Raw genomic sequence first — 55683 nt, 5'->3', positions numbered from 1 at the left:
CGCGGACCATCACGACGTCGTCGGGACGGACGCGGAACGACGGCTTGTCGACCTTGGTGCCGTTGACCTGGATGTGGCCGTGGACGACCATCTGACGGGCCTGGTAGATGGTGCGGGCGATGCCCGAACGCAGGACCAGGGCGTCGAGGCGACGCTCGAGCTCGACGACCAGCGCCTCGCCCGTCTTGCCCTCGGCCTTCTTCGCGCGGTCGTAGGCGCGGGCCATCTGGCGCTCGCTGATGTCGTACTGGGCGCGCAGACGCTGCTTCTCGAGCAGACGGACCTTGTAGTCCGAGTTCTGCTTGCGGCCACGGCCGTGCTCGCCCGGCGGGTAGGGGCGGGCCTCGAAGTACTTGACGGCCTTCGGCGTCAGCGCGATGCCGAGCGCGCGGCTCTTCTTGACCTTGGGACGCGACTGGTTAGGCACGTTCTCCAGACCTCCGTTGTAGGTTAGGTTAGGCTCACCTTACTTAAGGAGATCGCATGTCTCGCCCGGGGAACACCACACGCATCACGGACGGCAGCACAAAGACCGATGCTCCTGGATCCACGGAAGCCGTGGATGGCATCGATGCGACGGAGGTCCGATCAGCTCATGGTCAGCCGCGTCCAAACGGGCTTGATATCGCACGGATGCCGTCAGCAGCCGAGCGCACACGAACTCTCGTACAGAGTACATGCTCCGCGGTGCTGCTGATTCCCGGGGCCTGCGGGCACCGCCCCGAGCTGCTCGCCCCCGAGGCGCGCGCGGTCGGTCCCGACGGCGAGGTCTTCCTGCTCTACCCGGCGGACGCGCCCCCGGTGCGGGCCGCCACCCACGCCCAGGACGACGAGCTGCCGGTCGTGCTCGAGCTCACGGACGTGGCACCCGTCTCGGTCCCCCACCGTATCCGGGGCCGGGCCTGGATCTCCGGCTGGCTCACCCCGGTGCCCGGCATCGCCGAGCCCGGCAGGATGATGCTGCGCCTGGAGGTCGGTGCGGCGAGCGTGGACGACCTGTGGGGCCCCGGCGAGGTCGACCCGGACGAGTTCGCCGCGGCCGGGCCCGATCCCCTGCGGATCCACGAGACCGAACTCCTCCAGCACCTGGCCGCCGCGCACGGCGACCGGCTGCGCGAGCTGACCTCGCTGCTCGGCGCCCACTCCGCCGCCCTGGTCCCCACCCGTGACGTCGCGCCGCTCGCCCTCGACCGCTTCGGGCTGCGGGTCCGCTTCAGCGCGGGGCCCGAGGCCTGCTTCGACGCGCGCTTCGACTTCCCCCGGCCGGTGCGGGACGTCTCCGGGCTGCGCCGCGAGATGCACCGCCTCTTCGAGGCCGCCCGCTCCTGAGCCCCCGCTACCCGCAGGTCCCCAGCAGCTCCTCCACCGCCCGCTTCTCCGGCGGGGAGACGGTCAGACCGTACTTCGCCTTGATGCCGGTCCACCGCCGGCCGTACTCGCACCAGTACTCCCGGCGCGGCGGCTTCCACCGGTCGGGCGTCTTCGCGCTCTTGTCGTGGTTGGTCTGCTTGTCGGTGGCGAGCAGCACGTCCAGGTCGTTGGCGTACGCCAGCCGCCGCTCGTCCGTCCAGGCCCAGGCACCCGCACGCCAGGCCGCGGCGAGGGCGACCACGTGGTCCGTCTGGATCTGCGAAGCCCTGCGGTACGCGTACGGCAGCCGCTTGCCGGTGTACGGGTCGTCGAGGACCCCCGAGAGGACCACGCACGCGTTGCGGTCCCCCGTGCGCAGCTCGACCAGGTCCCGCCGCAGCACGTCGTCACGGGTGTCGCAGCCGTTGCGGCCGCCGGGGGCGTCGGTGTCGTCGGACCAGGTGCGGCCGAACCGCACCCGCTCGTAGGTCTGCCACTGCTCGCCCCACGCGACCCGGAGCCGCGCCAGCTGGGCACGCGCCTCGGCGGCCGAGGGCGGGAAGCCGGCCGATCCCACCGCCGGCACGGGCCTCGGCGCGGCCTGCCCGGCGCACGAGGCGCAAGCGGTGAGCGCGACGCCGACGAGCACGAGGGCGGGGACCGTACGGATCATGGACCGAGCGTAGAAGCGCTCAGCTCCCCTCGCCCTTCAGGCGCTCGCGCACCTTCTCCACGACGTCCGCGTAACGGGCTTCCGCTCCGTACCGGGTCGGTTCGTAGTAGTGCTTGCCGTGGACCTGGTCCGGGGCGTACTGCTGGGAGGCGATGGCGCCCGGGACGTCGTGCGGGTAGACGTACCCCTGGGCGTGGCCCAGCTTCGCCGCGCCCTTGTAGTGGCCGTCGCGCAGATGGGGCGGGACCGGGCCCGCGAGGCCGTTGCGGACGTCGGCCTGGGCCGCGAAGATCGCGTTCGTCGCCGCGTTCGACTTCGGGGCGAGGGCCAGGGCGATGGTGGCGTGGCTCAGGGTCAGCGCCGCCTCGGGGAAACCGATCATCGCCACGGCCTGGGCCGCGGCCACCGCGAGGGGCAGCGCGTTCGGATCGGCGAGGCCGATGTCCTCGCTCGCCGAGATCATCAGCCGCCGGGCGATGAACCGCGGGTCCTCCCCCGCCTCGATCATCCGCGCCAGGTAGTGCAGCGCCGCGTCCACGTCCGAGCCGCGGATCGACTTGATGAGGGCGCTGGCCACGTCGTAGTGCTGGTCGCCGTCCCGGTCGTACTTCACGGCGGCCCGGTCGACGGTCTCCTCGACCGTCTCCAGGCTGATCTGCGCCTCCTGCTTGGCGAGCGCCGCGCCCGCCGCCGCCTCCAGCGCGGTCAGCGCGCGCCGGGCGTCGCCGCCGGCGATCCGCAGCAGATGGGCCTCGGCGTCCTCGGACAGGGTCACGGCCCCGCCGAGTCCGCGCTCCTCCTCGAGGGCCCGGTGCAGCAGCCCGCTCAGGTCCTCGTCGGTCAGCGGCTCCAGGGTGAGCAGCAGGGAACGGGAGAGCAGCGGGGAGATCACCGAGAAGTACGGGTTCTCCGTGGTGGCGGCGATGAGCGTCACCCAGCGGTTCTCCACGGCCGGCAGGAGGGAGTCCTGCTGGGCCTTGGAGAAGCGGTGGATCTCGTCGAGGAAGAGGACGGTCTCCTTGCCGTAGCCCCCGACGGCACGCCGGGCGCCGTCGATCACCGCGCGGACCTCCTTGACGCCCGCGGTGATGGCGGAGAGCTCCACGAACCGCTTGTTGGTGGCCTTGGAGACCACGTAGGCCAGGGTCGTCTTCCCGATGCCGGGCGGGCCCCACAGGATCACCGAGGAGGCGCCCGCGGGGCCGCCGCCCCCGTCGCCGACCAGGCGGCGCAGCGGCGAGCCCGGCTTGAGCAGATGGCGCTGGCCCACGACCTCGTCGAGGGTGCGCGGGCGCATCCGGACGGCCAGCGGGCTGCTGGCCGGGTCCTTCTCCTGGCGTTCTTCGGCGGCTGCGGTAAAGAGGTCGGGCTCCACGGTCATGAAGCCTAGGTCACCGCACTGACAGTGCGGTCGCCGTCAGCTGGTCCAGAAGTCCCACCAGCGGGTCAGGATCAGCATGCCGATGATCCCGATGTGCAGCACCGGCAGAACCCAGGTGAACTCGTCGAAGAAGGTGCGCAGGCCGCGCGGGGCGGGGATCGCGCCCTGGCGCACGTTGTGCGAGGTCGTGTACCAGAACATGACGATGGTGGCGACCCAGGCCAGGCAGCACCACAGGCAGAGCGAGTTGATCTCGTACAGCGACTGGTACATCAGCCAGGTGCAGAAGCCGACGCCGAACAGCATCCCCGCGTTGAGTCCGAGCCAGTACCAGCGCCGGTAGCGGGCGCCGGCCAGCAGGCCCACGCCGATCGCGACCACCATGCCGTACGTGACCAGGCCGAGCATCGGGTTGGGGAAGCCGAAGACCGAGGCCTGCTCGCTCTTCATGATGTTGCCGCAGGAGACGATCGGGTTCAGGCTGCAGCCCGGGGTGAAGCCCGGGTCCTCCAGCAGCTTGAACTTGTCGATCGTGATGACCCAGGCGGCGAGCAGCCCGGCGGCGCCCGTGATCACCAGGAGCCAGGCGAAGGCGCGGCTGGCGCCGATGGCGCGGGAGTCCTCCCGCACGGCGGACTCGTGGGCGGCCGCTGCTTTCGTCATGTCGCTCTACTCGCTCTTCTCGCGCGCTGGGCTCGTTCGGCTGACCGGGCACGGTCATTGTGCCGCACAGGGTGCCACGGGCCGCGTTCGCGGCGGGTAAGGGGCCCTCCGCCGGGCCCGCCCCGACCGGGGCCCCGGCCTCCCCCGCGCGGGTGCCGGGAGCGCGAGAGGGGCCCGGCCGCGGCTGACGCGGACCGGGCCCCTCTCCCGTACGACGGACGATCAGGCCAGCTTGGCCTGCACCGCGGCGACCAGCTGGTCGAGGGCGACGGGGCCCTGCTCGCCGGACTCCATGTCCTTGAGCTGGACGACGCCCTCGGCGAGGTCGCGCTCGCCGGCGACGATCGCGAGGCGGGCGCCGGAGCGGTTGGCGTCCTTCATGGACCCCTTGAGGCCCTTGCCGCCGAAGGAGAAGTCGGCGGCGACCCCGGCCTTGCGCAGCTCGGTGATCTTGCCGAAGAGGACCCGGCGGGCCTCCTCGCCCAGGGCCACCGCGAAGACGCTGGTGGGGGCGGGCAGGTCGAGCTCCACGCCCTCCGCCTCCAGCGCGAGGACGGTGCGGTCCACGCCGAGCGCCCAGCCCACGGAGGGCAGCGCGGGGCCGCCGATCATCTCGGACAGGCCGTCGTAGCGCCCGCCGCCGCCGACCGCCGACTGCGAGCCGAGACCGTCGTGGACGAACTCGAAGGTGGTGCGGGTGTAGTAGTCCAGGCCGCGCACCAGCTTGGGGTCGTCCTCGAAGACCACGCCCGCCGCGGTGATCAGCGCGCGCACCTCCTCGTGGTACGCCTTGCAGGCGTCGCACAGGTAGTCGCGCAGCAGCGGGGCGTCGACCAGCTGCTTCTGGACGTCGGCCCGCTTGTCGTCCAGGACCCGCAGCGGGTTGATCTCGGCGCGGCGCAGGGTCTCCTCGTCCAGGTCGAGGCCGCGCAGGAAGGTCTGCAGGGCCTCGCGGTAGACGGGGCGGCACTCCTGGTCGCCGAGCGAGTTGAGCAGGATGCGGAAGTCGCGCAGGCCGAGCGAGCGGTAGGCCTGGTCGGCCAGGATGATCAGCTCGGCGTCGAGCGCCGGGTCCTCGGCACCGATCGCCTCGGCGCCCACCTGGGAGAAGTGGCGGTAGCGGCCCTTCTGCGGGCGCTCGTAGCGGTAGTACGAGCCGGAGTACCAGAGCTTGACGGGCAGGTTGCCCTGCTTGTGCAGGCTGGCCTCCAGGGCCGCGCGCAGCACGGAGGCGGTGCCCTCGGGGCGCAGGGCGAGCTTGTCGCCGCCCTTGGTCTCGAAGGCGTACATCTCCTTGGTGACGATGTCGGTGGACTCGCCGACACCGCGGGCGAAGAGGTTGACGTCCTCGAAGCCGGGGGTCTCGACGTAGCCGTAGCCGGCCGTGCGCAGCGGGCCGGAGATGGCCTCGCGGACGGCGAGGTACTTCGCCGAGTACGGCGGGATCAGGTCGTACGTGCCCTTGGGGGCCTTGAAGGTGCTCACGTGGGTCTCGTCACATTCCTCGTCGGGGAGCGTCGAAGCTCCCGAGGCCGGCCGCCACCTGCCGCAGATAGGGGTTGGTGGCGCGCTCCTGGCCGATGGTCGTCTGGGGACCGTGCCCCGACAGCACCACGGTCGAGTTGTCGAGCGGCAGGCACACGCGGGCCAGCGATCCGAGCATCTCGTCCATGTCACCGCCGGGCAGGTCGGTGCGTCCGATGGAGCCGGCGAAGAGCAGGTCCCCGGAGAAGAACACGGAGGGCACCTCCGTGGTCTCGGGGGTCCTGAAGGTCACCGACCCCTTGGTATGACCGGGCGCGTGCGCGACGGAGAAGTCCAGTCCGGCGAGCTTCAGCTCGGCGCCGTCGGTGAGCTCGTGCACGTCGTCCGGCTCGCCCACGGTCAGCTCGCCCATGAGCGGCATCCCGATGGAGCGGCCGAGGGCCTTCTCCGGGTCGCTCATCATGTACCGGTCGGCGGGGTGGATCCACGCGGGTACGTCATGGGCGCCGCAGACCGGGACGACGGAGGCGACGTGGTCGATGTGGCCATGGGTGAGGACCACGGCGACGGGCTTGAGCCGATGCTTCTTCAGCGTCTCCTCGACTCCCTGGGCGGCCTGGTGGCCCGGGTCGATGATGACGCACTCCTCGCCTGCGGCGGGGGCGACCAGATAGCAGTTGGTGCCCCAGGCCCCGGCGGGGAACCCGGCAATCAGCACGATCGTCCTTATTTGTCGTCCGGCAGAAGGCTGCGGCACACGGCAAAGCAGCGGGTCAAAGCCTACCGGCGCTGCGTATTCCACAGCCAACCCGTATACGGTACGGGCACATCCGGCCAGTACTGAACAGACGATCGACAAGGAGCGGACCCGGTGGTCACCAGCGATCAGCGGCGGCGGCAGCTCGCCCGAGAGAAGTACCTGCGGCAGCAGCAGCGGCGCGCGGAGTCACGCCGCAAGTCGCGCCGCAACAGCGTCATCGCCGCCTCGCTCGCGGTGGTGCTCGCCGCGGGCGGTGCGGTGTACCTCTCGGTCGCGCTGACCGGCGACGACAAGAAGGCATCGGACAACGCGGCGACCGAGCCCTCGAACACGCCGAGCCCGGAGAAGAGCGCGTCCTCGCAGCCCGAGCCCGCGATGTCCATCGACAAGAAGGCCTCGTACACGATGGCCCTGAAGACCAACCAGGGCGACATCACGATCACGATGGACGCGGCCAAGGCCCCGCACACCGTGAACTCCTTCAAGCACCTCGCCGACAAGAAGTACTTCGACGGCACCAAGTGCCACCGCCTCACCACCTCGGGCATCTTCGTGCTCCAGTGCGGCGACCCGAAGGGCGACGGCACGGGCGGCCCGGGCTACGTCATCCCGGACGAGAACCTGGGCGGCCTCGGCAAGGCCGGGGCGGACGGCTCCGTCACGTACCCGAAGGGCACGGTCGCGATGGCCAACGCCGGCGCGAACACCGGCGGCAGCCAGTTCTTCCTCGTCTACAAGGACACCAAGCTGCCGCCGAGCTACACCCCGTTCGGCACCTTCGACGCGGCCGGCCTCAAGGTCGTCGAGGACGTCGCGAAGGCCGGTGTGCAGGGCGGCGCGGGCGACGGTGCGCCGCAGAAGGGCGTCACCATCGAGAAGGCCGTCGTCAGCAAGAAGTGACGCGACGGCGGCCCGGCGGCCGCACCCACGCGTGACCGTGGAATTTCGGTCGTGCTGAGTGCGGACAGCCGGGCCGCCGTTCGCCTAGATTGGCGTTGTACAGCGCCGGCCGTCGGCCGCGCTGGGGAGGGCGGGCGAGGCCCGCCGGGAATCCGTGGAAGATGCCGAGGGGGCAGGGCCCCCGCGACGGCATCATGGTGAGGAGGCGCTGTGAGCAGCGACCCGTGGGGCCGCGTCGACGAGACGGGCACCGTGTACGTGCGTACGGCCGAGGGCGAGCAGGTCGTCGGATCGTGGCAGGCCGGCACCCCCGAGGAGGCGCTGGCCTACTTCGAGCGCAAGTACGAGGGCCTGGTGGTCGAGATCGGCCTCCTCGAGAAGCGGGTGAGGACCACCGACCTCTCGGCGAAGGACGCCACGGCGGCGATCGAGCACATCCGCCAGCAGGTCCGGGAGCACCACGCGGTGGGCGACCTGGCCGCGCTGTCGGCCCGGCTCGACAAGCTGACCGAGGCGGTCGAGTCCCGCCGCGAGGAGCGCAAGGTCCAGAAGGCCAAGCAGGCCGACGAGGCGCGCTCCGCGAAGGAGGCCCTGGTCACCGAGGCCGAGGAGCTGGCCCAGAGCGAGCAGTGGCGCGCCGCGGGCGAGCGGCTGCGGGCCCTCGTGGACACCTGGAAGGGCCTGCCGCGTCTCGACCGCAAGTCGGACGACGAGCTGTGGCACCGCTTCTCGCACGCCCGCTCGGCGTTCTCCAAGCGTCGCAAGGCCCACTTCGCCGCGCTCGACGCGCAGCGCGAGGACGCCCGCAAGGCCAAGGAGAAGCTGGTCGCCGAGGCCGAGGCGCTGTCGAACTCCACCGACTGGGGCACGACGGCCGCCCGCTACCGCGAGCTGATGGCGGACTGGAAGGCGGCGGGCCGGGCCCAGCGCGAGCACGAGGACGAGCTGTGGAACCGCTTCCGCGGTGCCCAGGACGTGTTCTTCGCGGCCCGCGGCGAGGTCTTCGCCGAGCGTGATGCGGAGCAGACGGAGAACCTCAAGCTCAAGGAGGAGCTCGCCGTCGAGGCAGAGAAGCTGGTGCCGGTGTCGGACCTGAAGGCGGCCCGCGCGGCCTTCCGCTCCATCAACGAGCGCTGGGAGGCCATCGGCCACGTGCCGCGTGATGCCCGCCCGAAGGTCGAGGGCCGGATGCACGCGGTGGAGCGGGCGATCCAGGAGGCCGAGGAGGCCGAGTGGCGCCGGACCAACCCGGAGGCGCGGGCCCGCGCCGCGGGTCTGACCGGCCAGCTCCAGGACGCGGTCGACAAGCTGCAGAAGCAGATCGACGCGGCCCGTGCCGCCGGCAACGACGCCAAGGCCGACAAGCTCGCCCGCGAGCTCGAGGGCCGTCAGGCGCTGCTCGACCAGGCCCTGAAGGGTCTGCAGGAGTTCGGCGGCTGACGCTCGTGTGAGAGCGGTACGGGAAGGGCCCCGGCGGAATCTCCCGCCGGGGCCCTTCCCGTGCGCTCGCTCAGGGGCGCCGGGCGCTGGTGACGCGGTACACGTCGTAGACGCCCTCGACTCCCCGTACGGCCTTCAGGACGTGGCCCAGGTGCTTCGGGTCGCCCATCTCGAAGGTGAAGCGCGAGGTGGCCACCCGGTCGCGGGAGGTCTGCACGGCCGCCGACAGGATGTTGACGTGCTGGTCCGACAGGACGCGGGTGACGTCCGACAGGAGCCGGGAGCGGTCCAGCGCCTCGACCTGGATGGCGACGAGGAAGACCGAGGACTGGGTGGGGGCCCACTCGACCTCCAGGATCCGCTCGGGCTCCCGGGACAGCGAGTCCACGTTGACGCAGTCGCTGCGGTGCACCGACACCCCGCTGCCGCGGGTGACGAAGCCGATGATCGGGTCGCCCGGCACCGGCGTACAGCAGCGGGCCAGCTTGACCCAGACGTCCTCGACGCCCTTGACGACCACGCCCGGGTCGGCGTTCGACCGGCGCTTGGAGCGGCCGCGGGTCGGCGGGGCGGCCTCCTCGATGTCCTCGGTGGCGGCCTCCTCTCCGCCGAGGGCCTGGACCAGCTTCTGGACGATGGACTGGGCCGTGACATGGCCCTCGCCGATCGCCGCGTACAGCGAGGAGATGTCGCTGTAGCGCATCTCGTGGGCGAGGGTGACGAGCGAGTCGCCGGTGAGGATCCGCTGGATCGGCAGGTTCTGCTTGCGCATGGCCCGCGCGATGGCGTCCTTGCCCTGCTCGATGGCCTCGTCGCGGCGCTCCTTGGAGAACCAGGCGCGGATCTTGTTCCGGGCGCGCGGGGACTTGACGAAGCCCAGCCAGTCCCGGGAGGGACCGGCGCCCGCCGCCTTGGAGGTGAACACCTCGACGAGGTCGCCGTTGTCGAGGGTGGACTCCAGCGGCACGAGCCGGCCGTTGACGCGGGCCCCTATGGTGCGGTGCCCGACCTCGGTGTGGACGGCGTAGGAGAAGTCCACGGGGGTGGCCCCGGCGGGCAGCGCGATGACGTCGCCCTTGGGGGTGAAGACGAAGACCTCGTTGCGGGAGAGGTCGAAGCGCAGCGACTCCAGGAACTCCGAGGGGTCCTCGGTCTCCTTCTGCCAGTCGAGCAGCTGGCGCAGCCACGCCATGTCGTTGAGGTGGTCGTCCTTGCCGGCCTTCTTGGGCACGTCGGCGCGGACCTTGGAGGCGCCGGCGACGGCCTCCTGCTTGTACTTCCAGTGCGCGGCGATGCCGTACTCGGCGCGCCGGTGCATGTCGAAGGTGCGGATCTGGAGCTCGACGGGCTTGCCGTTGGGTCCGATGACCGTCGTGTGCAGCGACTGGTACATGTTGAACTTCGGCATCGCGATGTAGTCCTTGAACCGGCCGGGGACCGGGTTCCATCGCGCGTGGACGGTGCCGAGGGCCGCGTAGCAGTCGCGGACGGTGTCCACGAGGACGCGGATGCCGACCAGGTCGTAGATCTCCGCGAAGTCACGGCCGCGGACGATCATCTTCTGGTAGACGCTGTAGTAGTGCTTGGGCCGGCCGGTGACGGTGGCCTTGATGCGGGCGGCGCGCAGGTCGGCCTGGACCTCGTCGGTCACTATGGCCAGGTACTCGTCGCGCTTGGGCGCGCGCTCGGCGACCAGCCGGACGATCTCGTCGTACATCTTGGGGTAGAGGATCGCGAAGGCGAGGTCCTCCAGCTCCCACTTGATGGTGTTCATGCCCAGGCGGTGGGCCAGGGGCGCGTAGATCTCGAGGGTCTCGCGGGCCTTCTTCTCCTGCTTCTCCCGCTTGAGGTAGCGCATGGTGCGCATGTTGTGCAGGCGGTCGGCGAGCTTGATGACGAGGACCCGGGGGTCCTTGGCCATGGCGACGACCATCTTGCGGACGGTCTCGGCCTGGGCGGCCTCGCCGAACCTGACCTTGTCGAGCTTGGTGACGCCGTCGACGAGCAGGGTGACCTGGTCGCCGAAGTCGCGGCGCAGGTCCTCCAGGCCGTACTCGGTGTCCTCGACGGTGTCGTGGAGCAGACCGGCCATCAGCGTCGCCGGGTCCATGCCGAGCTCGGCGAGGATGGTGGTGACCGCGAGCGGGTGGGTGATGTACGGGTCGCCGCTCTTGCGCTTCTGGCCGCGGTGCCAGCGCTCGGCGACCTGGTAGGCCCGCTCGATCTGGCGCAGGGTCGCCGTCTCGATCTTCGGGTCGTTGGAGCGGACGATCCGCAGCAGCGGTTCCAGGACCGGGTTGTACGGGGAGGAGCGCTGGACGCCCAGGCGGGCGAGCCGGGCGCGGACGCGGCTGGAGGAGCCGCCCGAGCGGGCCGGCGGCGCGGGGGTGGGCCGGACAGCGGGCGTCGGGGCGGGTGCCGCGGGCCGGGGCCGGTTCTCCGGGGGCTGGTTCTGGGGCGCGGCGGGTCCCGTCGCGGCCTGGTCGGCCTGCTGCTCGGGCTGCGCGGCGGAGAGTGGCTGGGCCTCGTCTGGCAAGAGCGCTCCTCTGGGGTTACCCCGGACGGAGTCTGGGGGAGCTTCCGGGTCCCCCGGTCAGGCCCGGAAAGGCCATCGTATCGAGCCATCGCGGCCGGTGCTCACAGGGCGGCCGGTACCGACGACGCGCGGAGGGGCCCGGATCCCCCGGGCCCCTCTTCACTTCACTGACCGCTCACGCGATCGCGCGCGGTCTCACAGCGGGGTTCAGGACCAACGGAGCAGAGCCCCGCCCTTCACCATTATCTCCTTGGCGGCGGCGACGTTCCCCCACGGTGCGCTGACGGATCCCGTCTTGCCGCAACCTGCGTCGTACCAGGTCTTCCGGCCCTGAGCGTTGAAGCCCTTGACCTTCACGCAGATGCTGCCGCCCCGGTAGACCTTCCAGCCGTAGTTCATCTTCATACCCACAGCGCCGAAGTGAGCGCAGTTGTCGCTGACCGTGCTCCACCTGAGCGGAACGCTACCCGCGTTCTTCCAGCCATAGCAGAGCCCACCCGCCCTGGGAGCGGCAACCTGCGCCGTGGGGGCGGAAGCCTGCGCCGCGGTCGTCTGGCTCGCACTCGCCGGGCCGGCCGCCATGCCCATGGCCGCTAAGGCGAGAAGCGAAACGGCCCCCGTGGCCGTCTTGCGCGAAAACATCATCGGATTCCTCCTGTTGAGATGCCGAGGTCAGTGGCATCACCAAGATCCAAGCAAATCCGGCACTAATCGAACGCGTATTTGAGGAACATTTGAGCTCTGACGTGCTCGGAAACGTGAGAGGCGCCCCAGGGAGAACCTGGGGCGCCTCTCGGTGTACGCGGACCGTCAGACCTGGATCAGTGCGTCCAGCGGCGCACCGCCAAGGGCGGGTCGCAACCGCTCCCGTCCGCCGAGAAAGCCGAGCTCCATCAGCACCGCGACGCCCGCGACCTCGGCTCCGGCGCGCCGGATGAGCTCGATGGACGCCTCGGCGGTGCCGCCGGTGGCGAGGACGTCGTCGATGACCATGACGCGGTCGCCCGCGGCCAGGTCCTCGGCGTGCACCTCGATCTCGGCGGTGCCGTACTCCAGCTCGTACGCCTGGCGCAGGGTGGCCCCGGGCAGCTTCCCGGCCTTGCGGACCGGGATGAAGCCGAGCCCGGCGCGGACGGCGACCGGGGCGGCCAGGATGAAGCCGCGGGCCTCCAGGCCGACGATCTTCGTGGCGCCCTGGGCCGTGCACAGCGCGGCCAGGGAGTCGGTCAGAGCGGTGAACGCCTCCGGGTCCGCGAGCAGCGGGGTGATGTCCTTGAACAGCACCCCGGGCTTCGGGTAGTCGGCGACGTCACGGATGCGGCTGAGCAGCAGCTCCGTGGTGCCCTGGGCCTCGGCGGTCATCCGCGGCGCTCCGAGGAGCGGCCACGGCGGCCCTGACCGCCGACCACGGCGGCCTCGCCCTCGGCGGCGTCCTCCGCGAAGTCGCCGCCCTCGTCGAGGGACTCGCCCTTGGCGGCCGCGGCGGACCGCTTGGCCAGGACGCGCTTCTTCAGGGCCTGCATCGCCGGCTCGCGCTCCTTGAGGTCGGCGACGAGCGGGGTGGCGATGAAGATCGAGGAGTACGCACCGGCGGCGAGACCCACGAACAGGGACAGCGAGATGTCGTTCAGCATGCCGGCGCCGAGGACGCCGCCACCGATGAAGAGCAGGCCGGCGACCGGCAGCAGCGCGACGACGGTGGTGTTGATCGAACGGACCAGGGTGCCGTTGATCGAGCGGTTGGCGATCTCGCTGTAGGTCCAGCGGGTCTGCTTGGTGATGCCCTTCGTCTGCTCCTTGAGCGAGTCGAAGACGACGACCGTGTCGTAGAGCGAGTAACCGAGGATGGTCAGCAGACCGATGACCGTACCGACCGTGACCTCGAAGCCGACCAGCGAGTAGATGCCGACGGTGATGGTGAGGTCGTGGATCAGCGCGACGAGCGCCGCGACGGCCATCCGCCACTCGAAGGCGATGGCGAGGTAGATCACCACGAGGATCATGAAGACCCCGAGGCCGGTCCAGGCCTTCGTGGCGATCTGCTCACCCCAGCTGGGGCCGACGAGCTCCGCCGCGATCTTGGTCTCGGGGACGTTCAGGTCCTTGGCGAGCTCCGAGCGGACCTGGTCGGACTTCTCGGTGTCGAGACCGCCGACCTGGATGCGCAGGGAGCCGCTGCCGAGTTCCTGGACGATCGCGTCGTGGCCGGAGGCCTTCTCCGCGTACTCCTTGGCCTGGGTGACCGAGACGGACGTCTTCGGGGTGGTGAAGACGGCACCGCCCTGGAACTCGATGCCCATGTTCAGGCCGCGCACCGCGAGGGCGACGATGGCCGTGATGGTGATCAGGATCGAGATGCCGTACCAGATCCTGCGGTTGCCGATGAAGTCGTAGCCGACCTCACCTCGGTGGAGCCGGGCGCCGAGATCTCCGAGCTTCGACATCTCACGCCTCCTTCGGGTCGACAGGGCCTGCGGCGGAAACGGACTGACGGCGGGTGCGGCGCAGCGGCGGCTTGGCACCGAGGCTCTTCGGGTCGAGGCCGGACCACTTGTGGCCGTTGCCGAAGAACTTGGTGCGGGCCAGCAGCGTCATCACCGGCTTGGTGAAGAGGAACACCACCACGATGTCGAGGAGGGTGGTCAGGCCGAGCGTGAACGCGAAGCCCTGGACCTTGCCGACGGTGACGACGAAGAGCACCGCGGCGGCGAGGAACGACACGAAGTCGGAGACCAGGATGGTGCGCCGGGCCCGCGGCCAGGCGCGCTCGACGGCCGGGCGCAGCGTGCGTCCCTCGCGGATCTCGTCGCGGATGCGCTCGAAGTACACGATGAACGAGTCCGCGGTGATACCGATGGCCACGATGGCGCCGCAGACGGCCGGCAGGTTCAGCGCGAAGCCGATGGCCGGACCGAGCAGGGCCATGATCACGTAGGTGAGCAGGGCCGAGACGCCGAGGCTGAGGAGCGCCACGATCGACAGGCCGCGGTAGTAGACCACCAGGTAGATGATGACCAGGCCGAGGCCGATGGCGCCGGCGATCAGACCCGCCTCGAGCTGCTCGCCGCCGAGGGCGGCGGTGACGGTGTCCACGCTCTGCGTGTCGAACGTCAGCGGCAGGGCACCGTAGGACAGGATGTTCCCGAGGTCCTGAGCCGACTGCTGGTTGAAACTGCCCGAGATCTCGGCGTTGGCACTCAGCGTGGTGCGCACGGAGGGGGCAGAGACGACTTCACCGTCGAGGACGATGGCGAACTGGTTCTGCGGCGACTGCTGCTGCGAGAGCTTGCCGGTGATCTTCTGGAACTTCTTGGCGCCACCGTCCGTGAACTCCATGTTCACGATCCACTGACCGGTCCGCTGGTCGATCGATGCCTGCGCGTCGTCGACGTCCTTGCCGTCCACCTCGGCCGGGCCGAGGATGTACTTCTCCCACTGGCCGATGGCGTTCTTGCCACAGGCGACGGTGGTGTCGGTCGGCTTGACGCCCTGGCCGGCGGCCGTGCGCTGCTTGGGGTCGAGGCAGTTGAGCGCCTGGAACTTCTGCTGCAGGGCGGCGGTCGCCGGGTCGGCCGGGGTGTCGGCCTTCGGCGTGCCGGTCGCCTTCGGGGAGGCGGTGGAGGTGGGCGTCGGGCTCGGGGCCTTCAGCGCCTCGGTGACGGCACGGCCCTTGGTGGACGCGGTGGCCGTCGGGGTGGCGGTCTTGTCGCCCTTGCCCTTGTCGGCGGTGGCGCCGGAGGCGGAGGCGGAGGGCTTCGGCGACGGCGAGGAGCTGGCGTCAGGCGCCGGCTGCTCGACGGCGGCGACGGCCAGGACCGGCCGGAAGTACAGCTGGGCGGTGGTACCGACCTGCTCGCGGGCCTGCTTCTCGTTCGTCCCCTTGGGGATGTTCACGATGATGTTCTCGCGGCCCTGCGTCTGGACCTCGGCCTCCGAGACACCCAGACCGTTGACACGGCGCTCGATGATGCCGACCGCGGTGTTCATGTTGGTCTCGTTGACGGCGGACTCCTGTCCGGGCTCCGCCTTCGCCTTGAGCGTGATCGACGTTCCGCCGGCGAGGTCGATGCCCAGGCGCGGGGTGGTGTGCCCCGACAAGAACATTCCGCCGGTGAGTGCGACCATGGCGATCAGAATGAGTGCCAGGGCGCGGCCCGGCCGGCTCTGTCCCCCCGCCGGCCTTCGGCCCTTCTTCGGTGCTGCCACCTGTCGTTTCTCCCTGTCCAAACCGCCCTGCGCCGGTGGGGCGCGCAGCGGCCACGAAGTGTGTGGTGGGGACCTGCCCCCGCAGACGTGAAACCGTGAACCGGAGCCGCGCGCGCCGGGTCGGCGTGCGCGGCTCCGGCCGCGAACTACTTCGCCTCGGTCTCGCCGTCGGCCTTGCCGTCCTTGTCGCCCTCGGCGCCGTCCGTCTTCTTGGTGAGGTCGGCCTTGACGTCCTCGGTGGTCTCCTCGGCGGCCTCGGTCAGCGAGGAGGCGTCGTCGGGGACGACATCGCCGGGCTCGTCGCCGTGGACGATCCGGTTGTACTCGGAGTCCTCCAGGACGGCGCCGATCGAGTTCTTCGCGTAGACCGCGTGGACGCCGGGAGCGACCTCGAGGAGGACCGTCTCGTCGCCGATCTCCTTGACGGTGGCGTACATCCCCCCGATCGTGCGAACGCCGGTGCCGGGCTGCATCTGGTTGCGCATCTCCGCCGCCTGCGCCTGCTTCTTCTTGGCAGAGCGGGTCATGAGGAACATGGCCCCGATGAGCACGATGAACGGGAGGAGCATGCCGATGTTATTCACGGGACGGAATTCCTTCGCAAGGCCGCGGAGATTTCGCGGCCTGATTCGGGGGTGAGTGCGCCGACCGTAAGGAGCGGCACCGGCGGAGTCTAGGCGAGTCCGCATCGATGGAACAACGCCCAGCATCGCACCCCGGTTCCCTTACGGGCGAGTCTCCGCGCCGTCACGCCCCGAAGAGCCCCTGTTGTCCCTTTCCCGCAGGCCCCGGGCCCGGGGCCTGCGGCGGAACGAGTCCGAGGTGGGTCCATGCCGCGGGAGTGGCGACCCGGCCACGGGGCGTGCGCGCGAGCAGCCCCTCGCGTACGAGGAAGGGTTCGGCGACCTCCTCGACGGTCTCGCGCTCCTCCCCCACGGCGACCGCGAGGGTGGACAGACCGACCGGGCCGCCGCCGAAGAGCTTGAGCAGCGCCTGCAGGACGGCGCGGTCGAGGCGGTCGAGACCGCGGCTGTCGACCTCGTACACCCCGAGGGCCGCGGCGGCGATCTCGCGGGTGATCACGCCGTCCGCCCTGACCTGGGCGTAGTCCCGGACCCGGCGGAGCAGCCGGTTGGCGATGCGGGGCGTGCCGCGGGAGCGGCCGGCGATCTCGGCGGCGCCGTCGGTGTCGATCTCGACGTCGAGGAGACCCGCGGAGCGGCGCACGACCCGCTCCAGCTCGTGCGGCTCGTAGAACTCCATGTGGGCGGTGAAGCCGAAGCGGTCGCGCAGCGGCGGCGGCAGCAGTCCGGCCCGGGTGGTGGCGCCGACCAGGGTGAAGGGCGGCAGCTCCAGGGGGATGGCGGTGGCGCCGGGGCCCTTGCCGACGATGACGTCGACGCGGAAGTCCTCCATCGCCATGTAGAGCATCTCCTCGGCGGGCCGGGACATCCGGTGGATCTCGTCGAGGAAGAGGATCTCGCCCTCCTGGAGCGACGACAGGATCGACGCGAGGTCGCCGGCGTGCTGGATGGCGGGGCCGCTGGTGATCCTGATCGGGGCGTTCATCTCCGCCGCGATGATCATCGAGAGGGTCGTCTTGCCCAGGCCGGGAGCCCCGGAGAGCAGCACGTGGTCGGCGGTGGCGCCGCGCTGGCGGGCGGCCTTGAGGACCAGGTCGAGCTGCTGGCGGACCTTCTCCTGGCCGACGAACTCGCTGAGGTCCTTGGGGCGCAGCGCGGCCTCGACGGCCTGGTCGTCGCCCTCGGCGGAGGCGTCGACGATGCGCTCCGCGTCGGCGGCTGCCGTCTCGTCGTCCCAGTTCACGGTGGTGGTTGCCTTCTTCTCTTACGGGCTCTGCGGGTCTGCGGTCTACGGACTCTGCGGGCTCTTACGAGGCGGTCAGCGGGCGCGGTTGAGCGTCTGGAGCGCGGCGCGCAGCAGCTGCGGCACGGGCGCGGAGCCGGTCTCGGCGAGCGCGGCCTCGGCCTGCGGGGTGACGGCGGCGACGGCCTCCTCGGCCTCCCGGCTCGCGTAGCCGAGGCCGATGAGGGCGGCCGAGAGCTGCTCGGTCCAGGGGGCGGGCCCGGCGGCGACGGCGCGCTGGGCGCCGACCAGGCCGCTGCTGCCGAGCGGCTGGCCCAGCTTGTCCTTCAGTTCGAGGAGGAGCTTCTGGGCGCCCTTCTTGCCGATGCCGGGTACGGCGGTCAGCGCCTTCTCGTCGCCGGTGGAGACGGCGAGGCGCAGCGCGTCGGGGCTGTGCACGCCGAGCATGGCCTGGGCGAGCCTCGGTCCGACCCCGCTGGCGGTCTGGAGCAGCTCGAAGACCTGCCGCTCGTCGTCGTCGGCGAAGCCGTACAGGGTGAGCGAGTCCTCGCGGACGACCAGGGAGGTGGCGAGGCGGGCGTGCTCACCGAGGCGGAGTCCGGCGAGCGTGTTCGGGGTGCACTGGACGGCCATGCCCACGCCGCCGACCTCGACGACGGCGGTCGTGGGGGCGAGGGCGGCCACCGGGCCGCTGACGAAGGCGATCATCGGGTACGGCCTTTCGAGGCGTGCAGGGCGACGGCCTGCTGGAGGCGGTTCTGGGCGGGGGCGCGCCAGATGTGGCAGATGGCGAGGGCGAGGGCGTCGGCGGCGTCGGCCGGCTTGGGCGGGGCGGCGAGTCGGAGCAGCCGGGTGACCATGGCGCCGACCTGGGCCTTGTCGGCGCGGCCCGAGCCGGTGACGGCGGCCTTGACCTCGCTGGGGGTGTGCAGGGCGACGGGCAGTCCGCGCCGGGCGGCGCAGAGCATGGCGACGGCGCTGGCCTGGGCGGTGCCCATCACCGTGCTCACGTTGTGCTGGCTGAACACCCGCTCCACGGCGACGAGTTCGGGCTGGAAGCGCTCGATCCACTCCTCGATGCCCCGCTCGATGCCGACAAGACGGGTGCCGATGTCGGCGTCCGCGGGGGTGCGCACCACCCCGACGCCGAGCATGGTCAGCGGTCGACCGGCGACCCCCTCGACCACCCCGACGCCGCACCGGGTCAGTCCGGGATCCACCCCCAGAACGCGCACCGTGCCCTCCCTGATCGCTCAACTGTTTGTGCAGGCTATCGGCTGCCACTGACAACGCAGCGGGCCGACGGGGGTGTGTCCCCGTCGGCCCGCTGCGGTGAAGGACGCGATCAGGCGTCGACCTTCTCCATGACCTCGTCGCTGACGTCGAAGTTGGCGAAGACGTTCTGCACGTCGTCGCTGTCCTCGAGGGCGTCGATCAGCTTGAACATCTTGCGCGCGCCCTCCTCGTCGAGCTCGACCTGCATGGTCGGGACGAAGCTGGACTCGGCCGAGTCGTAGTCGATGCCGGCCTCCTGGAGCGCGGTACGGACCGCGACCAGGTCGGTGGCCTCGCTGATGACCTCGAAGCTCTCGCCGAGGTCGTTGACCTCCTCGGCACCCGCGTCGAGCACCGCGCCCAGGACGTCGTCCTCGGTCAGCTCGCCCTTGGGGAGCACGACGACGCCCTTGCGGTTGAAGAGGTACGAGACGGAGCCCGGGTCGGCCATCGAGCCGCCGTTGCGGGTCATGGCGACGCGGACGTCGGAGGCGGCGCGGTTGCGGTTGTCGGTGAGGCACTCGATGAGCACCGCGACACCGTTCGGGCCGTAACCCTCGTACATGATCGTCGCGTAGTCGACGCCGCCGGCCTCGAGGCCGCCGCCGCGCTTGACCGCGGAGTCGATGTTCTTGTTGGGAACGGACGACTTCTTGGCCTTCTGGATGGCGTCGTACAGCGTCGGGTTGCCGTCCGGGTCGGCACCGCCGGTGCGGGCCGCGACCTCGATGTTCTTGATCAGCTTCGCGAAGAGCTTGCCGCGCTTGGCATCGATCACGGCCTTCTTGTGCTTCGTCGTAGCCCATTTAGAGTGGCCGGACATCTGCCTGTCTCCTTCGCGTAACCAATTTCTGAACGAACCCCAGAGATCCTACAAGGATCGGGTCACCGCTCGGCGCGCACCATGTCCACGAACAGCTCGTGGATGCGGTGGTCGCCGGTCAGCTCGGGGTGGAACGAGGTCGCGAGGGCTCGTCCCTGGCGGACCGCGACGATGTGCCCGTCGTGCTCGGCGAGCACCTCGACCTCGGCGCCGACGGACTCCACCCACGGGGCGCGGATGAAGACGCCCTCGACGGGGGAGTCGATGCCGGCGACGCTCACGCCCGCCTCGAAGGACTCGTTCTGGCGCCCGAAGGCGTTGCGGCGCACGATCATGTCGATGCCGCCGAAGGTCTCCTGGCCCGAGCGCGGGTCGAGGATCTTGTCGGCGAGCATGATCAGACCGGCGCAGGTGCCGTACACGGGCATGCCGCCCGCGATCCGCTCGCGCAGCGGCTCCATGAGCCCGAACAGCACGGCGAGCTTGGAGATGGTGGTGGACTCGCCACCGGGGATGACCAGGCCGTCGACCTCGGCGAGCTCCTCGGGGCGCCTGACGGGCCTGGCCACGGCGTCAGCCGCGGCCAGGGCGATCAGGTGCTCCCGTACGTCGCCCTGGAGGGCCAGGACACCAATCACGGGAGTGCTCATGGGTGCTTACCAGCCCCGGTTCGCGTAGCGCTCGGCCTCGGGCAGGGTGTCGCAGTTGATGCCGACCATGGCCTCGCCCAGGTTGCGCGAGGCGTCCGCGATGACCTTCGGGTCGTCGTAGAAGGTGGTGGCCTTCACGATGGCGGCGGCGCGCTTGGCCGGGTCGCCCGACTTGAAGATGCCGGAGCCGACGAAGACGCCCTCGGCGCCGAGCTGGCGCATCAGCGCGGCGTCGGCCGGAGTGGCCACACCGCCGGCGGAGAACAGCACGACCGGCAGCTTGCCGAGCTCGGCGACCTCCTTGACGAGCTCGTACGGGGCGCGCAGCTCCTTGGCGGCGGCGTACAGCTCGTTGTTGTCGAAGCCGCGCAGCTTGGCGATCTCGTTCTTGATCTGGCGCAGGTGGCGGACGGCCTCGACGACGTTGCCGGTGCCGGCCTCGCCCTTGGAGCGGATCATGGCCGCGCCCTCGGCGATGCGGCGCAGGGCCTCGCCCAGGTTGGTGGCGCCGCAGACGAACGGCGTGGTGAAGGCCCACTTGTCGGAGTGGTTGACCTCGTCGGCCGGGGTGAGCACCTCGGACTCGTCGATGTAGTCGACGCCGAGGGACTGGAGCACCTGGGCCTCGACGAAGTGGCCGATGCGGGACTTGGCCATCACCGGGATGGAGACCGCGCCGATGATCTCCTCGATCATGTTCGGGTCGGACATGCGGGCCACGCCGCCGTCCTTGCGGATGTCCGCGGGGACCCGCTCCAGGGCCATGACGGCCACGGCGCCGGCGTCCTCGGCGATCTTCGCCTGCTCGGCGTTGACCACGTCCATGATCACGCCGCCCTTGAGCTGCTCGGCCATGCCGCGCTTGACTCGGGAGGTGCCGATCGCGTCGGCGGACTGCGGGGTGGTGGAAGGCGTGGTGGACACGGGTACCTCACTCAGTGACAACGGGGATTGTTGACGAGTAGAGGAAACCGGCCACCTGGGGGCCACAGCAAGGGCCAATGCACACCCGGTGGCTCGTTTTCGCAGCTTACGAAGGCCACACGGGCTCAGGCGGGACGATCCGCAAGCGCTACGGGCGGCTCGTCGTCCATTTCGAAGGCGAGCGGGAAGGGCGCGTGTCCGGCCAGCCGGAACCAGCGCACCTTGCGGTGCCGGCGCAGCGCCCTGGCCGCCCGTACGGCGTCGTTGTGGAAGCGCCGTGCCATCGGCACCCGGCGCACGGCCGCGGCCAGTTCCCCGGCGGCCTCCTCGCCGCCGGGCGCCTCGCGCACCACCTCGACCTGCTCCGGCTCCCCGAAGACCGCCCGCAGCGCCTGGCTGAGTTCGCTCTCGGCGACCTCCCGCTGGTCCTCCTCGGCCTGCCGCGCCGCGTGCGCGGCCTCGTACAGCACGATCGACGCGGCCGGATCGAGCACGCCGGAGGTGGCGAGCTCCTGAGCGACCGAGGCCCGCCGGAGCAACTGCGCGTCGAGCGCGGCCCGCGCCGCGTCGATGCGGGTGTGCAGCCGGTCCAGGCGGCCGGCGGTCCAGCTGAGGTAGACGCCGACGAGGATCAGCGCGACAACGGTCCAGATCAGGGTTTGGGTCACGGGCGCACAGGCTACCGGGGCGGCGGCAGCACCCCTTCCCAAAGGTCACGGTCGTGGGCGAACAGGACGCGCGCGGGCCGCCCGCCCCCGAGCTCGCCGAGCCGGTCGAGCCACGGGCGGTACGGCGTCCCGAACTCCCGCGCGAAGTCGTACGCCTGGCCCGCCAGCACGGTCAGCCGGTCGCCGTGGTCGAGCACGAGCGACTGGTGCCCGTCGGTGTGCCCGGGCGTCGGCACGATCCGGACCCCCTCGGCGATCTCGTACTCGCCGTCGATCTCCTCGTGCGACACGCCGTCGAGGAGCGCGTCGATCGTGTAGCCGCCCGCCCGCGCGGTGGCGAGCTCCCTGCGCTGGACCACCACCGGCCGGCCAAGGCGCCGGTTGCCGCCGATGTGGTCGAAGTGGAGGTGGCAGTTGACCACGAGGTCCACGTCCTCGACCGGCAACGGCCTGCGGACGGGCCGGTAGTGGGCGTCCGTCTCGGGCGACCCCTCGCCGAGACCGGTGTCGAACAGCAGGCTGCCGCGGTCGTGGCGGACCAGGTAGGCGAGCACCGGCTCCTCGCGGTCGTGGTCGCCGGCCCACTCCTGGGGCGGGCGGAGGATGTGGCCGAGGTCGAGGGTCTCCACGGAGATCATCGGGCCAGGCTGCCACGGGGCACGGCGGGCCACAACGGCCTGCGGCACCAGGACCAGGCGGGGGCCGAAGGGTGCCTCCGGCAACGGGACGGACCCATCACCACGGACCGCGGCGCACGGGAGCGGAGCCGCCCACCGGGACGCGGCGCCGTCGTGCCCGTCTCCCCCGGACTCCGGGGAACGAGGAGCCTCGGCCAGGGATGCCCTCCCCGGACTCCGGCGAGCCGAGACGCCCACCGGGACGCGGCGCCGTCGTGCCCGCCTCCCCCGGACTCCGGCGGGGGCGAAGGGCCTGTGGCCCGGGTCCGCCGCTACAGCCCCAGCCGCGCCCGCAGCCCGCCGCCCGCCCGCTCGTCCGTCGCCACCGAGGCCGCGCCGTCCGTCACCGTCTCGTAGACGGCGAGGATGTCCGCTCCCACCGTCGCCCAGTCGAAGCGGCGTACGTGCGCCGAGCCGCGCGCCCGCAGTTCCTCCCGGCGCGCCGGGTCGCCCAGGAGACGGATCGCCTGGTCCGCGAGGTCGTCGGCGTCCTCGTTGGCGAAGAGCCGGCCCGCCGCGCCCTGGTCGAGGACCTGGGCGAAGGCGTCGAGGTCGGCGGCGAGGACGGGGGCGCCGGCGGAGAGGGCCTCGACGAGGATGATGCCGAAGCTCTCGCCCCCGGTGTTGGGCGCCACGTACACGTCCACGCTGCGCAGCAGCCGCGCCTTGTCCTCGTCGCTGACCATGCCGAGGAACTCGACCCGCGAGCGCATCTCGCGCGGCAGGGAGGCCACGGCCTCCTCCTCGTCGCCGCGGCCGGCCACGAGGAGCCGGGTGTCGGGGCGTGCCGTGAGGATCTTCGGAAGGGCCTTCATCAGGACCGGCAGGCCCTTGCGCGGCTCGTCGATCCGCCCGATGAAGCCGAGCGTGCCGCCCTGCCACTCCTTCTTGGGCTCCGCGCGGGCGAAGAAGTCGACGTCGACGCCGTTCGGGATGACGACCGCGTCGCCGCCGAGGTGCTCGACGAGGGTGCGCCGCGCGTACTCGCTGACCGCGATCCGCGCGCTGATCTTCTCCAGCGCGGGCTGGAGGATCGGATACGCGGCGATCATGGCGCGTGAGCGCGGGTTGGAGGTGTGGAAGGTGGCCACGATCGGCCCCTGCGCCGCCCAGCAGGTGAGCAGACCCAGCGAGGGCGAGGTGGGCTCGTGGATGTGGACCACGTCGAAGGTGCCGTCGTGCAGCCAGCGGCGGACCCGCGCGGCGGACAGGAAGCCGAAGCTGAGCCGGGCCACCGAGCCGTTGTACGACACGGGGACCGCGCGGCCCGCGGAGACGACGTACGGCGGCAGCGGGGTCTCGTCGTCCGCCGGCGCGAGCACGGAGACCTCGTGGCCGAGCCGGATCAGGTGCTCGGCGAGGTCGCGGATGTGGAACTGGACGCCGCCCGGCACGTCCCAGGAGTACGGGCAGACGATGCCGATCCTCACGCCGTCCGGTCCTCCGGTCGTTCCTCAAGGTCAGCGAGCCACAGTCGCTGAAGCATGTGCCAGTCCTCCGGGTGGTCCGCGATGCCCCCGGCGAAGACGTCGGCGAGGGCCTGTGTCATGGCGGACGTCTTCTCGGCCCGGGTGCCCGACTCGGGCACCTCGAGGGGCGCGTGGACCTGTCCGCGCATGACGTCGGTGTCGTCGTACCAGAGCGTCACCGGCAGCAGCAGCGCCCCGGTCTGCTGGGCCAGGATCGCGGGCCCCGCGGGCATCCGGGCGGTCCGGCCGAAGAAGGAGACCTCGACGCCGGAGGAGGACAGGTCCCGGTCGGCGACCAGGCAGACCAGGCCGCCGGCCCGCAGCCGCCGGGCCAGCGTCCCGAAGGCGGAGCCGCCGGTGTGCGGCAGCACCTCCATGCCCAGCGACTCGCGGTAGGCGACGAACCGGTCGTACAGCGACTCGGGCTTGAGCCGCTCGGCGACGGTGGTGAAGGGCACGCCGAGGGCGCGGGTGACCCAGACACCGGCGAGGTCCCAGTTGCCCATGTGGGGCAGGGCCAGGATGACACCGCGGTCCGAGGCGAGGGCGTCCTTCAGATAGTGGACGTCCTTGGGGTCGAAGCTGCCGGCGGCCCGCTCCCTGCTCCAGGTGGGCAGCCGGAAGGACTCCATCCAGTAGCGCATGTACGAGCGCATGCCGGCCTTCGACAGCTCGCGCAGGCGCTCGGGCGAGGCGTCGGGGACCACGTGCGAGAGGTTGGACTCCAGGCGCAGCACGCTCTTGCCGCGCCGCTTCCAGGCGGTGTCGGCGATCCTGCGGCCGAGGGCCTTGGCCACCGGCTCGGGCAGCTTCTTCACGGTGGCCCAGCCGAGCCCGTACAGCCCGTCGGTGACGGTGTCCTTCAGACTGCTTCCCGTACCCGCCGCGCTCATGAGGTGGCCTCGCTCCCCCGGGCGGCGGCGTCCGCCTCCGCCGACTCCCTGCGTACCGTCACGACCCGCTGCCCCAGGGTGACCGCCGAACCGGCGGCCACGATCCACAGGGCGATGGGCAGCAGCACCTGGATACCGGGCACGCCGAAGCCGTGCAGACCGGCCAGACCGGCGGCGACCAGCGAGATCACCAGTCGCTCCGCGCGCTCGACGAGACCGTTGACCGCCACCGGCAGGCCGATCGATTCGCCACGTGCCTTGGTGTACGAGACGACCTGGCCGCTGGCGAGGCAGAAGATCGCGACGGCGCAGAGCACGTTGTCGTCGCCCCAGCCCGCGTAGTAGAGCGCGAAGCCGCCGAAGATCGCGCCGTCGGCCACCCGGTCGAGGGTGGAGTCGAGGAAGGCGCCCCAGCGGCTGGAGATGCCCGCCTGCCGGGCCATGTTGCCGTCGACGAGGTCCGAGAAGACGAACAGCGTGATGACGATCGTGCCCCAGAAGAACTCCCCGCGGGGGAAGAAGACCAGCGCGCCGGCCACCACCCCGGCGGTGCCGATCAGCGTCACGGCGTCGGGGCTGACGCCCCGGCGGAGCAGAAACGCGGCGAACGGTGTGAGGACACGCGTGAAAAAGGCACGCGCGTACTTGTTCAGCATGGCCTTCCCGAGGTTCGGTGGGCCGCGCGGCCCCTACGACCACCGGCTCACCCATCGTAGCCACGCGCCCCCGCGACAGCGTCGGCACCCGCCCACGCGTCGCCACCGCACCGACCGCGCGAGCACCGCGACGGTCCGCGCGGGTACGACGTATGGACGCACCGTGACGTCGGTGCAAAGCTCGAAGGACGACCGCGGGCACCGCCGGAGCCGCACGCGGCACACGCACCGCCGCGCCACTCCCCCGAGCCCCGCGCCCCCCACCTCACCGTACGAGCAGTCGGGAGGAAGAAATCATGGGCGACAAGGCGAACGCACACTCCGGGGCCGCCGGCAGGGCCCCAACGGCCGACCGGCCCTCGGCCGTACGGAACGTGGTGCTGGTCGGCCACAGCGGATCGGGCAAGACGACCCTCGTCGAGGCCCTGGCCCAGACCGCGGGCGCGGTCAACCGGGCCGGGCGCGTCGAGGACGGCGGGACGGTCTCCGACTACGACGAGATCGAACACCGCCAGCAGCGCTCCGTACAGCTCTCGCTCGTCCCGGTGGAATGGGACGGCTACAAGATCAATCTTCTGGACACCCCCGGATACGCCGACTTCGTCGGGGAGCTGAGGGCCGGTCTGCGCGCGGCGGACGCGGCCCTCTTCGTCGTCTCGGCCGCCCAGGAGGCCGACGCGGTCGTCGGCTCGACCCGCGCGGTGTGGGAGGAGTGCGCCGCCGTCGGGATGCCCCGGGCGATCGTCGTCACCCACCTCGACACGGCCCGCACCGACTTCACCCGGCTCACCGAGGTCTGCGCCGAGCTCTTCGGCGGCGACGACCCCGACGCCGTCCTCCCCCTGTACCTGCCCGTGCGCGGCGCCGAGGGCGCCGACGGGCACGCCCCGGCCACCGGCCTGGTGGGGCTCCTCACCGAGCGGATCTTCGACTACTCGACCGGCGCGCGCCGGGAGGACCCGCCCGACGAGGCGCAGCGGCCGCTGATCGCGGAGGCCCGCAACCGGCTGATCGAGGGGATCATCGCCGAGAGCGAGGACGAGACCCTCATGGACCGCTATCTCGGCGGCGAGGAGATCGACCTCAAGACGCTCGTCGACGACCTGGAGAAGGCGGTGGCACGCGGCACCTTCCACCCGGTCCTGGCCGCCGCCCCGGCCGCGGACGGCGGAAAGCAGGGGCTCGGCACGGTGGAGCTCCTGGAGCTGATCACCGGCGGTTTCCCCACCCCGCTGGAGCGCGAGGCACCGGTGGTCACGAGCCCGGACGGCGCGCCGCGGCCGGCGCTGTCCTGCGATCCGGACGGGCCGCTGGTCGCCGAGGTCGTGAAGACCTCCTCGGACCCCTATGTGGGCCGGATCTCGCTGGTGCGGGTCTTCTCGGGCACGCTGCGCCCGGACGAGACCGTGCACGTGTCCGGGCACGGGCTCACCGACCGGGGGCACGAGGACCACGACGTGGACGAGCGGGTGGGGGCCCTGACCTCCCCGTTCGGCAAGCAGCAGCGGTCGCTGTCGCACTGCGTCGCCGGCGACCTGGCCTGTGTGGGCAAGCTGGCCCGCGCGGAGACCGGCGACACCCTGTCGGCCAAGGACGCCCCGCTTCTGATGGAGCCGTGGGCGATGCCCGAGCCGCTGCTCCCGCTGGCCATCGAGGCGCACAGCAAGGCCGACGAGGACCGGCTCTCGCAGGGCCTGGCGCGCCTGGTCGCCGAGGACCCGACGATGCGGCTCGAACAGAACCAGGACACCCATCAGGTCGTCCTGTGGTGCCTGGGCGAGGCACACGCGGACGTCGCCCTGGAGCGGCTGCGCGGCCGCTTCGGCGTCCAGGTCGACACCGTTCCGCACAAGGTGTCGCTGCGCGAGACCTTCGGCGGCGCGTCCGCCGGGCGCGGCCGTCATGTGAAGCAGTCCGGCGGGCACGGCCAGTACGCGATCTGCGAGATCGACGTGGAGCCGCTGCCGCCGGGCAGCGGCATCGAGTTCGTCGACAAGGTGGTCGGCGGCGCCGTGCCGCGCCAGTTCGTGCCCTCCGTCGAGAAGGGCATCCGGGCCCAGGCGGCCCGCGGGGTCGCGGCCGGCTATCCGCTCGTCGACATCCGGGTCACCCTGCGCGACGGCAAGGCGCACTCGGTGGACTCCTCCGACGCGGCCTTCCAGACGGCCGGCGCCCTCGCCCTGCGGGAGGCGGCGGCCGAGGTGCCGATCCACCTCCTGGAGCCGGTGGCGGAGGTGACCGTCATGGTCCCCGACGACTACGTGGGCCCGGTCATGAGCGATCTGTCGGGGCGGCGCGGGCGGGTGGTCGGCACCGAGCAGGCCGGGCCCGGGCGGACGCTGGTGCGCGCGGAGGTGCCCGAGATCGAGATCGGGCGGTACGCGGTCGACCTCAGGTCGGTCTCGCACGGCACGGGCACCTTCGACCGCAGCTACGCGCGACACGAGGCGATGCCCCCGCACCTGGCGGACAAGATACGCGAACAGTCCGAAAAGGGGTGACGACTGACGGCCCGTCGCCCCGCTGACCCCGTATGCCGCCCGCCCGACTCCCCTCCGGCGGGCGGCATTCGGCCGCCTCCACGCGCGCCCGTGACGCATCCGTCGTCGCCCGGTTACGCTGTGGTGCCCAGCTCAGAAGGTGTGCGGGGCGCGGCAGTTGGGAACAGCCCGCACAGGGACCGTGGTGATGGGGGCGGCAGTGACGATCGGCAGTTTCGGCATCGGGGCGCAGATTCCCCTGCAGGGTTCGGACGCGCAGACGGCGGCGACCCACGCCCTCGCCTCCGCCGCGTACCGCGACAGCCCGGTCGGGGTGATCCTCGACGCCAACAGCGAGTGGCACAAGTCGACGGTCAAGGAGGGCAAGTGGCACAAGCTGTTCCGCCCCGACCTCGGTGAGGCCTTCTCCCGTGCCGTGCAGGTGCGGATGCTGGGCGGCGCCCGCAAGCCGCTCATCCAGTCCTTCGGCGCCGAGCCGCAGCCCGTCGTCGAGCACTGCCTGGCCGCCACCCGCATCCGCAAGCAGCGCGATGTGAAGCTGACGCTGGTGACGCTGGTCTTCGGCCTGCTGTTCCTGCCCGGCCTGCTGCTCTGGCTGGGCGTGATCCAGCTCCGCCGGATCGCCGCCGGCTCCGACAACCGGCGCACCAGTGCCGTCGGCACCGCCCTGCTGGCCGGCGCCGGGATCTTCGCGTTCCTCGTCCTGCTGAAGCTGCCCTTCGACGGCGTGCTGTTCAACTACCTCCGCGCCATGGTGGTCGCCCCGGTCGTCGGCTGGTACCTCGCCCGCCGGATCTGCGAGAACACCGCCCAGGACCTGCGCGAGCGCTGGACCGCGCTGCTCAGCGGCGGCGGCATCGGCGCCAAGATCCCCGAGGCCGTGCCCCAGGACCCGGGCGAGAAGACCGCCGAGGAACTGCGCCAGAACCTGGAGAAGCTCTCCGCCGAGCAGCAGTCCAACGTCGTCTTCTACGCGGGCCCCAAGGGGATACTGGGCATGGGCACCCGCTGGGGCAGCTGGACCCTCGCCGAGGAGCTGATCCCGCAGAACGGCAAGGAGATCCACGACTTCCGCGCCTGGGACGTGGTCCGCGAGATCCACACCCAGCTGACGCTCCTGGAGCGCGGCTCGCTGAAGACCGGCTTCCCCAAGCCGACCGTCAAGCACTGGATCGTCTCCCCCGTCGGCGAGGGCGCCGACGAGGTGGCCCGCCCCGAGGGCGAGAACATCGTCGCCTTCCAGGTGAAGCCGCACGAGATACAGCGCATCTGCAACGACCAGCAGTTCGGCAGCGGCAACCGGCACTACCTGGGCGTCCAGTTCACCCTCTGGGACGGACAGCTGGTCCTCACCATGATGGTGACGGTCACCTCGCTCCACCACACCCTGCGCGTCGAGGTCACCGGCCACGCCCTCGGCCCGGTCCACTCCCTGTTCACCAGCAAGCCGAAGGCGAAGACGAAGGAGGTCTCCAAGACCGTCAGGTTCTGGGAGACCAAGGAGATCAAGCTGCCGCTGACCGGCACCGACGACGTGGTCCGCCAGGCCGTGCGCGCCCCGCTGACCTGGTTCCCGCCGGTCCTGGACTTCCTCGGCGGCAAGCTGGTCCTGCCCGAGCCCTTCGGTCTGCGGCACCCCTGGGCGAGCCCGCCCTGGAAGAACCGCTTCATGGCCGACGACGCCATCCGCACCGCGACCCCGGTGCTGCGGGCGGTCCACGCCGCGACGATCAAGGTGCTCGACGATCACGGCGTGGACACGGAGCGCTTCACCAGCCGCTCGCTGATCCTCAGCGGCGGCATCCAGGACCCCGGCCCGAAGAAGGCCGACGTCTACGACGCCTAGCGGACGCGTTCGTGCGTACGGCTCAGATGCCGGCCGGCCAGGCGTCGGCCAGCATCTTCCGGGTGTCGGCGAGCAGCTGCGGCAGCACCTTGGTGTGGCCGACGACCGGCATGAAGTTGGTGTCGCCGCCCCAGCGGGGCACGACGTGCTGGTGCAGATGGGCGGCGATGCCGGCCCCGGCGACCGTGCCCTGGTTCATGCCGATGTTGAAGCCGTGCGCACCGGAGGCGGCGCGCAGCGCGACCATGGCCCGCTTGGTGAACTCCCCGAGCTCGGCGGTCTCCGCCGTGTCCAGGTCGGTGTAGTCGGCGACGTGGCGGTACGGGACGACCATCAGGTGCCCGCCGTTGTACGGGTAGAGGTTGAGGACCGCGTACACGCTCTGGCCGCGGGCGATCACCAGACCGTCCTCGTCCGACTTCGCGGGGATGGTGCAGAAGGGACAGCCGTCCTCGGCGCCCGGCCCGGTGGGCTTGTTCTCGCCCTGGATGTAGGCCATCCGGTGGGGCGTCCACAGGCGCTGGAACGCGTCCTGCGTCCCCACTCCGATCTGCTGCTCCGGCTCAGTCGTCATGCTGTGCAGCATATTGCTTCGCCCGTTCGGATCGTGTCGCCGGGGCGGAAGATCCGTTCAGGGGCATCCTGAACCGATGAGAGACAGGCCGACGATCCCGCCCGCGCAGGAGCGCTGGGACAGCCGGATGGAGACCCCGCTGACGGTGACCGCCCTGGTCTATCTCGCCGCCTACGCGGTCCGCGTCCTCGGCCACCACCTGCCCGACGCCGTGAAGGACCTCTGCCTCGCCCTCACCCTCACCGCCTGGGCGGTCTTCCTCGTGGACTACGTCGTACGGGTCAGGCTCAGCGGCCTCGGCCTGCTGCGCTTCGTCCGGCACCACTTCCTCGACACGATGGTGCTGATCCTGCCGCTGCTGCGCCCGCTGCGGATCGTGAGCGTCTACGACCGGGTGCAGCGGCGCCGGGACAAGCCGCGGCTGACGCTGTACGCCCGGGTCATGACGTACGCGGGGATGACGGCGGGGCTGCTGGGCTTCGCGGGGGCGCTGACGGTCTACCACTTCGAGTACGGCGCTCCGGGCGCGTCGATCCGCACCTTCGGGGACTCCGTGTGGTGGGCGTGCGCGACCCTGGCGACGGTCGGCTACGGCGACATGACCCCGGTGACCCCGATGGGCCGCGTCACGGCCGTGGGAATCATGGGCTGCGGCGTGGCCCTGCTCGGGGCGGTGACGGGTTCGTTCTCGTCCTGGCTGATCCAGGCGTTCACGCGGGAGGACGAGCGGGAGGACGGCAGGAGGCCCCCGGGGGATTTCCCGGGGGCCTCCTAGCCCCGCTCACGCGGGGAGCGCGTCACACCTGGACGCGACGCTCGACCACGTCGGCGAGCTTGGCCAGCGCCTCGTCACGGGGGATCCCGTTCTCCTGCGAGCCGTCGCGGTAGCGGAAGGAGACGGTGCCGGCGTTCATGTCGTCGTCACCGACGATGATCATGAAGGGGACCTTGAGCTTCTGGTGGTTCCGGATCTTCTTCTGCATGCGGTCGGAGGACGCGTCGACCTCGACCCGCAGGCCCTTCTTCTTCGCGTCGGCCGCGAACTCCTGCAGGTACTCGATGTGCGCGTCGCCGATCGGGATGCCGACCGCCTGGACCGGGGCCAGCCACGGCGGCATGGCACCCGCGTAGTGCTCCAGGAGCACCGCGAAGAAGCGCTCGATCGAGCCGAACAGCGCGCGGTGGATCATGACCGGGCGCTGGCGGGAGCCGTCCGGCGCGGTGTACTCCAGGTTGAAGCGCTCCGGCAGGTTGAAGTCCAGCTGCACGGTCGACATCTGCCAGGTACGGCCGATGGCGTCGCGCGCCTGCACGGAGATCTTCGGGCCGTAGAACGCGGCGCCGCCCGGGTCGGGGGTCAGCGGCAGGCCCTGCTTCTCGGCGACCTGCTGGAGGACCGCGGTGGCCTCCTCCCAGACCTCGTCCGAGCCGACGAACTTCTCCGGGTCCTTGGTCGACAGCTCCAGGTAGAAGTCGGTCAGACCGTAGTCGCGCAGCAGGTTGAGCACGAAGGTGAGGGTCCGGTCGAGCTCCTCGGCCATCTGCTCACGGGTGCAGTAGATGTGCGCGTCGTCCTGGGTGAAGCCACGGGCGCGGGTCAGGCCGTGCACGACGCCGGACTTCTCGTACCGGTACACGGTGCCGAACTCGAACAGGCGCAGCGGCAGCTCACGGTAGGAGCGCCCGCGCGCGTCGAAGATCAGGTTGTGCATCGGGCAGTTCATGGGCTTGAGGTAGTAGTCCGTACCACCGTCGAGCTGCATGGGGGGGTACATGCCCTCCGCGTACCAGTCGAGGTGGCCGCTCTTCTCGAAGAGGGCGCCCTTGGTGGCGTGCGGCGAGTAGACGAACTCGTAGCCCTCCTCCTCGTGCCGGCGGCGCGAGTAGTCCTCCATGACCCGGCGGATGATGCCGCCCTTGGGGTGGAAGACGGCGAGGCCGGAGCCGATCTCGTCCGGGATGGAGAACAGGTCGAGCTCGTTGCCGAGCTTGCGGTGGTCGCGCTTCTCGGCCTCGGCGAGGAAGTCGAGGTGGGCCTTCAGCTCGTCCTTCGACGGCCAGGCGGTGCCGTAGATGCGCTGGAGCATCGGGTTCTTCTCGCTGCCGCGCCAGTAGGCGGCCGCGTTGCGCATCAGCTTGAACGCCGGGATGTTCCGGGTGGTCGGCAGGTGCGGACCACGGCAGAGGTCCTTCCAGCACAGCTCGCCGGTCTTGGCGTCCAGGTTGTCGTAGATCGACAGCTCGCCGCCGCCCACCTCGACGTTCGCGCCGTCGTCGGTCGACGCGGCGCCCTTGATGCCGATGAGCTCCAGCTTGTACGGCTCGGCCGCGAGCTCCTCGCGGGCCTCCTCGTCCGAGACGACGCGGCGCGAGAAGCGCTGGCCGCGCTTCTGGATCTCCTGCATCTTCTTCTCGATGGCCTTGAGGTCCTCGGGCGTGAACGGCTTCTCGACGTCGAAGTCGTAGTAGAAGCCGTCGCGGACCGGCGGGCCGATGCCCAGCTTGGCCTCGGGGAAGAGCTCCTGCACGGCCTGGGCCATGACGTGCGCGGTGGAGTGGCGGAGGATGTCGAGGCCGTCCGGCGAGGAGATCTCGACACCCTCGACGACGTCGCCCTCGGCGAGCTCGTACGACAGGTCCTTCAGCTCGCCCGCGACACGGGCGGCGATCACGGTGCGGTCGTCGGCGAACAGGGCGCCGGCCGTGGTGCCCGCGCTCACCGTCCTCTCCTCGGCTCCGGAGGCGGACTGGACGGTCACACGGACTTCAGACACGGATGCTCCATACATAGGGGCGCAGGCAGACACGAGGTGCCGGCACCGGCGGTGCGCGGCAGAGACGAGGTGCCGCGCAGGCCTTGATCCTACCGGGGGCCCGTGACCAGGGCATCAGTCGTCTCCGCCGCAGGCCTCCTCGAAGAAGTCCAGATTCTCCTGGAGGGACTTCATCAGGCGGTCCCGGACCGCCTCGTCCACCTGCACCGGGACGACTCCGGTCGCGTCGGTGAGCCGCCGGAAGCCGCCGCGGCTCTCCAGCCGGCCGACGAGCCGGATCGGCAGCCCGACGAGATGGGCGTGGCCGGCGGTCCGGTAGGCCTCCTCGTCGAGGGTGACGCGGATGTGGCCGACCTCGGCACCGGCCAGCACCCGCAGCCGCACGGTGCCCTCACCGCGCGGGCCCGAGCGGCGCATCCGGACGACGGCTCCGGTGATCCGCACCGGCACGGAGGGCTCGCCTGCCAGATAGCGGGTGCCCGCCTCCCGCAGTGCGGGCAGGTCGCCGGGCGAGAACTCGACGGGCTCGGGGCGGGACGCGCAGCCCTCGGGCGTCCCGGCGGCCGGGGACCAGGCCAGGCTGATGCGCGCGCCCTCGGTGCCGCGCACCAGCGCGACCAGGGCCTCGGTGAGCTCACGGCTCACTCCGGCCTCGACGGCGGTGTCGAAGGCGTCCATGCCGCCGGTCGCCCGCTGGTAGTCGACGGCCTCGCGGGCCGCGTAGAGCGCGTGGTGGAGGCGTACGGAGACGGCACGGCCCGGGTCGACGGGCAGAAAGGCGGTCAGCCCCTGGCCGCCCGGCGCGGCGGCGACCACGACGTGCTCCAGCAGGGACTGGGCCTGGCCCCGGTGGCGTGCGCCGTGGTACCCGGCGCGGGCGCGTACGGCGAGGGCGCCGGCCAGCAGCATGCCGCGGGCGGCGGAGCCGAGCTTCTCCTGCACGGGCCAGGGCACGGTCCCGGACGGGCCCGGCGGCACGTCGCGCCACCAGCGGATCTCGTCGCTGGGCACGGCGAGCCCGGTCAGCACCTCGCGGGCCGAGGGCGTGCCGCTGCGGGCGAGCGCGGCCAGGGCCTCGCCGATCAGGTCCTCGCAGTCGGGGAAGGCCCGGCTCTCCGGCACCAGCAGGCTGGTGCCGCGGGCGCCGGCCTCGGGTCCCGGCGGGGCCCAGCGGCCGTAACGGCCCGCGGCGCCGCCGCGCCGCCGCCAGCCGTGCCGGGCGAGCAGCGCCCCGAGCACCCGCGGGTCGACCCCGCCGGGGTCGGGGGCCTCCCCGTCGAGGGGGTACGGATGGGGGTGGGGCCGGAAATGCTGCGGGGACTGCGGGGTCTGGGGTACGGAAACGGGGCCGTGCCCGGCCCCGTTCTCCGGTTCGTCGATCGGCCGGTGCATCAGGGTCTCCCTCCCACGCCGACCCGGGCCATGATCTCGCAGAGCGCCCGGTCGTCGAAGATCCGTGCCGTCGGGATGCGCACGGTGGTCCTGCGCCGTCCCGTGACCGGGTGACCGGCCAGGTTGATCCAGTAGCAGCAGTGCCGCAGGTCGAGCCCGTCGTGGTCGGCCCGCAGCCAGTCCTCCCGGTCCCGCGGCACGAGCATCACGACCAGGATCTTGTGGACCGCCACGGGGGTCCGCGCCAGCTTCACCAGGTGCTCGTTGTCCAGGGTGAACGAGAACGCCGAGGACGCACCGGGCGTGCGGGGCGGCAGTTGGTAGGTGCACTTCAGCTGCACCTTGATGGTCACTTCGTCGTCGACCGTGTGGCCGGGTGCGCTGTGACTCACGTGCCAGTCGATGCCGTTGTCCGGGAACGGCTGCGACAGCGAGCAGCCCGCCGCCGCCGCGACCGCGTGGAGGTACCCCACCTGGAGGGTCTCCATGCAGGCGGTGGTGGCGAGTGAGCCGCGCGGCGGAGCTGCCCGCTGGGGCGGCAGCCCTCCCGATTCGGGCTGGGCGAGCGCCATGTCAATTCCCTTCCCCATCAGCTCTGTTGTGACCGGTTTGCGTACGTTGCAAACAGCCCGGGTATCACCGTTTCGGGCAGGGGGTTGGCCATCTGCCGCGCACGTGCGAGGAGTTCGGGGATGACGACGCACTGGTACGAGGGGCCCCTGGCCGCATTCGACACGGAGACCACGGGAGTCGACGTCGAGGAGGACCGCATCGTGTCCGCCGCCCTCGTCGTCCAGGACGCGACGGGCATGCGCCCGCGGGTGACGCGCTGGCTGGTGAATCCCGGCATCCCGGTGCCGGCCGAGGCCACCGCCGTACACGGCCTGACGGACGATCACCTCCAGCGCAACGGGCGCTGGCCGTCGCCCGTGATGGAGGAGCTGGCCCGGGCGATAGCCGAACAGAGCGCGGCGGGGCGGCCGCTGGTGGTGATGAACGCGCCCTTCGACCTGACGATCCTGGACCGGGAGCTGCGGCGGCACCGCGCCTCGTCGCTGGGGACCTACATGGACGGGGTCCCGCTGTGCGTGCTCGACCCGAGGGTCCTGGACAAGCACCTGGACCGGTACCGCAAGGGCCGCCGGACGCTGACGGACCTGTGCGAGCAGTACGGGGTGGTGCTGGACGGCGCCCACGACGCGGCGGCGGACGCGGCGGCCGCGCTGGAGGTCGTCCGGGCGGTGGGCCGGCGCTTCGCCTCGCGCCTGGAGCGGCTGACGCCGCCGGAGCTGCACACCCTGCAGGCGGTGTGGCATGCGGCACAGGCGCGTGGGCTGCAGGCCTGGTTCGCCCGGCAGGGCACTCCGGAGGCGGTGGACCCGGCGTGGCCGCTGCGCCCGGAGCTGAGGACGGCGGCGTAGCGGCACCGGGGCCGGAAACGGCTGAAGCCGGTCCGTCTGCTGACGGACCGGCCTCTCCCGGTGGGCGATACTGGGATCGAACCAGTGACCCCTTCGGTGTGAACGAAGTGCTCTCCCGCTGAGCTAATCGCCCGGGAACGGGTTGAACCATACAGGGCTTTCGGGGTCTCGTTCAAACCGCCCGCAGCAGGGCGGCGAGCCCGCGCCGTCCGCCGCGCATCATCAGGGCGTGGTTGGCCCGGAACACGGGCCGCCCGGGGACGGCGAACGCGCGCATCAGCGGGCTGCGGACCTCGACCTCCTGCTCGTACAGGGCGCGGGTGCCGGTCCCCTCCTCGGCGAGGGTCCAACGGGCCCAGCCGTCCAGGTCCCCGCTCAGGCGGACCTCCAGGATCCGGGCGTCGGGATCGCGGCGCCGGGCCTCGGCGGTGACGACGAGGTCGTACGGCAGGAGCGAGCGGAAGCGGGCGGTGCCGGTGTGCTCGTCCAGCGGGACGACCTCGCGGACCTGGGGCCACCAGCGGGGGTACTCCTCGGCGCGTTCGAGCACGGCGTAGACCGCGTCGGGCGGGGCGGCGAGGCGCCAGACGCTGCGGAAGCGGTAGCGGCACCAGTCCATGGGCCCAGTGTGGGCTACTCAGCCACGGATCTGAGTACGCGCGCCCATCCCCTCCCGCCGTGTCCGGCGCGACACTCCGCTCATGGATTCCTCCCTGCCTCCCGCGGAAGAGCTGGTGCTCGTCGACCGCGAACTGGCCCGACTCGACGCCCACCGGGCCCAGTTGCTGGCCCGTCGGGACTGGCTGCTGCGGGTGCTGCACCAGCCGGTCGCGCCGCCCGCGGTGCCGCGGCCCGAGGCGGCGCCGCGCAGCGCGCAGAACGTGCTGCTCACGCTCGGCGGCGTTCTGCTGACCGTCGCGGCCGTCGCCTTCACCCTGGTGAGCTGGGGTTCGATGGGCATCGGCGGCCGGGCGGCCGTCCTCGGCGCCGTGACCTCGGCGGCGCTGCTCGGGCCGGTGGCGCTGTTGCGCAAGGGGCTGCGCTCGACGGCGGAGTCGGTGGCCGCGCTGGGCCTGGTCCTCACCGTCCTGGACGCGTACGCCCTGCACCGGGTGGCGCTCCCGGACACCGGCGCACTGTCCTACACGGCCTCGGCCGCCGCCGTTCTGGCCGCCGTCTGGACGGCGTACGGCCGCGCCCTCACCGGGCTGCGGATCCCGCTCCCGGCGGCGGTGGCCGTGGCCCAACTCCCCTTGCCGCTGGCGGTGCTGGCCGCCGGGGGCGGGGCGCCGGCCATCGCGTGGGCGGCGCTGGCCACGGCCGTGCCCGACCTGGTGGTCGCCCTGCGGACGAAGCCGGCCGCGCCCCGGATCGCGGCCTTCGTCGCGGCGGGCCTCCTGGGCGGTTGGGCGCTCCTCTCGGGCCTGGCCCTGTCGGCCGGGACCCCGCTCCGCGCCGCCCCGCTGCTGCTGGCCTGCGCGGCGCCGCTGCTGTACGTGGCGGTCCGCGGCCTCTCGGCGGCCGCGCTGCCCTCGGCGATCCTCGCCGGCCTGTCCCTGATCGCGGCCGTCGGCGGCCTGCTGCGCTCGGTTCTCCCCGAGGCCTGGGCGGTGCCGGGCTACGCGGTGTGCGCGGTGGCCCTGGCGGCCCTGGCCCTGCGGGTCCGGGCCGCGGCCGCCGAGGGGGCCCAGGATGCCCCGTGGCGTCCTGCGTCTGCGGTGCGCCACGGTCTGGCCTGGGCCGGTGGCGGGGTGCTCGGCCTGGCGCTCCTGTGGGCGCTGCCGCCGGTCGCGGCGGGGCTGCTCGGGCCGCCGGCACGCGAGGCGGCGCCGTGGTCGGGAGAGCACGCGGAGCCGCTGCTGACCGGGTATCCCGCGACGGCCCCGCTGGTGGTCCTGCTCGCGGCCGGGGCGCTGGCCGCGCTCCCCCGCGGCTGGGCCCGCCGCGGCGCCCTCGCCCTGGTCTGGGCACTGCTCACCGCGCTGCCGGTCTCCCTGGGCCTCTCCTACGGCCCGACGCTCGCGCTGCTGCTGCTGACGGCCGCGGCCGGGCTCGCCGGGGCGGTGCGACCCGGGCTCCTGACGCGGGGCCTGCCGGAGGCGGAGGCGTCCGGGGAGGGCGTCGCGTGGATCGCGTACGCCGGTGGGCTCGTGTCCGCCGTGGACGCCGTGGCACTGGGGCTGGACGCGCGGGCGGCGACGTTCGTGGTGCTCGGGGTGCTCCTCGCGCTGTTCGTCGGGGTCGCGGTGCTCGCGGGCGGTGCGCGGCGGCTCGTGGGGGCCTGTGCTGCCGTGCTCGCGGCGGCCGGTCTGGTCGGGGCGGCGGCCGCGGCCGCCCATGCGGGGCCGGCGGTGAGCGGGCTGGTGCTGCTGGTGGTCCCGGCCGGGACCGTGGCCCTCGGGGCGCGGCTGCGGCGCCACCCGGTGGCGGTGGCCGTGGAGGGCGCGGGCGCCGCCGTGGCGCTGTGCGCGCTCGGGCTGACCGGGGGGCGGCCCGCGCTGCTCGCCCTGGCGCTCGCGCTCGGCGGGGTGCTCGCCGCGGCGACGGCGGTGCGGCCGGAGCGGCGTCCGGTCTCCTCGTGGGTGGCCGCGGCGCTGTTCCTGCTCGCCGCCTGGGTGCGGCTCGCGGTCTGGGAGGTGACGACGCCGGAGGCGTACACGCTGCCGGTGACGGTGCCGGCCCTGGTGGTGGGGGTGCTGCGGCGGCGCCGGGACCCGCAGGCCTCGTCCTGGACGGCGTACGGGCCGGGGCTGGCGGCGACGCTGCTGCCGAGCCTGCTCGCGGCCTGGACCGACCCGGGGTGGCTGCGTCCGCTGCTGCTCGGGCTCGGGGCGCTCGTGGTGACGCTGCTGGGTGCCCGCTACCGGCTCCAGGCGCTGCTCCTCCTCGGCGGCGCGGTGCTGGCCCTGGACGGGCTGCACGAGCTCGCTCCGTACGTCGTGCAGGTCGTGGGCGCGCTGCCGCGCTGGCTGCCGCCGGCGCTGGCCGGTGCGCTGCTGCTGGCGGTGGGGGCGACGTACGAGCAGCGGCTGCGCGACGCCCGGCGGCTGCGGGAGCGGCTGGGGCGGATGCGCTGAGCGGCCGCGGCGCCGGTACGCCGAAGGCCCGGAGACGGTGTCGTCTCCGGGCCTTCGGGCCGGGTGGTGGGCGATACTGGGTTCGAACCAGTGACCCCTTCGGTGTGAACGAAGTGCTCTCCCACTGAGCTAATCGCCCGGCGCACCGCAAACATTACCCCATGTCAGCGGTGCTCTCGCACCGGCCTCGGGTCACTCGTCGATCTTCCACGGCATGACGAAGCCGAACTTCCAGAGGTAGACGGCGCACAGGGCGGCGACGATCACCAGGCCGATGCTCGTGAGGATGATGTTGCGGCGCCGGACCTTGGGGTCGAGCGCGCGCTGGGCGGCCTCGGTGACCTTGCGCTTGGTCCAGCGCAGCACCAGCTGGGCCCAGACGAACTCGGTGGCCCAGATCGCCATGCCGGCGAAGATCACCAGCCAGCCGGGGCCGGGCAGGGGCAGCATCACGATGCCGGCGCCGACGACGGCGAGGCCGACGACGAAGACGCCGACCTGCCAGCTCAGGTGCAGGGTCCGGCGGGCCTTGATGAACTCGGGGGCGCGGGATCCCAGCGCCGCCTCCTCGCCGTTCCCGCCGCCGTTCTCCGGCTTCTGGTGGCCGCTCTCCCCGCTCGCCGCGGACGCCCCCGTGCGCTCGTCACTCTCCGCATTCATGGCCCCAACTTACCGGACGGGTCGATCCGGCCGGAATGGCGGTATTACCCAAAGTTACACGCGTCCATACGAGCTACCTGAACGATCACAAAACAGACAGAGGGGTTTACAACGGCACCGGAGGTGGCATGTCGATTTCGCCGACGTGCGAATCCCCGAGCGCACACTGAGCGAAAGGCCCTGGCGCTTATGAACACCACGGTCAGCTGCGAGCTGCACCTGCGCCTCGTTGTGTCGAGCGAGTCCTCACTGCCTGTACCCGCGGGCCTGCGGTATGACACGGCCGATCCGTATGCCGTGCACGCCACCTTCCACACCGGAGCCGAGGAGACGGTCGAGTGGGTCTTCGCCCGCGACCTTCTCGCCGAGGGGCTGCACCGGCCCACCGGCACGGGCGACGTCCGGGTCTGGCCGTCTCGTAGCCATGGCCAGGGAGTCGTCTGCATCGCGCTGAGTTCCCCCGAGGGCGAAGCCCTGCTCGAGGCCCCGGCGAGGGCCCTGGAGTCGTTCCTGAAGAGGACCGACGCTGCCGTGCCACCGGGCACCGAGCACCGGCACTTCGACCTCGATACGGAGCTCTCCCACATCCTGGCCGACAGCTGAGCCAGGCCAAGAGCCGCACGGCGCCGTCCGACTCGGGGAGACGGCGCCGCGCGGGCGATCACATACGCGGGACATCGGCGCTCTCCACCGCGCAGCCGGCGCGGTGCGGGGCGCCGATGCCCGTTTCCGGGTCGCGCTAGAGTCAGCGCAATTCGCGGGCGCCCGCCCGCAGCCGGCCAGGGAGCGAAGCGTGCTGATCCCCCACGACACCCGGATCGCCCTCGACACCGTCGTCGATCTGATGAACACCGCCCCCCAGGGCGATCGCGAGGACGAGCTCGAGGACCTTCCGGCGCTGCGGAGCTTCGTACGCGACCACAAGATCAGCGACGTGGGCGAGCTCGGCGCCGGGGACCTGCGGGCCGTCCGGGACGTGCGCGACCGGTTCATCGCCGTCTTCACCGCCCCGGACGCCCGGATCGCGGCCACCCTGATCAACCAGCTGGTCGCCGCCGCGGGCACGACGCCGCAGCTCACCGACCACGACGGCTACGACTGGCATGTGCACTACTTCGCGCCGGGCGCCTCGGTCGCCGACCACCTGGCCGCCGACTGCGGAATGGCGCTGGCCTTCATCGTCGTGGCGGGCGAACAGGAGCGACTGCGCCGCTGCGAGGCGCCGGACTGCGGCCGCGCCTTCGTCGACCTGTCCCGCAACCGCTCCCGCCGCTACTGCGACAGCCGGACCTGTGGAAACCGCCTCCATGTCGCGGCCTACCGGGCCCGGCGCAAGGAAGCCGCGGGCTGAGCCCGCCCGGGGCCGGTCTCACAACAGGAAGAGATCGTGGACGGCGGCCATGAGCAGCAGGGCGCCGATCACCGCGAGGAAGATCATCAGCGGTGGCTGGGAGAGCGCGAAGAGACAGCCGCGCGGCTCCTCAGGGGCGCTTGTGGCGGGTGTGGCGACGGGGGTGGGGACGGGGTCCCGCGAGGTATCCAGCATCTCGGGGGGATGATGGCGCACGGCGCACACCGAAGATCGCGCAACACACCCCGCGGCAGGGCGCGTTCACCCCATCCCGTGGTCACCGGGAGCGAGAACCGCCAGAAGCGGTCAGATCACCGTCGGATCCCGGTCATATTCCGTGCTTCTTCAGAATCGCCTCGATGTCGCTGAAGTCCTCGTCGGGCGCCTTCGCCTGCGCCTTGGGCGCCGCCGCGCGCTGCCCGCCGCCGAGCGGGGGCGCGGAAGCCGCCGGCGCCACGGCCTCCCGGCCCGCTCCCGCGACGGCCGCCCCACGCCCGGCCCGGCGCCGCTCGACCGCCCGCGTGGACGAGAAGAGCAGCCAGGCCGCACCGAGCACGCCGAAGCCGGCCCAGGCGGTCGGACTGAACGCGGTGTTCGCGAGCCACGCCACCGCGCCGGTCATCACCAGGCCCAGCGGCACCAGGGAGTAGGCGGCGATCCGGGCCGCGGACAGGAACTTCCTCCGGTACGCCGTGACCGCGGCGATGCCCAGGCCCGCCACGGACACCGCGGAGCAGATGGTCTCGGCGAGCATGCGATCCTCCAGGTCCGGGTGATACGTCCCTTCCATCCTGCACCGCCCCGCCCTCTCGCGGCCATGCCCGAGGCCCGGGATCAGGGAGATCTCCGGGTCGTCCCCCAGGGAGGGGCGGATGGGAGACTCTCCCCATGAGTGAGTCCACCACCCCCGCCTCCCCCGTCGTCCTGGAGGCCTGGTTCGACCTGCAGTGCCCCGACTGCTTCAAGGCCCTCGACGACGTGCGCGCCCTGCGCGAGAAGTACGGCGAGCGCCTCGACGTACGCCTGCGCCACTTCCCGCTGGCCAAGCACAAGCACGCGTACGCAGCCGCCCAGGCCGCCGAGGAGGCGACCGACCAGGGCAAGGGCTGGGAGTACACCGAGGCGCTGCTCGCCAGGACCGAGGAGCTCGGCGAGCGCGGCGAGCCGGTGCTCCTCGAGGTGGCGACCGAACTGGGCCTGGACGCCGAGGAGTTCGACACCGCTCTGATCGACGGCCGGCACCTGCTGACGGTCGACGCGGACGAGGCCGAGGGCAAGGCGATCAAGGTCACCGGCACCCCGACCTATGTGATCGGCGGCGAGCGGCTCGACGGCGGCCAGAGCCAGGACGGCCTGCGCGCGCGCATCGAGGAGGCCGCCGACCGCCTCCTGCGGGGCTGACCCGCCCCCGGCCCGGCCGCCCGCGGCCTACAGCAGCGTCTTGGCGCTGTTGAAGTGGGTCGTGCGGTAGCCCAGCGACTCGTAGAGCCGGATCGCCGGGGTGTTGCCCGCGAAGACGTGCAGTCCGAGCAGGCGCTCCCCGGCCGCCAGCGTCACGCGCTCGGCCAGCAGCATCAGGCCGCGCCCGTACCCCTTGCCGCGCTGCTCCTCGGCGACCTCGACCTCGAAGACGAAGCCCGTGCGCTCCCCCGGCTCCAGCTCGATCCCGCCGGTCCACAGATAGCCGACGACGTCCCCGTCCCGCACGGCGACGACCACCGAGACGCCCGGGGTCGCGAGGCCCTGCGGGAGGAATCTGCGGCGGCTGTCCTCGGCCTTGGCCCGTGCCAGCTCCGCCGGCATGCCCCGGTCGATCCAGCTCTGCGCGAAGGCGTCCATGGACCGCGCCGACCACTCGGCGAACTCCTCCTCGGTCACCGGCCTGGCGGCGAAGCCCTCGGGCAGCTCCGGAGCCGCCGGGGGCAGCTCCTTGACCATGTTGCGACTGCGTTCGGCGTACCCCAGCGCCGTCGCCATCCGCAGCGCGGCCGCCGACTCCGAGGGCACCGAGATCCGCACCTCGCCGCAGCCCCAGGAGCGCAGCACCTCCTCGGCGGCGAGCGCCGCCACCGTCCCCCGCCCCCGGCCGCGGTCCCGCTCGTCGACCCGGAGGTCCTCGATCACGCCCACGGCCCCGCCGAAGGCCGCGTCGGTGGCGAGGTGGACGGAGCCGACCCGGCGGCTGTTCACACAGATGTCGTAGCTGCGCGAACGGCCGCCGTCGGCGGAGTGCTGGAGCGGCTCGGAGGGCCGCAGGGTGGTGGTCATCACGGGTGTTCTACCCGCCGGGCGGCCACCCGTCATCCTGTTTTGCGCCGGCCGTCGACCGCGGCCTACCCGAGCCGCGGGTCGCGGTCCCGGGCGGCCCGCTCGTCGAAGATCCGCATGGCCTTGGCGGTGACCGGCCCCGGGGCGGCGAGCTCGCGCCCGTCGACCCGGTGCACGGCCTGGACGTCGCGCAGGGTCGAGGTCAGGAAGATCTCCTCGGCGCTCTGCAGGACCTCCAGCGGCAGGTCGGTCTCCTCGGCCCCGGTCCACTCCACGGCGAGCGCGCGGGTGATGCCCGCGAGGCAGCCGGAGGAGACCGGCGGGGTGTGGATGCGCCCGTCGACCACCACGAAGACGTTGGAGCCGGTGCCCTCGCAGAGCTGCCCGACGGTGTTGCCGAACAGCGCCTCGGAGGCGCCGTGCTCGCGCGCCCTGGCGAGGGCGACGACGTTCTCGGCGTACGAGGTGGTCTTCAGGCCGGTGAGGGCGCCGCGCTCGTTGCGCGTCCACGGGACGGTGATCACCGCGGTGGAGTCGGGGCGCCGGCCCGTCTCGCCGAGGGCCACGACGAGGCTGGTGCCCGCGTCGCCGCGCTCGGAGCCGAGCGGGGAGAGCCCGCCGGTGTACGTGATGCGGAGCCGGCCGAGCTCCATCGGGTTGGCCTCCAGGACGGCGGCGCAGGCCCGGCGGACCTCGTCGAGGTCCGGGTCGGGCAGGCCGAGGCCGCGCGCGGAGCGGGTGAGCCGCTCCAGGTGGAGCGTGAGAGCAAACGTTTCGCCACGCTCGGCCTTGACCGTCTCGAAGATGCCGTCGCCCACGGTCAGACCGTGGTCGAGGACGGACACCTGCGCGGTCTCGGCGTCGTGCAGTGCGCCGTTGACCCAGAGTTTCATCGCGATATGGCCCTTCCGCTCGCCTCGTACGCGCCCGACGCTATCGCGACCAGCCGGGAGGCCTTGAGCTCGGTCTCCGCCCACTCGCCCTCGGGGTCCGATCCCCAGGTGATGCCGGCGCCGGTGCCGAAGCGGAGCGCGCCCTCGGCCCGGTCGATCCAGAAGGTGCGTATGCCGACCGCCAGCTCGGCCGTGCCGGCGTCCGCGTCGACCCAGCCGATGCCGCCGCAGTAGGGGCCGCGCGGGACGGTCTCCAGGGCCTCGATGATCCGCAGCGCGCTGGACTTGGGCGCACCCGTGACCGAGCCGGGCGGGAAGGAGGCGGCGAGCAGCTCGGGCCAGCCCGCGTCCTCGCGCAGCCGGCCGGCGACGGTGGAGACCAGGTGGACCAGGCCGGGGTGCTCCTCGACCGCGCAGAGGGCGGGCACGGTGACCGTGCCGGTCTCGCAGACCCGTCCGAGGTCGTTGCGGACCAGGTCGACGATCATCACGTTCTCCGCGTAGTCCTTGGGCAGGAGATCGTCGGCGGTGCGGCCGGTGCCCTTGATGGGCCCCGAGCTCACCAGGGCGCCCTCGCGCCGCAGGAAGAGCTCGGGGGACGCGGTGGCGATCTCCACGCCGTGCGCGGGCAGCCGGATCGTCCCCGCGTAGGGGGCGGGGTTGCCGCGGGCGAGGAGGGCGGTGAGCGCGTCGACGTCGGCACGGGCCGGATCGGGCAGCGGCGCGGACATCACCCGGCAGAGGTTCGCCTGGTACACCTCCCCGCGCGCGATGTGCTCGCGCACGCGGCGCACGCCCGCCGTGTAGGCGGCGCGGTCCAGGGAGGACGTCCAGGCGTCCGCGGCGGGTCCGCGCCAGGCACCCTGCACGGGCGCGGGGACCGGGTCCGGCCGTACGTCGCCGAAGCGGGCGCAGGTGAGACGGCCCTCGAAGTCCGCGCAGACGGCCCAGAAGCCGGAGGAGTCCAGTGCCGCGGGGTCACGGGTGACGTCCCGCAGGTCGGTGGCGAGGAGGCCGCCGAAGCGGGCCATGGGAGCGAGGGAGTGCACGGTGCGAGTCTAGGCGCGCGGGACGTACGGGGCGGGGGTCGAGGCGGGACGCCGGACGGGCTGCCGGGGGCCGGGCGGCCGGGACCTCGGGACGGGGCGGGGAGCCACCCCGGGAACACGGGGAGTGAACCTCGCGGGAACGCTCCCGGACGCGCCGGTGGGGGCGCAGGTCAGCACGCTGCGGAAACGCGTTTTTGTACTGGCCCAGGAATCCGCTAGAGTTCAACACGTCGCCGGGACGCGCAAGCGAAACGGAAACGACAAGCGGACGTGGCTCAGTTGGTAGAGCATCACCTTGCCAAGGTGAGGGTCGCGAGTTCGAATCTCGTCGTCCGCTCGATGTGGGGGATCTTCCCGAACCCCCGTATTCACTCCTGGTGGAGTGGCCGAGAGGCGAGGCAACGGCCTGCAAAGCCGTCTACACGGGTTCAAATCCCGTCTCCACCTCCAAGGACGATTAGCTCAGCGGGAGAGCACTTCCCTGACACGGAAGGGGTCACTGGTTCAATCCCAGTATCGTCCACTGGATCTTCGGGTCCCGGATCTTCGGATCCCCCGCGCGATTAGCTCAGCGGGAGAGCGCTTCCCTGACACGGAAGAGGTCACTGGTTCAATCCCAGTATCGCGCACGCAGTACCACCGGCCCGGGTTCGTCCTGTACGATCCTGACCGTCCCGCGCGATTAGCTCAGCGGGAGAGCGCTTCCCTGACACGGAAGAGGTCACTGGTTCAATCCCAGTATCGCGCACCACAGAAGAGGCCCCCGACCGCATCTCGCGGCCGGGGGCTTCTTCGTTTCGCCCGCGCGGTAGGCAGCGCGGCGAGGAGGCTCTGAGCTCGGGCTCAGAGCCTGGCCTCGGGGGCTGGGCTCAGGAGGAGAAGAGCATCCGGCCGAAGCCGCGGTGGTGTCCGCCGTGGTGGCCGTGGTGACCGCCGTGCTGCGGGGCGCCCCAGGCGGGGGCCGCGGGCTGCGCCGGGTAGGCGGGCGGGGCGGGCGGGGCCTGCCACTGCGACTCGAGGCGGGTCAGGGCCTCCAGCTCGCCGTAGTCCAGGAATATGCCCCGGCAGCCGCTGCACTGCTCGATCTGGACGCCGTTGCGGTTGTAGGTGTGCATGGGCGCATGGCACTTGGGACACTGCATGCTCGGCTCAACTCCCTGCCGTTCGGATGGTGCTCTCACCCTACGGGGACGCGGGCGGAGCCAACTCGGTTCGGAGCGAGGCGATTCGGACACAGGTGTCGATCATCACCTCCTCCACCTCGTCCAGCGGCCGCCCTTCGACCGCCGACTTGGCGAGGGCCAGCGCCGCGGTCTGCACGGTGAGGGCCCGGGCCGGGAGGTCGAGCCGGGCCCAGGGGTCGCCGCCCGGGCCGCCGGTCGCGGTGCCCGTGGCCGGGCCGCCGGCCGACTCGTACGCGCCGAGGAAGCGCGACCAGACCTCCGGCGGCAGCAGCCCCGCGGCGAACCAGGCCGCGGGCCGGGCCAGGTCCCAGGCCGGGTCGCCGACGCCCAGGTCGTCCACGTCGATCAGGCGCCAGTGCGGGGCCCGGACGAGCTGGCCCAGGTGGAAGTCGCCGTGGCACAGGGCCGCCGGGGCGGTGCTCCCGGCCTCCGTCGGGTCGGGCAGCGTGCGCCAGGCGCGCAGGACCGTGGCGGTGGCCGGACGGTCAGGGGCCGAGCGGCGCATCCGCTCCACGGCCAGGGCGGCCTTCAGGGGCGCGCGCATCGCGGGGAGGGCCGGCGGGGGCGGTGTCCGGTGCAGCAGGGCGAGCAGCCGGCCCGCCTCCTCCCACGGGGCCGCGGCGGGCTCCTCCGGATCGACGGGGGCGCCGTACGGCCAGCCGGTCACCAGGCGCCCGTCGAGCGCCGCCCGGGGGCCGGGGAGCGGCGGCAGGAGCACCTCCGCCAGGGCGGGCAGGGACGCGACCCCGACCCGCGAGCGCAGCTCCTCCGTGTCGCTGCCGGGCGCGTGCGACTTCAGGACCAGGCGTCCATGGCGTACGACCGTGCCGTCGTCCCGGTCCGCGAGCACCCCGACCGCGCACGGGCACGAGGGCTCCGCCCCGGGGTGCGCGGCGGCGCGGGCGAGGGCGTGCAGCTGTACGAGAACGGTCTCCTCCACGGGAAGAAGGCTAGGCCGTGTCCGGAAAAGCGCGAGGGCCGGTCAGCTCCCCAGCTGACCGGCCACACGCTGCCGTCCGCCGCACCCCCGTCCCCACGGGGTTTCCGGCCGGATGTCCCCGACCCGGGCCGCTCTCCCGGGTCCGGAGCGCCGCTCAGCGCCCCAGCATCACGCCCACGGACGACGCCTGAGTGACCACCGCGTCCCAGCCGCCGAAGACGACCACGAGCAGGGTCGCGAGAGGGAGGACCATGGCGGTCGCCACCAGGGGGTGACGGCGGCCCGAAGGGCGGGGGGTCAACCGCGGTGCCGGGTACGCCATGGTTCCTCTCCTGTCGTGTCTGACGCGGCGGGTGCGGTGACCTCGGGGGACGAGTGCTGCACCCGCCGCTTGTCCTCCACACTAGGCAGCGGCGGCACCCCGGACGTCATGCCCGCGTACCGACTTCCAGGCCTCCGGGAGGATGACGCCCGTCCGCCCGGCGTACTCCCCTGGGTGGAGACGCCCGCGCCTGACTCGGGGTCTTCCCCCAGGGGTGCGTGACCTGCCTCACGTCCCCGCGGTGCCTGCGGAGTGGCGGCGAGCGTCGTCCCCAACTCTTCTGGTAGGAGCGGTTGTTGGCACTTCCCCTTGCTGACCGGCCCTCAAGTGTCCCCCTCAGCACTGACAATCGATGCGGGTGCGAGGGCGCGGCCTGTGAGCGCGCCGGGGCGGGGGTACGTAAGCTGTGCCACGTCGAACGGACGAGGGGACGGACATGGCGATGATGCGGCTCCGGCGCGAGGACCCGCGGATCGTCGGGTCGTTCCGGCTCCACCGCAGGCTCGGGGCCGGCGGGATGGGGGTCGTGTACCTCGGGTCCGACCGGCGCGGGCAGCGGGTGGCGCTGAAGGTCATCCGGCCCGACCTGGCCGAGGACCAGGAGTTCCGCTCCCGTTTCGCCCGCGAGGTGTCCGCCGCGCGGCGGATCCGGGGCGGCTGCACGGCCCGGCTCGTCGCCGCGGACCTGGAGGCCGAGCGGCCCTGGTTCGCCACCCAGTACGTGCCCGGCCCCTCGCTCCACGACCGGGTCGCCGAGGAGGGCTCTCTGCGGGCCGCCGACGTGGCCGCGATCGGCGCCGCGCTCTCCGAGGGGCTCGTCGCCGTGCACGAGGCGGGGGTCGTCCACCGGGACCTGAAGCCCTCCAACATCCTGCTGTCGCCCAAGGGCCCCCGCATCATCGACTTCGGCATCGCCTGGGCGACCGGGGCCAGCACGCTCACCCACGTCGGGACCGCGGTCGGCTCCCCCGGCTTCCTCGCGCCCGAGCAGGTGCGCGGGGCGCCCGTCACGGCCGCGACCGACGTCTTCTCGCTGGGCGCGACCCTGGCGTACGCGGCGATGGGCGACTCCCCGTTCGGGCACGGCAGCTCCGAGGTCATGCTCTACCGCGTGGTGCACGAGGAGCCCCAGCTGCACGGCGTGCCCGACGCGCTGGCGCCGCTCGTCCGGGCCTGCCTCGCGAAGGACCCGGAGGAACGTCCCAGCACCCTGCAGCTGTCCATGCGGCTCAAGGAGATCGCCGCCCGGGAGGCCCAGGGGCTGCCGGCGGCGCCGCGGCCGCCCGGGCAGCGGGAGCGGGCCGAGGAGCGCCCCGCGGCGCGGCCGGGCGCCCGGCCCACGGAGCGCTACACCGAGCGCTCCGGGGAGCGGCGGGGCACCGCCACCGGTTCCGAGCGGCACGTCGACCGGGCCACCGAGCGGTCCGGCGAGCGCGGTGAGCGCCCGACCGGGACGCAGGGGCGGGGCGGCGCGGCGCGGCCGTCCGCCTCGCGCACCGGCGGGGGCTCCCGGGCCCCGCAGTCCCGGCCGGGGACCCGGCCGGGCGCGCGCAGCACGTCGACCGGACGGCGGCCGGCCAACCCGCGGCTGCTGCGGCAGCGGCTCTTCGTCTTCGTCGTGGTGACGCTGGTCGTGGCCCTGGGGATCGCCGCCGCGCAGGCCCTGCAGGGCTAGGGCTGCCCGCCCTGGGCAGCGGCGGTCCTGCGGCCGGGCCGGGGCTCGGGCAGCCGGCCGTGCGGCGCGGGCCCCCGGGGGTCAGTCCCGGGGGCGGCCGCTCGTGACCGCGTAGAAGGCGACCGCCGCGGCCGCGCCCACGTTCAGCGAGTCCACGCCGTGGGCCATCGGAATGCGTACCCACTCGTCGGCGGCGCGCAGCGCCTGCGTCGACAGGCCCTCGCCCTCGGCGCCCAGCATCAGCGCCACCCGGTCGAGCCGGTGCGGGGCCGCGTCGTCGATGGAGGTGGCACGGTCGGCGGGGGTGAGCGCCAGCACCTTGAAGCCCGCCTCGCGGACCGTCTCCAGGCCGCGCGGCCAGGTGTCGAGACGCGCGTACGGGACGGAGAAGACCGCGCCCATCGAGACCTTCACCGAGCGGCGGTAGAGCGGGTCCGCGCAGTCCGGGGAGAGCAGCACCGCGTCCATGCCGAGCGCGGCGGCGCTGCGGAAGATGGCGCCGATGTTGGTGTGGTCGTTGACGGACTCCATGATCGCGACCCGGCGGGCCGTGCTCAGGAGTTCCGCCGCGTCCGGGAGCGGCTTGCGCTGCATCGAGGCGAGCGCGCCACGGTGCACGTGGTAGCCCGTCACCCGCTCCGCGAGGTCCGGCTGGACCGCGTACACGGGCGCCGGGACCTCGTCGATGACGTCCCTCATGACGTCGACCCACTTGGCGGAGAGCAGCATCGAGCGCATCTCGTACCCCGCCTGCTTGGCACGGCGGATGACTTTCTCGCCCTCGGCGATGAACAGGCCCTCGGCGGGCTCGCGCCTGCGGCGGAGCTCCACGTCGGTCAGTCCGGTGTAGTCGCTCAGGCGGGGGTCGTCGGGGTCGTCGATCGTGATGAGTTCGGCCACGGGGTGATACTGCCTTGTCCGGGGTGTGGTGCCAATGCGCGGGGGCGCGCGGGGTGCGGGTGCGCGGGTGCGTGGGGCGCGCGGGTGCGTGGGTGCGTGGGGCGCGCGGGTGCGTGGGGCGTGCGGGCTACTTCGCGGGCTTGGTCGGGCTCTCGGCGACCACGTCGCCGATGACGATCACCGCCGGCGGGCGGACCTCGTGGGTCAGCACCGCCTCCGCGACCGTCGCCAGCGTGGCGTCCACGCGGCGCTGGGCCGCGGTGGTGCCCTCCTGGACCAGGGCGAGGGGCGTGTCCGGGGACTTGCCGTGGGCGATCAGCGCCTCGGCGATCTTGTCGATCTTGTCGACGCCCATGAGGATCACGAGGGTCCCGGTCAGCTTGGCCAGGGAGGCCCAGTCGACGAGGGAGCGCGGGTCGTCGGGGGCGACATGGCCGCTGACCACGGTGAACTCGTGGGCGACGCCGCGGTGGGTGACCGGGATGCCCGCGGCGCCCGGGACCGAGATCGAGCTGGAGATGCCCGGGACGACCGTGCAGGCGATGCCCTCGGCGGCCAGCGCCTGGGCCTCCTCCATGCCGCGGCCGAAGACGAACGGGTCGCCGCCCTTGAGCCGGACGACCGACTTGCCCGCCTTGGCGTGCTCGATCAGCGCGTTGTTGATGGCCTCCTGGGCCATGAAGCGGCCGTACGGGATCTTCGCCGCGTCGATCACCTCGACGTGCGGCGGCAGCTCGTCCAGCAGGTCGCGGGGGCCGAGGCGGTCCGCGATCACGACATCGGCCTCGGCGAGCAGGCGGCGGCCGCGGACCGTGATCAGGTCCGGGTCGCCGGGGCCGCCGCCGACCAGGGCGACGAAGGGGGCGCGGGCGCGCTGGGCCGGAGCGGCGATCGAGCCGTCCCGCAGGCCCTCGACGATGGCGTCGCGCACGGCGGCGGAGCGGCGCGGGTCGTGGCCGACGGGGCCGGTGAGCACGGCGACGGTGACGCCCTCGCTGCGGCCGGTGGCCGGGGTCCAGGCGGTGGCGGCCTCGGCGTCGTCCGCGCGGACGCACCAGGTCCTGCTCCGCTCGGCCTCGGCGGAGGCGGCGGCGTTGGCGGCGGCGTCGGTGGTGGCGACCAGGGCGTACCAGGTGTCGGCGAGGTCGCCCTCCTGGTAGCGGCGCTTGATCCAGGTGATCTCGCCCGCCTCGGCCATCGCCTCGACGGAGGGGGTCGCGGAGGGGGAGATCAGCGTGACGTCGGCGCCCGCGGCGACCAGCGCCGGAAGCCTGCGCTGGGCGACCTGACCACCGCCGAGCACGACGACGCGGCGGCCCGTAAGGCGCAGTCCGACGGGGTAGGCGGGGTGCTCGGCGGGGTCGGCGTGGTCGGCCATGTGCGGGCGGCTCCTCGGAGGGCGGTGCGTGAGGGCACCAACGATATCGGTGACCAGGGCTTGTCACGCTGTGACGGATCTCCCGTACGCCTCCGTCCCCCACGCCCCGGGGAGGGGGTGGGGGACGGAGGCGTACGGGCGGGTGGCGCGGCCGGCGCTACTTCTCGGTGACGCCCGCGGAGTCGAAGGTCGCCACCTCGTGCATCGCGCGGGCCGCGCTCTGCACCAGCGGGAGGGCCAGGAGCGCGCCCGTCCCCTCGCCGAGGCGCAGGTCGAGGTCGACCAGCGGACGCAGGCCCAGCTTGTTCAGGGCCGCGACATGGCCCGGCTCGGCGCTGCGGTGGCCGGCGATGCAGGCCGCCAGGGACTCCGGCGCGATGGCCCGGGCCACCAGGGCCGCGGCTCCGGTGGAGACGCCGTCCAGGATCACCGGGGTGCGCAGCGAGGCCGCGCCCAGGATGAGGCCGACCAGCGCCGCGTGCTCCAGGCCGCCGACCGCCGCCAGGACGCCGATCGGGTCCGCCGGGTCCGGCTTGTGCAGGTCGAGGGCGCGGCGGACGACGTCCACCTTGCGGGCGTGCATCTCGTCGTTGATGCCCGTGCCGCGGCCGGTGACCTCGTTCGGGTCCACACCGGTGTAGACCGAGATCAGGGCGGCGGACGCGGTGGTGTTGGCGATGCCCATCTCGCCGGTGAGCAGTGCCTTGTTGCCGGCGGCGACGAGGTCGCGGGCCGTCTCGATGCCGACCTCGATCGCGGCGACGGCCTCTTCGTGGGTCATGGCCTGGCCGATGGTGAAGTCGGCGGTGCCGGGCCGGACCTTGCGGGGCAGCAGGCCGGGGGTCGAGGGGAGCTCGCTCGCGACGCCCACGTCGATCACGCAGACCTCGGCGCCGACTTGGTTGGCGAAGGCGTTGCAGACCGCTCCCCCGCCGAGGAAGTTCGCGACCATCTGGCCGGTCACCTCCTGGGGCCAGGCGGTGACGCCCTGGGCGTGCACCCCGTGGTCGCCGGCGAAGATCGCCACGGCGGCCGGCTCCGGGATCGGCGGCGGGCAGACGCGGGAGAGACCGGAGAGCTGGGCGGCGATGATCTCCAGCATGCCCAGGGCCCCGGCGGGCTTGGTCATGCGCTTCTGCCGCTCCCACGCCTCGCCGAGCGCCTTGGCGTCGAGCGGGCGGATGTTGGCGACGGTCTCCTGGAGCAGGTCGTGCGGCTCCTCGCCGGGCAGCGCGCGACGGCCGTACGTCTCCTCGTGGACGACCCAGGACAGCGGGCGGCGCTTGGACCAGCCCGCCTGCATCAGCTCGGGCTCCTCGGGGAACTCGTCGACGTAGCCGACGCAGAGGTACGCGACCACTTCGAGGTGCTCGGGCAGGCCGAGGGCGCGGACCATCTCGCGCTCGTCGAAGAAGCTGACCCAGCCGACGCCGAGGCCCTCGGCGCGGGCGGCGAGCCAGAGGTTCTCGACGGCGAGGGCCGAGGAGTACGGGGCCATCTGCGGCTGCGTGTAGCGGCCGAGGGTGTGGCGGCCGCCCCGGGTCGGGTCGGCGGTCACGACGATGTTGACCGGGGTGTCGAGGATGGCCTCGATCTTCAGTTCCTTGAACTGCTTCGCCCGGCCCTTGGGCAGGGACTTCGCGTACGCCTCGCGCTGGTGGGCGGCGAGCTCGTGCATCGTGCGGCGGGTCTCGGCGCTGCGGATGACGACGAAGTCCCAGGGCTGCGAGTGGCCGACGCTGGGCGCGGTGTGGGCCGCCTCCAGGACGCGCAGCAGCACCTCGTGCGGGATCGGGTCGGAGCGGAAGCCGTTGCGGATGTCCCGGCGCTCGCGCATCACGCGCAGCACGGCCTCGCGCTCGGCGTCGTCGTAGCCGGGGGCGGGGGCGCCCTCGTGCTCCTGGACGGGCTCGGCCACGGCGGCGGGCTCGACCGTCACCTCGGCCTCGGGCTCCGCCTCGGCCACCGGCTGTGCCTCGGGCTCGGGGTCCGTCGCCTGCGGTGCCTCGGCGACCGGGGCCTCGACCGTCTCGGGGGCCGGGACGGGGGCGTCCTCGGCGGCGACCGGGAGCTCCTCGGCCGCGGCCTCGGCCGCGACCTCGACGGGGGCCTGGGCCGGCGCCTCGACGGGCTGCTCCGCCTGGGGCTCCACGACGGGCGCCTCAGCGGGGGTCGCCACGGGCTGCGCCTCCGGCGCGCGGGGAGCGGGGACGGCGGCCTCGACGGGTACGGGCGCCGACGCCGGCGCCTCGAAGGGAGCCTCGGCGGTCGGCTGCTCGACGACGGGCGCCTCTACGTCCGGCTGCTCGACGACGGGCGCCTCGGCCACGGGCTGCTCCGCGACGGGTGCCTCGACGAGCGGCTGCTCGGCCACCGGCTGCTCCGCGACGGGCGCCTCGGCCACCGGCTGTTCGGCCACCGGCTGCTCGACGAACGCCTCCCGCGCGAGCGGCTGCTCCGGGAGCTCCTGGACGGCAGCCGGGACGGCCTGCTCCGCGACGGGCTCCGCCGCCTCGGGCTCGGGCTGGAGCTCGGACTGGGCCTCGGCGGCGGGGGCCTCGTCGAGCGCGGCCTCCTCGGGGGCCTCGGCGAGCGGGGCCTGCTCGGGGGCCTGTTCGGCGACCGGGAGCTCCGGCTCGGCCGGGGGCGTCGGTGCCAGGTGCGGGGCGGTCGGGACCGAGCCCTCGACCGGGACGAAGCGGGCGGCCGGAGGGACGACCGTTTCTGCGGCGACGGCATCGGGGCCCTGGGGCTGCGCGGTCCACGGCACGGCGCCCTGCGGGGCGGTCTGCTGGTCCTGCGGGATGTCCAGGTACTCGGGGCCGGTCGTCGGCGGGCCCGGGGTGCGGACCGGGATCGGGGTGGGCGCCACGGCGGCGACGGGCTGCGCGGCCGGGGCGGCGGGACCACGGTCGGCGAGGGAGCGGACCGCGGGGCCTGCGCCCTCGGAGACCGGCGGGCCCATGTGCAGGGGGCGGCGGGCCGGCGGCGGGGTCGCGGCGGCGGGCTGGGGGACGCGGACGCCGCCGAGGTCGACGGAGCCGGAGTCGCGGCCGGCGGCCTCGTGGGCGCCGGTGTCCAGGACGCCGGGCTCGTACCCGTACTCCTGCTCGACGGGCACGCCGTGGGCCGGGGTGCCGTGCGAGGTCAGCGGAACGCCGTGGGCCGGGGTCGCGGTCACCTGGTCCAGCGGGGCGGTCAGCGGGTCGACGAGTTGCTCGGCCTGCGGCATCGGGGCGGGCACGGCGACCGGCGGAGCGGGCGCGACGCCGGGCTGGTGCTCGCTCCAGGCGCCCTGGGCGCCCGGCATCAGGAGCAGGTCGTCGTCCTCGGCTGCGTTCTCGGAGGGGTCCAGGAAGGTGTACGCGCCCGGGGCGGGGATGCCCGGCTGCTCGACCATGCCTGCGTTCTCCGGCAGCCCCTCGCCCGGGATCTGGCCGGTGTCCGTCATGCTGCGTACCCCTCGCCCATCGGTTGTGCTCCTTCAGACCTTGCGCCCGTCGACAAGAACGAGCGTGCGCGCCGCGCGGCACGAAGGACGCGTGGACACCCATGCATTGTCCCGGCCTTCGACCATCCTGGCAGGCGGATCCGCCACGGTTCGCTGTGGACTGCGCCACGTCGCGCGGCCCCCCAGTGCTCCGTACCACATCAGGGGCCCAAAGCGGCCCCTGGTTCAGGACATTGGCGAACAAAACGCCGAACGTCCCGGTGCGGTACAACAATCGGCCAGCCTACCTTCCCCGGCAGGTCCCGCGATCACGGGGAGCGGTGGGTCCGGCTGCCGCAGAGGAGGAAGACGACGGTCCGCTCGCGCTCGGTCCAGTCGGCCGGGTCGAGGCCCACCGTCTGCAGGAGTCCGCACTCGACCGTGTAGCCGCCGTCGGTGAGGGCGGCGGCGATCGCCTCCGCCTCGTCGCGGGTGCCGGCGTGCGCGACGATCCGCTCGGGCCTGCGGTCGGTGCAGGCGGTGACGACGGGGGCTCCCCCGCCTCCGATGCGGACGACGTCGGGTTCGGGCAGGCTCTCCAGCACGTGCGGGGCGCGGCCGGGGACGGCCTGGAGCTGGACGCCGGCGCGGCGGGCGGCGGACTCGGTGCGGGCGCAGGCCTCGGGGTCGGCGTCGACGGCGATGACGGCGGCGCCGAAACGGGCGGTCTCGACGGCGAAGGCGCCGTCGGCGCAGCCGATGTCCCAGACGAGGTCGCCGACGCGGGGGCCG

53 protein-coding genes and 7 tRNA genes (2 of these 60 running past the window's edge) are annotated in these 55683 nt (G+C 72.7%); 17 read left to right on the top strand and 43 right to left on the bottom strand.

Annotation, left to right across the window (positions count from 1 at the left end):
* A protein-coding gene (gene rpsD / locus ACH414_RS25685) for a 30S ribosomal protein S4 (protein ID WP_046907488.1) crosses the window boundary here: on the bottom strand, positions 1-427 show its 5' portion. The gene continues 188 nt to the left of window position 1, outside the view; 427 of the gene's 615 nt are visible here — the first part of the coding sequence; its start codon is at positions 425-427; its stop codon lies off the left edge, out of view.
* A 206-nt stretch (positions 428-633) separates the two neighbouring features.
* Between rpsD and ACH414_RS25680 the strand changes: the two genes are divergently transcribed.
* Positions 634-1329: a DUF2470 domain-containing protein gene (locus ACH414_RS25680; protein WP_386568696.1), complete on the top strand. Its 696-nt coding sequence runs from the start codon at positions 634-636 to the stop codon at positions 1327-1329.
* A gap of 7 nt (positions 1330-1336) precedes the next feature.
* Here the strand turns inward: ACH414_RS25680 and ACH414_RS25675 are convergent, their stop codons facing one another.
* The 5 genes from ACH414_RS25675 to ACH414_RS25655 all read right to left on the bottom strand — a co-directional run bounded on the left by ACH414_RS25675 (position 1337) and on the right by ACH414_RS25655 (position 6270).
* A complete protein-coding gene (locus ACH414_RS25675; protein WP_391769960.1) occupies positions 1337-2023 on the bottom strand; it encodes an HNH endonuclease family protein in 687 nt (228 codons plus the stop codon).
* A 19-nt stretch (positions 2024-2042) separates the two neighbouring features.
* Entirely contained in the window at positions 2043-3398 is a 1356-nt protein-coding gene (locus ACH414_RS25670) for a replication-associated recombination protein A (protein ID WP_382548573.1), read from the bottom strand.
* A gap of 42 nt (positions 3399-3440) precedes the next feature.
* Entirely contained in the window at positions 3441-4067 is a 627-nt protein-coding gene (locus ACH414_RS25665) for a vitamin K epoxide reductase family protein (protein WP_382548437.1), read from the bottom strand.
* 222 nt (positions 4068-4289) lie between these two features.
* Positions 4290-5552 (bottom strand): histidine--tRNA ligase, encoded by a 1263-nt coding sequence (gene hisS / locus ACH414_RS25660; protein WP_391769959.1) that lies wholly within the window; start codon positions 5550-5552, stop codon positions 4290-4292.
* Between the two features lie 10 nt (positions 5553-5562).
* A complete protein-coding gene (locus ACH414_RS25655) occupies positions 5563-6270 on the bottom strand; it encodes an MBL fold metallo-hydrolase (protein ID WP_382548440.1) in 708 nt (235 codons plus the stop codon).
* A gap of 153 nt (positions 6271-6423) precedes the next feature.
* Here ACH414_RS25655 and ACH414_RS25650 point away from each other — a divergent pair, with 153 nt between their 5' ends.
* Both ACH414_RS25650 and ACH414_RS25645 read left to right on the top strand, forming a co-directional pair.
* On the top strand, positions 6424-7212 hold the full coding sequence (locus tag ACH414_RS25650; RefSeq protein ID WP_382548442.1) for a peptidylprolyl isomerase: 789 nt from the start codon (positions 6424-6426) through the stop codon (positions 7210-7212).
* Between the two features lie 210 nt (positions 7213-7422).
* A complete protein-coding gene (locus tag ACH414_RS25645; protein WP_382548444.1) occupies positions 7423-8652 on the top strand; it encodes a DUF349 domain-containing protein in 1230 nt (409 codons plus the stop codon).
* A 70-nt stretch (positions 8653-8722) separates the two neighbouring features.
* Here the strand turns inward: ACH414_RS25645 and ACH414_RS25640 are convergent, their stop codons facing one another.
* The 17 genes from ACH414_RS25640 to pgsA all read right to left on the bottom strand — a co-directional run bounded on the left by ACH414_RS25640 (position 8723) and on the right by pgsA (position 25256).
* Positions 8723-11188, bottom strand: a complete 2466-nt coding sequence (locus ACH414_RS25640) for a RelA/SpoT family protein (RefSeq protein WP_382548446.1) — start codon at positions 11186-11188, stop codon at positions 8723-8725.
* Positions 11189-11395: 207 nt separating this feature from the next.
* Complete coding sequence (locus tag ACH414_RS25635; protein ID WP_391769957.1) at positions 11396-11593, bottom strand: hypothetical protein; 198 nt, start codon at positions 11591-11593, stop codon at positions 11396-11398.
* Between the two features lie 405 nt (positions 11594-11998).
* Positions 11999-12550 (bottom strand): adenine phosphoribosyltransferase, encoded by a 552-nt coding sequence (locus ACH414_RS25630; RefSeq protein WP_391769956.1) that lies wholly within the window; start codon positions 12548-12550, stop codon positions 11999-12001.
* A complete protein-coding gene (secF, locus tag ACH414_RS25625) occupies positions 12547-13632 on the bottom strand; it encodes a protein translocase subunit SecF (RefSeq protein WP_382548450.1) in 1086 nt (361 codons plus the stop codon). Before secF ends, ACH414_RS25630 begins: the two co-directional genes overlap by 4 nt.
* A gap of 1 nt (position 13633) precedes the next feature.
* Positions 13634-15394, bottom strand: a complete 1761-nt coding sequence (gene secD / locus ACH414_RS25620; RefSeq protein ID WP_398943479.1) for a protein translocase subunit SecD — start codon at positions 15392-15394, stop codon at positions 13634-13636.
* 146 nt (positions 15395-15540) lie between these two features.
* Positions 15541-15963, bottom strand: a complete 423-nt coding sequence (yajC, locus tag ACH414_RS25615; RefSeq protein ID WP_398943564.1) for a preprotein translocase subunit YajC — start codon at positions 15961-15963, stop codon at positions 15541-15543.
* 178 nt (positions 15964-16141) lie between these two features.
* A complete protein-coding gene (gene ruvB, locus ACH414_RS25610) occupies positions 16142-17221 on the bottom strand; it encodes a Holliday junction branch migration DNA helicase RuvB (protein WP_398943476.1) in 1080 nt (359 codons plus the stop codon).
* Positions 17222-17296: 75 nt separating this feature from the next.
* Positions 17297-17929, bottom strand: coding sequence for a Holliday junction branch migration protein RuvA (ruvA, locus tag ACH414_RS25605; RefSeq protein ID WP_382548455.1), 633 nt, complete (start codon positions 17927-17929; stop codon positions 17297-17299).
* Complete coding sequence (gene ruvC, locus ACH414_RS25600) at positions 17926-18456, bottom strand: crossover junction endodeoxyribonuclease RuvC (protein WP_382548456.1); 531 nt, start codon at positions 18454-18456, stop codon at positions 17926-17928. Before ruvC ends, ruvA begins: the two co-directional genes overlap by 4 nt.
* Before the next feature lie 110 nt (positions 18457-18566).
* Positions 18567-19319 carry a YebC/PmpR family DNA-binding transcriptional regulator gene (locus ACH414_RS25595; protein ID WP_382548458.1) on the bottom strand — a complete coding sequence of 251 codons (753 nt, stop codon included), beginning with the start codon at positions 19317-19319 and terminating at the stop codon, positions 18567-18569.
* 62 nt (positions 19320-19381) lie between these two features.
* On the bottom strand, positions 19382-19969 hold the full coding sequence (gene pdxT / locus ACH414_RS25590) for a pyridoxal 5'-phosphate synthase glutaminase subunit PdxT (RefSeq protein WP_382548460.1): 588 nt from the start codon (positions 19967-19969) through the stop codon (positions 19382-19384).
* 6 nt (positions 19970-19975) lie between these two features.
* Positions 19976-20893 (bottom strand): pyridoxal 5'-phosphate synthase lyase subunit PdxS, encoded by a 918-nt coding sequence (gene pdxS, locus ACH414_RS25585; RefSeq protein ID WP_382548462.1) that lies wholly within the window; start codon positions 20891-20893, stop codon positions 19976-19978.
* A 125-nt stretch (positions 20894-21018) separates the two neighbouring features.
* Entirely contained in the window at positions 21019-21561 is a 543-nt protein-coding gene (locus tag ACH414_RS25580) for a hypothetical protein (RefSeq protein WP_382548463.1), read from the bottom strand.
* 11 nt (positions 21562-21572) lie between these two features.
* A complete protein-coding gene (locus tag ACH414_RS25575) occupies positions 21573-22199 on the bottom strand; it encodes an MBL fold metallo-hydrolase (RefSeq protein WP_398943473.1) in 627 nt (208 codons plus the stop codon).
* A 311-nt stretch (positions 22200-22510) separates the two neighbouring features.
* A complete protein-coding gene (locus ACH414_RS25570; protein WP_382548467.1) occupies positions 22511-23668 on the bottom strand; it encodes a glycosyltransferase family 4 protein in 1158 nt (385 codons plus the stop codon).
* Positions 23665-24600 (bottom strand): phosphatidylinositol mannoside acyltransferase, encoded by a 936-nt coding sequence (locus ACH414_RS25565; protein ID WP_386566327.1) that lies wholly within the window; start codon positions 24598-24600, stop codon positions 23665-23667. The genes ACH414_RS25570 and ACH414_RS25565 overlap by 4 nt, the downstream gene beginning before the upstream one ends.
* Positions 24597-25256 (bottom strand): phosphatidylinositol phosphate synthase, encoded by a 660-nt coding sequence (gene pgsA / locus ACH414_RS25560; RefSeq protein WP_382548471.1) that lies wholly within the window; start codon positions 25254-25256, stop codon positions 24597-24599. The genes ACH414_RS25565 and pgsA overlap by 4 nt, the downstream gene beginning before the upstream one ends.
* Before the next feature lie 296 nt (positions 25257-25552).
* On the opposite strand from pgsA, the gene ACH414_RS25555 reads away from it, so the two are divergent.
* Complete coding sequence (locus ACH414_RS25555; RefSeq protein WP_386566329.1) at positions 25553-27757, top strand: elongation factor G-like protein EF-G2; 2205 nt, start codon at positions 25553-25555, stop codon at positions 27755-27757.
* A 187-nt stretch (positions 27758-27944) separates the two neighbouring features.
* A complete protein-coding gene (locus tag ACH414_RS25550; protein ID WP_398943470.1) occupies positions 27945-29603 on the top strand; it encodes a hypothetical protein in 1659 nt (552 codons plus the stop codon).
* Positions 29604-29625: 22 nt separating this feature from the next.
* On the opposite strand, the gene ACH414_RS25545 is transcribed toward ACH414_RS25550, so the two are convergent.
* Positions 29626-30189, bottom strand: coding sequence for an HIT family protein (locus ACH414_RS25545; protein ID WP_382548477.1), 564 nt, complete (start codon positions 30187-30189; stop codon positions 29626-29628).
* A 64-nt stretch (positions 30190-30253) separates the two neighbouring features.
* Here ACH414_RS25545 and ACH414_RS25540 point away from each other — a divergent pair, with 64 nt between their 5' ends.
* The gene (locus tag ACH414_RS25540; protein WP_382548479.1) at positions 30254-30952 is read left to right on the top strand and encodes a potassium channel family protein; all 699 of its coding nucleotides are present in this window, start codon (positions 30254-30256) and stop codon (positions 30950-30952) included.
* 22 nt (positions 30953-30974) lie between these two features.
* Here the strand turns inward: ACH414_RS25540 and thrS are convergent, their stop codons facing one another.
* The 3 genes from thrS to ACH414_RS25525 all read right to left on the bottom strand — a co-directional run bounded on the left by thrS (position 30975) and on the right by ACH414_RS25525 (position 34915).
* Positions 30975-32951, bottom strand: a complete 1977-nt coding sequence (gene thrS / locus ACH414_RS25535; RefSeq protein WP_386566333.1) for a threonine--tRNA ligase — start codon at positions 32949-32951, stop codon at positions 30975-30977.
* 114 nt (positions 32952-33065) lie between these two features.
* Entirely contained in the window at positions 33066-34343 is a 1278-nt protein-coding gene (locus ACH414_RS25530) for a hypothetical protein (RefSeq protein ID WP_398943468.1), read from the bottom strand.
* Positions 34343-34915, bottom strand: a complete 573-nt coding sequence (locus ACH414_RS25525; RefSeq protein ID WP_382548485.1) for a DUF4365 domain-containing protein — start codon at positions 34913-34915, stop codon at positions 34343-34345. Before ACH414_RS25525 ends, ACH414_RS25530 begins: the two co-directional genes overlap by 1 nt.
* 120 nt (positions 34916-35035) lie before the next feature.
* Between ACH414_RS25525 and ACH414_RS25520 the strand changes: the two genes are divergently transcribed.
* Positions 35036-35764 carry a 3'-5' exonuclease gene (locus ACH414_RS25520; RefSeq protein WP_382548487.1) on the top strand — a complete coding sequence of 243 codons (729 nt, stop codon included), beginning with the start codon at positions 35036-35038 and terminating at the stop codon, positions 35762-35764.
* Between the two features lie 61 nt (positions 35765-35825).
* Here ACH414_RS25520 and ACH414_RS25515 read toward each other — a convergent pair.
* Together ACH414_RS25515 and ACH414_RS25510 are read right to left on the bottom strand one after the other, a co-directional pair.
* A tRNA-Val gene (locus ACH414_RS25515) sits at positions 35826-35897 on the bottom strand.
* A 39-nt stretch (positions 35898-35936) separates the two neighbouring features.
* Positions 35937-36383, bottom strand: coding sequence for an SRPBCC family protein (locus ACH414_RS25510; RefSeq protein ID WP_382548489.1), 447 nt, complete (start codon positions 36381-36383; stop codon positions 35937-35939).
* Between the two features lie 82 nt (positions 36384-36465).
* Between ACH414_RS25510 and ACH414_RS25505 the strand changes: the two genes are divergently transcribed.
* Entirely contained in the window at positions 36466-38841 is a 2376-nt protein-coding gene (locus ACH414_RS25505) for an SCO7613 C-terminal domain-containing membrane protein (protein ID WP_382548491.1), read from the top strand.
* A 64-nt stretch (positions 38842-38905) separates the two neighbouring features.
* Here the strand turns inward: ACH414_RS25505 and ACH414_RS25500 are convergent.
* Both ACH414_RS25500 and ACH414_RS25495 read right to left on the bottom strand, forming a co-directional pair.
* Positions 38906-38980 (bottom strand) — tRNA-Val (locus ACH414_RS25500).
* Between the two features lie 53 nt (positions 38981-39033).
* Positions 39034-39501 (bottom strand): TIGR02611 family protein, encoded by a 468-nt coding sequence (locus tag ACH414_RS25495; RefSeq protein WP_398943466.1) that lies wholly within the window; start codon positions 39499-39501, stop codon positions 39034-39036.
* A gap of 189 nt (positions 39502-39690) precedes the next feature.
* Between ACH414_RS25495 and ACH414_RS25490 the strand changes: the two genes are divergently transcribed.
* Together ACH414_RS25490 and ACH414_RS25485 are read left to right on the top strand one after the other, a co-directional pair.
* Positions 39691-40104: an SsgA family sporulation/cell division regulator gene (locus tag ACH414_RS25490; RefSeq protein ID WP_015032345.1), complete on the top strand. Its 414-nt coding sequence runs from the start codon at positions 39691-39693 to the stop codon at positions 40102-40104.
* 190 nt (positions 40105-40294) lie between these two features.
* Positions 40295-40852 carry a CGNR zinc finger domain-containing protein gene (locus tag ACH414_RS25485; RefSeq protein WP_382548495.1) on the top strand — a complete coding sequence of 186 codons (558 nt, stop codon included), beginning with the start codon at positions 40295-40297 and terminating at the stop codon, positions 40850-40852.
* An 18-nt stretch (positions 40853-40870) separates the two neighbouring features.
* Here ACH414_RS25485 and ACH414_RS25480 read toward each other — a convergent pair whose 3' ends face one another.
* Both ACH414_RS25480 and ACH414_RS25475 read right to left on the bottom strand, forming a co-directional pair.
* Positions 40871-41047: a hypothetical protein gene (locus ACH414_RS25480; protein ID WP_382548497.1), complete on the bottom strand. Its 177-nt coding sequence runs from the start codon at positions 41045-41047 to the stop codon at positions 40871-40873.
* A 133-nt stretch (positions 41048-41180) separates the two neighbouring features.
* Positions 41181-41606, bottom strand: a complete 426-nt coding sequence (locus tag ACH414_RS25475; protein ID WP_382548499.1) for a hypothetical protein — start codon at positions 41604-41606, stop codon at positions 41181-41183.
* A 134-nt stretch (positions 41607-41740) separates the two neighbouring features.
* Here ACH414_RS25475 and ACH414_RS25470 point away from each other — a divergent pair, with 134 nt between their 5' ends.
* Positions 41741-42253, top strand: coding sequence for a DsbA family protein (locus ACH414_RS25470; protein WP_382548501.1), 513 nt, complete (start codon positions 41741-41743; stop codon positions 42251-42253).
* 27 nt (positions 42254-42280) lie between these two features.
* Here ACH414_RS25470 and ACH414_RS25465 read toward each other — a convergent pair whose 3' ends face one another.
* The 3 genes from ACH414_RS25465 to ACH414_RS25455 form a co-directional block, all read right to left on the bottom strand.
* A complete protein-coding gene (locus ACH414_RS25465; protein ID WP_382548503.1) occupies positions 42281-43120 on the bottom strand; it encodes a GNAT family N-acetyltransferase in 840 nt (279 codons plus the stop codon).
* Positions 43121-43185: 65 nt separating this feature from the next.
* Positions 43186-44013: an aminotransferase class IV gene (locus ACH414_RS25460; protein ID WP_386566347.1), complete on the bottom strand. Its 828-nt coding sequence runs from the start codon at positions 44011-44013 to the stop codon at positions 43186-43188.
* Positions 44010-45062 carry a chorismate-binding protein gene (locus ACH414_RS25455; protein ID WP_398943462.1) on the bottom strand — a complete coding sequence of 351 codons (1053 nt, stop codon included), beginning with the start codon at positions 45060-45062 and terminating at the stop codon, positions 44010-44012. Before ACH414_RS25455 ends, ACH414_RS25460 begins: the two co-directional genes overlap by 4 nt.
* Positions 45063-45326: 264 nt before the next feature.
* Here ACH414_RS25455 and ACH414_RS25450 point away from each other — a divergent pair.
* From ACH414_RS25450 to ACH414_RS25430, 5 genes are all read left to right on the top strand, one after another.
* A tRNA-Gly gene (locus ACH414_RS25450) sits at positions 45327-45399 on the top strand.
* 39 nt (positions 45400-45438) lie between these two features.
* Positions 45439-45512, top strand: a tRNA-Cys gene (locus ACH414_RS25445).
* A gap of 1 nt (position 45513) precedes the next feature.
* Positions 45514-45585 (top strand) — tRNA-Val (locus ACH414_RS25440).
* Between the two features lie 34 nt (positions 45586-45619).
* Positions 45620-45691, top strand: a tRNA-Val gene (locus tag ACH414_RS25435).
* 47 nt (positions 45692-45738) lie between these two features.
* Positions 45739-45813: transfer RNA gene (locus ACH414_RS25430), tRNA-Val, on the top strand.
* 118 nt (positions 45814-45931) lie between these two features.
* Here the strand turns inward: ACH414_RS25430 and ACH414_RS25425 are convergent.
* From ACH414_RS25425 to ACH414_RS25415, 3 genes are all read right to left on the bottom strand, one after another.
* The gene (locus ACH414_RS25425) at positions 45932-46204 is read right to left on the bottom strand and encodes a zf-TFIIB domain-containing protein (RefSeq protein ID WP_382548509.1); all 273 of its coding nucleotides are present in this window, start codon (positions 46202-46204) and stop codon (positions 45932-45934) included.
* 40 nt (positions 46205-46244) lie between these two features.
* A complete protein-coding gene (locus ACH414_RS25420; RefSeq protein ID WP_398943460.1) occupies positions 46245-47186 on the bottom strand; it encodes a phosphotransferase family protein in 942 nt (313 codons plus the stop codon).
* Between the two features lie 154 nt (positions 47187-47340).
* Positions 47341-47508, bottom strand: a complete 168-nt coding sequence (locus ACH414_RS25415) for a hypothetical protein (RefSeq protein ID WP_382548513.1) — start codon at positions 47506-47508, stop codon at positions 47341-47343.
* Between the two features lie 436 nt (positions 47509-47944).
* Here ACH414_RS25415 and ACH414_RS25410 point away from each other — a divergent pair, with 436 nt between their 5' ends.
* Positions 47945-49183 carry a protein kinase gene (locus ACH414_RS25410; RefSeq protein ID WP_382548514.1) on the top strand — a complete coding sequence of 413 codons (1239 nt, stop codon included), beginning with the start codon at positions 47945-47947 and terminating at the stop codon, positions 49181-49183.
* Between the two features lie 81 nt (positions 49184-49264).
* Here ACH414_RS25410 and ACH414_RS25405 read toward each other — a convergent pair whose 3' ends face one another.
* The 4 genes from ACH414_RS25405 to cbiE all read right to left on the bottom strand — a co-directional run.
* Entirely contained in the window at positions 49265-50083 is an 819-nt protein-coding gene (locus tag ACH414_RS25405; protein ID WP_391769944.1) for a TrmH family RNA methyltransferase, read from the bottom strand.
* A gap of 127 nt (positions 50084-50210) precedes the next feature.
* Positions 50211-51461 carry a uroporphyrinogen-III C-methyltransferase gene (gene cobA / locus ACH414_RS25400; RefSeq protein ID WP_398943457.1) on the bottom strand — a complete coding sequence of 417 codons (1251 nt, stop codon included), beginning with the start codon at positions 51459-51461 and terminating at the stop codon, positions 50211-50213.
* 157 nt (positions 51462-51618) lie between these two features.
* The gene (cobT, locus tag ACH414_RS25395) at positions 51619-54912 is read right to left on the bottom strand and encodes a nicotinate-nucleotide--dimethylbenzimidazole phosphoribosyltransferase (RefSeq protein ID WP_398943456.1); all 3294 of its coding nucleotides are present in this window, start codon (positions 54910-54912) and stop codon (positions 51619-51621) included.
* A 308-nt stretch (positions 54913-55220) separates the two neighbouring features.
* Positions 55221-55683 carry the 3' end of a precorrin-6y C5,15-methyltransferase (decarboxylating) subunit CbiE gene (gene cbiE / locus ACH414_RS25390; RefSeq protein WP_382548522.1) on the bottom strand. Its footprint extends 746 nt past the window's final position, so the window shows 463 of its 1209 coding nt (coding positions 747-1209); its start codon lies off the right edge, out of view — the gene reads right to left on this strand; it ends in the stop codon at positions 55221-55223.

Origin of the sequence: Streptomyces sp. NPDC020422 (assembly GCF_044386705.1) — a bacterium.
Lineage (GTDB): Bacteria > Actinomycetota > Actinomycetes > Streptomycetales > Streptomycetaceae > Streptomyces.
Note: the sequence above shows the minus strand (reverse complement) of the source record. Positions and strands in the feature narration are given on the sequence as shown.

Coding starts and splice junctions, on each gene's coding strand:
- ACH414_RS25410 (WP_382548514.1), top strand. CDS start 47,945: ATGGCGATGATGCGGCTCCGGCGCGAGGACCCGCGGATCGTCGGGTCG.
- ACH414_RS25635 (WP_391769957.1), bottom strand. CDS start 11,593: ATGAAGATGAACTACGGCTGGAAGGTCTACCGGGGCGGCAGCATCTGC.
- yajC (WP_398943564.1), bottom strand. CDS start 15,963: ATGCTCCTCCCGTTCATCGTGCTCATCGGGGCCATGTTCCTCATGACC.
- ACH414_RS25415 (WP_382548513.1), bottom strand. CDS start 47,508: ATGGCGTACCCGGCACCGCGGTTGACCCCCCGCCCTTCGGGCCGCCGT.
- ACH414_RS25480 (WP_382548497.1), bottom strand. CDS start 41,047: ATGCTGGATACCTCGCGGGACCCCGTCCCCACCCCCGTCGCCACACCC.
- ACH414_RS25550 (WP_398943470.1), top strand. CDS start 27,945: ATGGGGGCGGCAGTGACGATCGGCAGTTTCGGCATCGGGGCGCAGATT.
- ACH414_RS25425 (WP_382548509.1), bottom strand. CDS start 46,204: ATGCAGTGTCCCAAGTGCCATGCGCCCATGCACACCTACAACCGCAAC.
- ACH414_RS25595 (WP_382548458.1), bottom strand. CDS start 19,319: ATGTCCGGCCACTCTAAATGGGCTACGACGAAGCACAAGAAGGCCGTG.
- ACH414_RS25460 (WP_386566347.1), bottom strand. CDS start 44,013: ATGAAACTCTGGGTCAACGGCGCACTGCACGACGCCGAGACCGCGCAG.
- ACH414_RS25505 (WP_382548491.1), top strand. CDS start 36,466: ATGGATTCCTCCCTGCCTCCCGCGGAAGAGCTGGTGCTCGTCGACCGC.
- ACH414_RS25510 (WP_382548489.1), bottom strand. CDS start 36,383: ATGGACTGGTGCCGCTACCGCTTCCGCAGCGTCTGGCGCCTCGCCGCC.
- cobA (WP_398943457.1), bottom strand. CDS start 51,461: ATGGCCGACCACGCCGACCCCGCCGAGCACCCCGCCTACCCCGTCGGA.
- ACH414_RS25555 (WP_386566329.1), top strand. CDS start 25,553: ATGGGCGACAAGGCGAACGCACACTCCGGGGCCGCCGGCAGGGCCCCA.
- ACH414_RS25475 (WP_382548499.1), bottom strand. CDS start 41,606: ATGCTCGCCGAGACCATCTGCTCCGCGGTGTCCGTGGCGGGCCTGGGC.
- ruvA (WP_382548455.1), bottom strand. CDS start 17,929: ATGATCGCCTTCGTCAGCGGCCCGGTGGCCGCCCTCGCCCCCACGACC.
- ACH414_RS25545 (WP_382548477.1), bottom strand. CDS start 30,189: ATGCTGCACAGCATGACGACTGAGCCGGAGCAGCAGATCGGAGTGGGG.
- ACH414_RS25565 (WP_386566327.1), bottom strand. CDS start 24,600: ATGAGCGCGGCGGGTACGGGAAGCAGTCTGAAGGACACCGTCACCGAC.
- ACH414_RS25470 (WP_382548501.1), top strand. CDS start 41,741: ATGAGTGAGTCCACCACCCCCGCCTCCCCCGTCGTCCTGGAGGCCTGG.
- ACH414_RS25675 (WP_391769960.1), bottom strand. CDS start 2,023: ATGATCCGTACGGTCCCCGCCCTCGTGCTCGTCGGCGTCGCGCTCACC.
- ACH414_RS25495 (WP_398943466.1), bottom strand. CDS start 39,501: ATGAATGCGGAGAGTGACGAGCGCACGGGGGCGTCCGCGGCGAGCGGG.
- secF (WP_382548450.1), bottom strand. CDS start 13,632: ATGTCGAAGCTCGGAGATCTCGGCGCCCGGCTCCACCGAGGTGAGGTC.
- pdxT (WP_382548460.1), bottom strand. CDS start 19,969: ATGAGCACTCCCGTGATTGGTGTCCTGGCCCTCCAGGGCGACGTACGG.
- ACH414_RS25680 (WP_386568696.1), top strand. CDS start 634: ATGCCGTCAGCAGCCGAGCGCACACGAACTCTCGTACAGAGTACATGC.
- ACH414_RS25530 (WP_398943468.1), bottom strand. CDS start 34,343: ATGCACCGGCCGATCGACGAACCGGAGAACGGGGCCGGGCACGGCCCC.
- ACH414_RS25540 (WP_382548479.1), top strand. CDS start 30,254: ATGAGAGACAGGCCGACGATCCCGCCCGCGCAGGAGCGCTGGGACAGC.
- ACH414_RS25525 (WP_382548485.1), bottom strand. CDS start 34,915: ATGGCGCTCGCCCAGCCCGAATCGGGAGGGCTGCCGCCCCAGCGGGCA.
- pgsA (WP_382548471.1), bottom strand. CDS start 25,256: ATGCTGAACAAGTACGCGCGTGCCTTTTTCACGCGTGTCCTCACACCG.
- cobT (WP_398943456.1), bottom strand. CDS start 54,912: ATGACGGACACCGGCCAGATCCCGGGCGAGGGGCTGCCGGAGAACGCA.
- ACH414_RS25575 (WP_398943473.1), bottom strand. CDS start 22,199: ATGATCTCCGTGGAGACCCTCGACCTCGGCCACATCCTCCGCCCGCCC.
- ACH414_RS25465 (WP_382548503.1), bottom strand. CDS start 43,120: ATGACCACCACCCTGCGGCCCTCCGAGCCGCTCCAGCACTCCGCCGAC.
- ACH414_RS25665 (WP_382548437.1), bottom strand. CDS start 4,067: ATGACGAAAGCAGCGGCCGCCCACGAGTCCGCCGTGCGGGAGGACTCC.
- ACH414_RS25630 (WP_391769956.1), bottom strand. CDS start 12,550: ATGACCGCCGAGGCCCAGGGCACCACGGAGCTGCTGCTCAGCCGCATC.
- ACH414_RS25520 (WP_382548487.1), top strand. CDS start 35,036: ATGACGACGCACTGGTACGAGGGGCCCCTGGCCGCATTCGACACGGAG.
- ACH414_RS25490 (WP_015032345.1), top strand. CDS start 39,691: ATGAACACCACGGTCAGCTGCGAGCTGCACCTGCGCCTCGTTGTGTCG.